Annotated in this window: 46 protein-coding genes and 1 riboswitch (1 of these 47 cut by a window edge); of the genes, 23 read left to right on the top strand and 23 right to left on the bottom strand. The window is 50.3% G+C overall.

Annotated elements, in window-relative coordinates; genetic code table 11:
- Nucleotides 1-145: 145 nt before the first annotated feature.
- Nucleotides 146-937, bottom strand: a complete 792-nt coding sequence (gene cysZ / locus QP938_01585; GenBank protein WIO74617.1) for a sulfate transporter CysZ — start codon at nt 935-937, stop codon at nt 146-148.
- 137 nt (nt 938-1,074) lie between these two features.
- Between cysZ and QP938_01590 the strand changes: the two genes are divergently transcribed.
- The 6 genes from QP938_01590 (at nt 1,075) to QP938_01615 (ending at nt 8,229) form a co-directional block, all read left to right on the top strand.
- Entirely contained in the window at nt 1,075-1,821 is a 747-nt protein-coding gene (locus tag QP938_01590; protein WIO74618.1) for a hypothetical protein, read from the top strand.
- 318 nt (nt 1,822-2,139) lie between these two features.
- Nucleotides 2,140-3,381 (top strand): thiamine pyrophosphate-dependent enzyme, encoded by a 1,242-nt coding sequence (locus QP938_01595; protein WIO74619.1) that lies wholly within the window; start codon nt 2,140-2,142, stop codon nt 3,379-3,381.
- A 4-nt stretch (nt 3,382-3,385) separates the two neighbouring features.
- The gene (locus QP938_01600) at nt 3,386-4,402 is read left to right on the top strand and encodes an alpha-ketoacid dehydrogenase subunit beta (protein ID WIO74620.1); all 1,017 of its coding nucleotides are present in this window, start codon (nt 3,386-3,388) and stop codon (nt 4,400-4,402) included.
- Nucleotides 4,403-4,416: 14 nt separating this feature from the next.
- Nucleotides 4,417-6,030, top strand: coding sequence for a 2-oxo acid dehydrogenase subunit E2 (locus tag QP938_01605; GenBank protein ID WIO74621.1), 1,614 nt, complete (start codon nt 4,417-4,419; stop codon nt 6,028-6,030).
- Between the two features lie 139 nt (nt 6,031-6,169).
- Nucleotides 6,170-7,576: a dihydrolipoyl dehydrogenase gene (gene lpdA, locus QP938_01610; GenBank protein WIO74622.1), complete on the top strand. Its 1,407-nt coding sequence runs from the start codon at nt 6,170-6,172 to the stop codon at nt 7,574-7,576.
- 167 nt (nt 7,577-7,743) lie between these two features.
- Nucleotides 7,744-8,229: a hypothetical protein gene (locus QP938_01615; protein WIO74623.1), complete on the top strand. Its 486-nt coding sequence runs from the start codon at nt 7,744-7,746 to the stop codon at nt 8,227-8,229.
- A gap of 56 nt (nt 8,230-8,285) precedes the next feature.
- Here the strand turns inward: QP938_01615 and QP938_01620 are convergent, their stop codons facing one another.
- The 4 genes from QP938_01620 to QP938_01635 all read right to left on the bottom strand — a co-directional run bounded on the left by QP938_01620 (nt 8,286) and on the right by QP938_01635 (nt 14,765).
- Nucleotides 8,286-8,906, bottom strand: a complete 621-nt coding sequence (locus QP938_01620) for a redoxin domain-containing protein (protein ID WIO74624.1) — start codon at nt 8,904-8,906, stop codon at nt 8,286-8,288.
- Nucleotides 8,907-9,053: 147 nt separating this feature from the next.
- Nucleotides 9,054-11,600: an ABC transporter permease gene (locus QP938_01625; GenBank protein ID WIO74625.1), complete on the bottom strand. Its 2,547-nt coding sequence runs from the start codon at nt 11,598-11,600 to the stop codon at nt 9,054-9,056.
- 123 nt (nt 11,601-11,723) lie between these two features.
- Nucleotides 11,724-14,231 (bottom strand): ABC transporter permease, encoded by a 2,508-nt coding sequence (locus tag QP938_01630; GenBank protein ID WIO74626.1) that lies wholly within the window; start codon nt 14,229-14,231, stop codon nt 11,724-11,726.
- Nucleotides 14,232-14,309: 78 nt separating this feature from the next.
- Entirely contained in the window at nt 14,310-14,765 is a 456-nt protein-coding gene (locus QP938_01635; protein WIO74627.1) for an Lrp/AsnC family transcriptional regulator, read from the bottom strand.
- 342 nt (nt 14,766-15,107) lie between these two features.
- Here QP938_01635 and QP938_01640 point away from each other — a divergent pair, with 342 nt between their 5' ends.
- Genes QP938_01640 through QP938_01650 form a run of 3 tightly spaced genes read left to right on the top strand, consistent with a single transcriptional unit; the run spans nt 15,108 to nt 18,317 of the window.
- Nucleotides 15,108-16,787 carry an aminotransferase class V-fold PLP-dependent enzyme gene (locus QP938_01640; GenBank protein ID WIO74628.1) on the top strand — a complete coding sequence of 560 codons (1,680 nt, stop codon included), beginning with the start codon at nt 15,108-15,110 and terminating at the stop codon, nt 16,785-16,787.
- A gap of 54 nt (nt 16,788-16,841) precedes the next feature.
- Nucleotides 16,842-17,603, top strand: coding sequence for a sulfite exporter TauE/SafE family protein (locus tag QP938_01645; GenBank protein ID WIO74629.1), 762 nt, complete (start codon nt 16,842-16,844; stop codon nt 17,601-17,603).
- An 18-nt stretch (nt 17,604-17,621) separates the two neighbouring features.
- Complete coding sequence (locus QP938_01650; protein ID WIO74630.1) at nt 17,622-18,317, top strand: MBL fold metallo-hydrolase; 696 nt, start codon at nt 17,622-17,624, stop codon at nt 18,315-18,317.
- 254 nt (nt 18,318-18,571) lie between these two features.
- Here QP938_01650 and QP938_01655 read toward each other — a convergent pair whose 3' ends face one another.
- A complete protein-coding gene (locus QP938_01655) occupies nt 18,572-19,315 on the bottom strand; it encodes a gamma-glutamyl-gamma-aminobutyrate hydrolase family protein (protein ID WIO74631.1) in 744 nt (247 codons plus the stop codon).
- Between the two features lie 198 nt (nt 19,316-19,513).
- Between QP938_01655 and QP938_01660 the strand changes: the two genes are divergently transcribed.
- Nucleotides 19,514-20,689, top strand: coding sequence for an MFS transporter (locus QP938_01660; GenBank protein WIO74632.1), 1,176 nt, complete (start codon nt 19,514-19,516; stop codon nt 20,687-20,689).
- A 34-nt stretch (nt 20,690-20,723) separates the two neighbouring features.
- Here the strand turns inward: QP938_01660 and QP938_01665 are convergent, their stop codons facing one another.
- On the bottom strand, nt 20,724-21,653 hold the full coding sequence (locus QP938_01665) for a TlpA disulfide reductase family protein (protein ID WIO74633.1): 930 nt from the start codon (nt 21,651-21,653) through the stop codon (nt 20,724-20,726).
- Between the two features lie 67 nt (nt 21,654-21,720).
- Here QP938_01665 and QP938_01670 point away from each other — a divergent pair, with 67 nt between their 5' ends.
- Complete coding sequence (locus QP938_01670; protein WIO74634.1) at nt 21,721-22,650, top strand: helix-turn-helix transcriptional regulator; 930 nt, start codon at nt 21,721-21,723, stop codon at nt 22,648-22,650.
- On the opposite strand, the gene QP938_01675 is transcribed toward QP938_01670, so the two are convergent.
- The 3 genes from QP938_01675 to trmY all read right to left on the bottom strand — a co-directional run bounded on the left by QP938_01675 (nt 22,539) and on the right by trmY (nt 24,264).
- A complete protein-coding gene (locus QP938_01675; GenBank protein WIO74635.1) occupies nt 22,539-23,090 on the bottom strand; it encodes a cytochrome b/b6 domain-containing protein in 552 nt (183 codons plus the stop codon). The two genes, QP938_01670 and QP938_01675, sit on opposite strands and share 112 nt — an antisense overlap.
- 21 nt (nt 23,091-23,111) lie before the next feature.
- The gene (locus QP938_01680) at nt 23,112-23,522 is read right to left on the bottom strand and encodes a cytochrome b562 (GenBank protein ID WIO74636.1); all 411 of its coding nucleotides are present in this window, start codon (nt 23,520-23,522) and stop codon (nt 23,112-23,114) included.
- 145 nt (nt 23,523-23,667) lie between these two features.
- Entirely contained in the window at nt 23,668-24,264 is a 597-nt protein-coding gene (gene trmY / locus QP938_01685) for a tRNA (pseudouridine(54)-N(1))-methyltransferase TrmY (GenBank protein ID WIO74637.1), read from the bottom strand.
- A gap of 135 nt (nt 24,265-24,399) precedes the next feature.
- Between trmY and QP938_01690 the strand changes: the two genes are divergently transcribed.
- Nucleotides 24,400-25,311 carry a TraB/GumN family protein gene (locus QP938_01690; GenBank protein ID WIO74638.1) on the top strand — a complete coding sequence of 304 codons (912 nt, stop codon included), beginning with the start codon at nt 24,400-24,402 and terminating at the stop codon, nt 25,309-25,311.
- 77 nt (nt 25,312-25,388) lie between these two features.
- On the opposite strand, the gene QP938_01695 is transcribed toward QP938_01690, so the two are convergent.
- On the bottom strand, nt 25,389-26,441 hold the full coding sequence (locus QP938_01695) for a 3-deoxy-7-phosphoheptulonate synthase (GenBank protein ID WIO74639.1): 1,053 nt from the start codon (nt 26,439-26,441) through the stop codon (nt 25,389-25,391).
- 386 nt (nt 26,442-26,827) lie between these two features.
- Here QP938_01695 and QP938_01700 point away from each other — a divergent pair, with 386 nt between their 5' ends.
- The 3 genes from QP938_01700 to QP938_01710 all read left to right on the top strand — a co-directional run bounded on the left by QP938_01700 (nt 26,828) and on the right by QP938_01710 (nt 32,049).
- Complete coding sequence (locus QP938_01700; protein ID WIO74640.1) at nt 26,828-27,424, top strand: RNA polymerase sigma factor; 597 nt, start codon at nt 26,828-26,830, stop codon at nt 27,422-27,424.
- On the top strand, nt 27,421-28,455 hold the full coding sequence (locus QP938_01705; GenBank protein WIO74641.1) for a FecR domain-containing protein: 1,035 nt from the start codon (nt 27,421-27,423) through the stop codon (nt 28,453-28,455). Before QP938_01700 ends, QP938_01705 begins: the two co-directional genes overlap by 4 nt.
- Before the next feature lie 132 nt (nt 28,456-28,587).
- The gene (locus tag QP938_01710) at nt 28,588-32,049 is read left to right on the top strand and encodes a TonB-dependent receptor (GenBank protein WIO74642.1); all 3,462 of its coding nucleotides are present in this window, start codon (nt 28,588-28,590) and stop codon (nt 32,047-32,049) included.
- A 71-nt stretch (nt 32,050-32,120) separates the two neighbouring features.
- On the opposite strand, the gene QP938_01715 is transcribed toward QP938_01710, so the two are convergent.
- From QP938_01715 to hutI, 5 genes are all read right to left on the bottom strand, one after another.
- Nucleotides 32,121-33,263, bottom strand: coding sequence for a TlpA disulfide reductase family protein (locus QP938_01715; GenBank protein ID WIO75600.1), 1,143 nt, complete (start codon nt 33,261-33,263; stop codon nt 32,121-32,123).
- A gap of 92 nt (nt 33,264-33,355) precedes the next feature.
- Nucleotides 33,356-36,106: a TonB-dependent receptor gene (locus tag QP938_01720; protein ID WIO74643.1), complete on the bottom strand. Its 2,751-nt coding sequence runs from the start codon at nt 36,104-36,106 to the stop codon at nt 33,356-33,358.
- Between the two features lie 332 nt (nt 36,107-36,438).
- Nucleotides 36,439-38,124 (bottom strand): urocanate hydratase, encoded by a 1,686-nt coding sequence (locus tag QP938_01725; protein WIO74644.1) that lies wholly within the window; start codon nt 38,122-38,124, stop codon nt 36,439-36,441.
- A gap of 254 nt (nt 38,125-38,378) precedes the next feature.
- Nucleotides 38,379-39,143 carry a histidine utilization repressor gene (gene hutC / locus QP938_01730; protein WIO74645.1) on the bottom strand — a complete coding sequence of 255 codons (765 nt, stop codon included), beginning with the start codon at nt 39,141-39,143 and terminating at the stop codon, nt 38,379-38,381.
- Nucleotides 39,140-40,378: an imidazolonepropionase gene (hutI, locus tag QP938_01735; GenBank protein ID WIO74646.1), complete on the bottom strand. Its 1,239-nt coding sequence runs from the start codon at nt 40,376-40,378 to the stop codon at nt 39,140-39,142. Before hutI ends, hutC begins: the two co-directional genes overlap by 4 nt.
- 216 nt (nt 40,379-40,594) lie before the next feature.
- Between hutI and QP938_01740 the strand changes: the two genes are divergently transcribed.
- The 3 genes from QP938_01740 (at nt 40,595) to hutG (ending at nt 44,596) form a co-directional block, all read left to right on the top strand.
- Nucleotides 40,595-41,971 carry a formimidoylglutamate deiminase gene (locus QP938_01740; GenBank protein WIO74647.1) on the top strand — a complete coding sequence of 459 codons (1,377 nt, stop codon included), beginning with the start codon at nt 40,595-40,597 and terminating at the stop codon, nt 41,969-41,971.
- An 84-nt stretch (nt 41,972-42,055) separates the two neighbouring features.
- Complete coding sequence (hutH, locus tag QP938_01745) at nt 42,056-43,582, top strand: histidine ammonia-lyase (protein ID WIO74648.1); 1,527 nt, start codon at nt 42,056-42,058, stop codon at nt 43,580-43,582.
- Nucleotides 43,583-43,804: 222 nt separating this feature from the next.
- Nucleotides 43,805-44,596 carry an N-formylglutamate deformylase gene (gene hutG, locus QP938_01750; GenBank protein WIO74649.1) on the top strand — a complete coding sequence of 264 codons (792 nt, stop codon included), beginning with the start codon at nt 43,805-43,807 and terminating at the stop codon, nt 44,594-44,596.
- A gap of 90 nt (nt 44,597-44,686) precedes the next feature.
- Here hutG and QP938_01755 read toward each other — a convergent pair whose 3' ends face one another.
- The 3 genes from QP938_01755 to QP938_01765 all read right to left on the bottom strand — a co-directional run bounded on the left by QP938_01755 (nt 44,687) and on the right by QP938_01765 (nt 48,373).
- A complete protein-coding gene (locus QP938_01755; GenBank protein ID WIO74650.1) occupies nt 44,687-45,733 on the bottom strand; it encodes a thioredoxin family protein in 1,047 nt (348 codons plus the stop codon).
- A 265-nt stretch (nt 45,734-45,998) separates the two neighbouring features.
- On the bottom strand, nt 45,999-47,054 hold the full coding sequence (locus QP938_01760; protein ID WIO74651.1) for a thioredoxin family protein: 1,056 nt from the start codon (nt 47,052-47,054) through the stop codon (nt 45,999-46,001).
- A gap of 278 nt (nt 47,055-47,332) precedes the next feature.
- Nucleotides 47,333-48,373: a thioredoxin family protein gene (locus QP938_01765; GenBank protein ID WIO74652.1), complete on the bottom strand. Its 1,041-nt coding sequence runs from the start codon at nt 48,371-48,373 to the stop codon at nt 47,333-47,335.
- A gap of 225 nt (nt 48,374-48,598) precedes the next feature.
- Here QP938_01765 and QP938_01770 point away from each other — a divergent pair, with 225 nt between their 5' ends.
- Both QP938_01770 and QP938_01775 read left to right on the top strand, forming a co-directional pair.
- Nucleotides 48,599-49,951 (top strand): sodium-dependent transporter, encoded by a 1,353-nt coding sequence (locus tag QP938_01770; protein WIO74653.1) that lies wholly within the window; start codon nt 48,599-48,601, stop codon nt 49,949-49,951.
- 92 nt (nt 49,952-50,043) lie between these two features.
- On the top strand, nt 50,044-50,538 hold the full coding sequence (locus QP938_01775; protein ID WIO74654.1) for a TlpA disulfide reductase family protein: 495 nt from the start codon (nt 50,044-50,046) through the stop codon (nt 50,536-50,538).
- Between the two features lie 62 nt (nt 50,539-50,600).
- On the opposite strand, the gene QP938_01780 is transcribed toward QP938_01775, so the two are convergent.
- Nucleotides 50,601-50,906 carry a hypothetical protein gene (locus tag QP938_01780; protein ID WIO74655.1) on the bottom strand — a complete coding sequence of 102 codons (306 nt, stop codon included), beginning with the start codon at nt 50,904-50,906 and terminating at the stop codon, nt 50,601-50,603.
- Nucleotides 50,907-51,149: 243 nt separating this feature from the next.
- A riboswitch (SAM-I-IV-variant riboswitch) is annotated at nt 51,150-51,292 on the bottom strand.
- Between the two features lie 117 nt (nt 51,293-51,409).
- On the opposite strand from QP938_01780, the gene QP938_01785 reads away from it, so the two are divergent.
- Nucleotides 51,410-52,066, top strand: a complete 657-nt coding sequence (locus QP938_01785; GenBank protein ID WIO74656.1) for a hypothetical protein — start codon at nt 51,410-51,412, stop codon at nt 52,064-52,066.
- Between the two features lie 137 nt (nt 52,067-52,203).
- Here QP938_01785 and gatB read toward each other — a convergent pair whose 3' ends face one another.
- Genes gatB through gatC form a run of 3 tightly spaced genes read right to left on the bottom strand, consistent with a single transcriptional unit; the run spans nt 52,204 to nt 55,405 of the window.
- The gene (gatB, locus tag QP938_01790; protein WIO74657.1) at nt 52,204-53,649 is read right to left on the bottom strand and encodes an Asp-tRNA(Asn)/Glu-tRNA(Gln) amidotransferase subunit GatB; all 1,446 of its coding nucleotides are present in this window, start codon (nt 53,647-53,649) and stop codon (nt 52,204-52,206) included.
- Nucleotides 53,649-55,103, bottom strand: a complete 1,455-nt coding sequence (gatA, locus tag QP938_01795) for an Asp-tRNA(Asn)/Glu-tRNA(Gln) amidotransferase subunit GatA (protein WIO75601.1) — start codon at nt 55,101-55,103, stop codon at nt 53,649-53,651. The genes gatB and gatA overlap by 1 nt, the downstream gene beginning before the upstream one ends.
- A gap of 14 nt (nt 55,104-55,117) precedes the next feature.
- Nucleotides 55,118-55,405 carry an Asp-tRNA(Asn)/Glu-tRNA(Gln) amidotransferase subunit GatC gene (gatC, locus tag QP938_01800; GenBank protein WIO74658.1) on the bottom strand — a complete coding sequence of 96 codons (288 nt, stop codon included), beginning with the start codon at nt 55,403-55,405 and terminating at the stop codon, nt 55,118-55,120.
- A gap of 287 nt (nt 55,406-55,692) precedes the next feature.
- Here gatC and QP938_01805 point away from each other — a divergent pair, with 287 nt between their 5' ends.
- Both QP938_01805 and mreC read left to right on the top strand, forming a co-directional pair.
- A complete protein-coding gene (locus QP938_01805) occupies nt 55,693-56,727 on the top strand; it encodes a rod shape-determining protein (GenBank protein ID WIO74659.1) in 1,035 nt (344 codons plus the stop codon).
- Nucleotides 56,728-57,021: 294 nt separating this feature from the next.
- Nucleotides 57,022-57,671, top strand: partial view of a rod shape-determining protein MreC gene (gene mreC, locus QP938_01810; protein WIO74660.1) — the 5' portion only. Its footprint extends 142 nt past the window's final position; the window shows 650 of its 792 coding nt (coding positions 1-650); the start codon lies at nt 57,022-57,024; its stop codon lies beyond the right edge, outside the window.

A 57,671-nucleotide genomic window follows, 5' to 3' on the forward strand; every position in this document is an offset into this window, starting at 1 on the left:
ACTCGCCCCCAGCGTAAGAAATTCAGTACGCCGCAGGCGCACACCGAATTTTCGGGGGCGAAATCCAACCTACCTGGAATAGCTATCTGAGATCCTTCGCTGCGCTCAGGATGACAAAGTTGAGTACTCAGATGACTACGTCGGTCTAGGCCTCCGCAGGCAATGCCTCCGACCGATACTTATCCAGCCACATCGCGGTGCCACCGGCCACTGCAGCGGGACCTACAAACAGGTTGAGAATTGGCACCGCCATTGCTCCAAGTACCAGGCCGCCAAAACCCAGCGCCTGCTGGCGTTGCTGCTTGGCTTGCTGCAATAGGGTGCTGAAACTTACCTCGTTGTTATCCGCTGGGTAATCCAGATACTGCAATGTCATATTCCAACCGCCCCACAAAAAGGTAATTACCGGGGCCAGAAATGACAGCAGATTGATTCCCGGCACCCAGATTAATACCAGGATCAATACCCCGATACCGATGCTTCTCGGCAGAAAGTAACCCAGTTTAATGAACTCGCGCTTGATGGCACTGACGGCGATTCTCATGGCCCGTTGTGTAGTCATCGGCTCTTCATTGCTGTTGCCTCTCAAAACTTCCTCGACCCTTTCGGCTAACAGGCCATAAAAAGGGGAGCCAATCAGGTTACTAATCAGGGTGAAGGTGTAGGCATAAACCAGCAGAACCAGGGCGGCAAAAATCAGCCAGAGAACCCACAGCAGGGATCCTACCCAATGTAACCAGGCAGGTAGCGCATCAACCTTGGCGGTAACCCAGGCCATAACGTCCTGAAACCCGTTAATCGCCGCCATGGTAAGACCGATAAAAAGCAGAATATTGATCAGTATCGGTGCGATTACGAATGGCCGAACTCTGCGGTTTTTTAGTAATTCAAAGCCTTTCAGTAAGTAACCGGGGCCGGAGAGGGTGTTAGTTATCATAAAAACAGGCTACCTTTGTTAGGGCCTGATAAGACTAATTGAATCAATGCTAGCAGGCTCTATTTATTCGGTTTCAGGGATAATTGTCGACACATTATCCTGATAATTGAACTTCGATAACAACCAGGGAGTAAAAAATGAAGTGGATTTTGCGATTGCTGGCCGGCGTTGTGGTGGTAATTGTTGCGGCGGTAATTATTTCGTTGGCTTATGTGGACCGCGTAGTGAAGGAAGCGGTTGAGACACTGGGGCCGGAATTTACCCAAACCGAGGTGACATTGGGTGGAGTGAGCCTATCGTTTTTGAGCGGCAGCGCAGGGCTCAGTGATTTGGCGGTAGCCAACCCGAATGGCTTTTCCGATGCCAAAGCGTTTTCGCTGGGTGAGGTGCAGGTAGATCTGGACATAGGCTCAATCCTGTCAGACACCATTCTCGTTGAGCGAGTATTGGTGAGGGCGCCCGAAATCACCTTTGAACAGACAGCAAAAGGCAGCAACCTTAAAGCGCTTCAACGTAATATTGAAAGTGCCGTGGGGCCGGGTAGCTCCCAGCCGGCGGAGACTCAGTCTACCGAGCCGGGTAAAAAACTGATTATTCGCGATTTGAAAGTAGCCGATGGCCAGATTCACTACACTAACTCTCTGATGGCTGGTAAAACCACCACTGTGACTTTGCCGGAAATACATCTCACCGGAATTGGTGAAAAATCCAACGGGGCTTCAGCCAGCGAAGTGATTCAGCAGCTATTATCGTCCATTAACAAAGAAGCGATAAAGGCAGTTGCCAACTCTGGTGCGGTTGACGAACTTCGTGACAACGTGAAAGAGCGAGTTGAGGAAGAGAAGGGCCGCTTGAAGGATATGATTAAAGGCATTGGCAATTAACTGATGGTTTGTAAGGGGGCTGTTCGCTGTTCGGCAGCCTCCCAGTTTTCTGTTGGTTAAAAGTCGAACAGCCTTTTGAGCTTTTCTGTGTCCAAAGTGGACCGTTTTGTGTCCAATTTGAATCTTTGTTGGTTGTGTGTTGATCATTCCGTGTGTTTACAGGTTTGTGGCAGACGAGAATAATTGATCCCCCAATAGAGTTTCTGCCGGCTTAATACCTCGCTGATCCAAGCTAAATACAGCGGACGAAAGCCATGCTGCCTTTACTGGCAGCCCCCTGCAGAGAAATTACGTTCTGAGAATAGAAGGGCTACTCGCATGAGTCATAGCGCTGAGAACAAGTTGCACGTGCCGGACGCAATGTTTCGTCCCGGTGACAAACCTGATTTTTCCCATCTGGATGTAGGTACCGCTGGTGCCGTAAAGCGTCCTGCGGTTGATACCAATCCTGCCGAGATGCGCGATCTGGCTTACAGCCTGATCCGCGTTATGGACGACAATGGTGAGGCCAAAGGTGAGTGGCGTCCGAAGATAGATGCCGATGAGTTGCGCAAGGGTTTGCGCATCATGTTGCTGACCCGCAAATACGACGAGCGCATGTTCCGAATGCAGCGTCAGGCAAAAATGTCCTTCTATTTGAAATGTACTGGCGAAGAGGCTGTGGCTGTCGCAGCTACCATGGCGCTGGATGACAAGGATATGCTGTTCCCGACTTACCGTCAGCAGGGCGCTTTTCTGACTCGCGGAGCCGACCTGTTCAGCGAGATGATGTGCCAGGTGATGAACAATGAGCTTGACCCGATGCAGGGCAAGCAGCTGCCGATCAAATACTCGTCGGCGGAAAAAGGCTTTTTCTCAATCTCTGGTCCACTGACTACACATTATCCACAAGCCGTTGGCTGGGCGATGGCTTCGGCCTATAAAGGTGAAGATCATATTGCCCTGGCTTGGACAGGGGATGGCTCCACCGCCGAGGGCGACTTCCATTATGCCTTGCAGTTTGCCGCTACCTACCGCGCACCTTGTATCCTGAATATCGTTAACAACCAGTGGGCGATCTCTTCGCCGCAAACCATTGCTGGTGGTGAGAACACCACTTTTGCTGCGCGCGGTATCGGTTACGGATTGCCGGCGTTGCGGGTTGATGGCAATGACTTCCTGGCAGTTTACGCTGCTACCCAGTGGGCCGCCGAACGCGCCCGCGCCGGGTTGGGTGCCACTGTAATTGAACTGTATACCTACCGTGTGGAAGGTCACTCTACAAGTGATGATCCCACCGGTTACCGTCCCAAAGATGAGCCGTTACATTGGCCGCTGGGCGACCCCATTGAGCGCCTCAAGGATCACCTGATCAGTATTGGTGAATGGACCCAGGAGCAGCACGAAGAACTGGCTACCGAACTGGAGACCTACGTGACCGAATGCTGGCGCAAGGTTGACGCCATGGGCAACATCAACGACCCCGAGATGGCGCATACGCACACAGCTGCCCTGTTCGAGCAGGTTTATAAAGAGATGCCGCCACATCTTCGCAAACAACGTCAGATGCTGGGGGTGTAGCGTTATGGCAAAAATGAATATGATTCAGGCGCTGAACTCGGCGCACGACAACCTGCTCGCCAAAGATCCAAGTGTCATTATCTATGGTGAGGATGTCGGTTACTTTGGCGGCGTATTCCGCGTGACCCACGGCCTGCAGGAGAAGTACGGTAAGCAGCGCGTGTTTGACGCGCCGATCTCCGAAGGCGGTATTGTCTCCACTGCGATTGGTATGGGTGTAAACGGTTTGCGCCCGGTGGTGGAAATTCAGTTTGCCGATTATATCTACCCGGCTTACGACCAGATTGTTTCCGAATTAGCCAAGCTACGCTACCGCAGTAATGGCATGTTCACTGCGCCGGTGACCATTCGCTCTCCTTGTGGTGGCGGGATTCGCGGTGGCCAGACTCACTCGCAAAGTCCAGAGGCCTGCTTCACTCATGTGCCGGGCTTGAAAGTGGTGATGCCTTCCAATCCTTACGATGCCAAAGGATTGCTGGTTGCCTCTATTGAGTGTGATGATCCGGTGATTTTCCTGGAGCCGAAGCGCCTTTACAACGGCCCATTCGACGGCAATCCACACCAGTCAGCTGTGAGCTGGGGTACACACCCGAAAGGTGAGGTGCCGGAAGATTACTACTCCCTGGAGCTGGGTAAGGCCGAAGTGATCCGTGCCGGAGCCGATGTCACTATCGTTACCTACGGCACCATGGTGCATGTGGTAGAGGCCGCGGTTAAGAAAGCTGGCATTGATGCCGAGATTATCGATATTCGCACACTGGTGCCGCTGGACATCGACACTATCGCCGCCTCGGTCAACAAGACCGGTCGTTGTGTAGTGGTGAACGAAGCAACCCGTACTGGCAGTTTTGCCGCGGAAATCATGTCACAGGTTCAGGAAGAGTGCTTCTGGCGTCTGGAGGCACCAATCCAGCGTGTATCCGGTTGGGACACCCCCTATCCACACGCCATGGAGTGGGACTACTTCCCGGGCCAGGATCGTATTCTGGAAGCAATCAATAAGACGCTCGACGTCAAATAATCGGAGGCTCAAACGTGGGTCACTATGTATTTAAGTTGCCGGATCTTGGGGAAGGCACCGTTGAATCAGAAATTGCCGAGTGGTACGTAAAGCCCGGTGATCGAGTAGAGCAGGACCAGCACATCGCCGATGTGATGACCGACAAGGCCAATGTGGAATTGACGGCACCGGTTGCCGGTGTGGTGGTATCCCTGGCTGGTGAGGCGGGCGATATCATTGCAGTTGGTTCCGAGCTGATTCGTTTTGACGTGGATGGCGATGGTAATGCCGCTGCCTCCGAGGTTGCTCCTGCACCTGCGACAGAGCTAAAGGTTGAAGAAAAACCTGAACAAGCGCCCCAGCCAGTCGAGCAAAAGTCCGAGCCTGCCGCGCCCGTAGCTGGCGGTCGCTTTGTCTTCAAGCTGCCGGATCTGGGTGAAGGCACGGTCGAATCCGAAATTGCCGAATGGCATGTTGCGGTTGGCGATGTGGTTGAGCAGGATCAGGTAATTGCCGATGTAATGACCGATAAGGCTACCGTTGAGCTGTCTGCACCGGTAGCGGGTACTGTGGTATCTCTCGCCGGTGCTGCCGGAGATGTGATCGCTGTTGGTGCTGAGTTGATTGTGTTTGCTGTCGATGGCGCCGGCAATGCGCCGTCTGTGGAGGCGTCGTCGCCGGTGGTTGCTGCCAATCCGGCACCTGCCGCTGCACAGGCTCCTGTCCAACAAACTACCGCACCGGCACCGCAAGTGGCAGCTCCGGTGGTTGCGTCCGGAGAAGTGCTCACTTCTCCAGCAGTACGTCGCCGCGCACTGGATGCCAATATCGACCTGGCCGATGTACAGGGTACCGGCCCGGCCGGTCGCATTCAGCACGAAGACCTGGATAACTTTATTGCTGCTGGCGGCAAGCTGGCAGTTGCCGCCAAAGCCTCTGGAAAAGCCAAAAAGACTGGAACCACGGAAATTCCGGTGCGCGGTCTGCGCCGCATGATTGCCCAGAAAATGCAGCAGTCCAAGCGTCAGATTCCTCACTTCACCTATGTGGAGGAGATCGACGTTACTGAATTGGAAGCGCTGCGTCAGCACATGAATGCTACGCGCACCGCAGACCAGCCCAAGCTGACCCTGCTGGCCTACATCATGCAGGCTGTATCCAAGGTTATGGGTGAATTCCCGCAGTTCAATGCCACCTTTGATGACACCAACAACGTGATCACCCGCTACGAGGGCGTTCACATGGGTATTGCTGCCCAGACCGATGACGGCCTGAAAGTACCGGTGGTCAAGCACGCTGAAGCACTTGATGTGTGGGGGCTGGCCAACGAGATGAAGCGCGTTTCCGATGCTGCCAAAAACAACACCGCGACCAAGGACGAGCTGACCGGTGGTTCCATTACCATCACCAGCCTTGGCCCGCTGGGCGGACTGGTGCATACCCCGGTAATCAACTACCCGGAAGTGGCCATTATCGGCACCAACAACATGGTTGAGCGTCCCGTTGTTCGCGACGGACAGATTGTAGTACGCAAGATGATGAACCTGTCCTCGTCTTTCGACCATCGCGTGATCGACGGCTACGATGCGGCGCAGATGATTCAGCGCGTTAAGCAGCTTCTGGAGCACCCAGCGACCCTGTTTATTTAATTCTTGATATTCCGTCATCCCCGCGCAGGCGGGGATCCATCTGTCTACGGAGCCAATGGATTCCCGCTTGCGCGGGAATGACGAGAATACAAAGTGCATTACGTCCGGCGCCATGCGTCGAACCAAGAGGTTTTTCACAATGAAAAAACAATGCAAAGTCCTGGTAATCGGTGCTGGCCCAGGCGGCTACGTGGCCGCAATTCGTGCCGGTCAGTTGGGCCTGGATACAGTGATTGTGGAAGCTGCCAACCCCGGTGGTACCTGTCTGAATGTGGGCTGTATTCCATCCAAGGCAATGATTCACGCGGCTACCCGTTTTGAAGAAATGAGCAAGCATTTTGACGGCGCTCATATGGGTATCAGCATCGCCAGCAAGCCGGAACTGGATATGGCTGGTGTGGTGGAGTGGAAAGACGGTATCGTCAAAAAGCTCACCACAGGTATTGGTCAGTTACTGAAAAAAGCCAAGGTCGAACGTGTGCAAGGTTGGGCCACGTTTCGCGATGGTAAAACATGCGATGTCGAGACTGCTGATGGCGTTCAGACTATCACTGCCGAACACGTGATTCTGGCTAATGGCTCTGTCTCCACCGAACTGCCGTTTATGCCGTTTGGCGGCAATGTTATCTCCTCAACCGAGGCTCTGCAGCTGACCGAAGTGCCGGAGAATCTGGTGGTGGTGGGTGCCGGCTATATCGGTTTGGAAATGGGCATGGCGATGCGCAAACTGGGTGCCAATGTCACCTTCGTAGAAGCGCTGGATCGCATTTTGCCGATCTACGACAAAGAGATGACTCGCCCAATCGAAATGTGGTTGAAAAAGCACAAGGTCGATGTACACCTGAAAGCTAAAGCCAAGGGGACTGTCGAGAAAGATGGCAAAACCTACCTGCAGTACACCGATGCCGACGGCAACGAGCAGGAACTGCTGGCAGACAAGGTGCTGGTCACCGTCGGTCGCCGCCCGAATACCAAGGGCTGGGGACTGGAAAATATGTGTGTCGACATGAACGGCCCGTTTGTGAAAGTCGACAATCAGTGCCGCACTTCCATGAAAAATGTCTGGGCTATTGGTGACTTGGTAGGTGAGCCACTACTGGCGCACAAGGCCTCGGCGCAGGGTGAGTTGGTGGCGGAGATTATTGCCGGCCAGCGCCGCGTGTTTGATCCGGTGGCTATTCCTGCGGTGTGCTTTACCGAGCCGGAAATCTGTGGCGTGGGCTTGACCCCGGATGAAGCTAAAGCCGAAGGTATCGATGTTATTACCGGTAAATTCCCGTTTGCGGCCAGCGGTCGCGCTTTGGCAATGGATGCGGGCTCTGACGGTGGCTTTGTGCGAATAACTGCGCGCAAGGATAACCATGTTATTGTCGGTATTCATGCGGTCGGTGCACATGTTTCCGAGCTGTCTGGTGAATTTGCCCTGGCATTGGAAATGGGAGCACGCCTGGAAGATATTGCAGGTACTATCCACGTTCACCCAACCCTCACCGAAGGCACATTTGAAGCGGCTCTGGCTACTTTGGGGCATGCGATTCATATTTGATGTGAGACGTGAGACGTGAGACGTGAGACGTGAGACGTGAGACGAAAAAAACCGAGCTTTGAATGAAGCTCGGTTTTTTTATGGTCAGTTCCCAGATTTCCTTCTTTATTCGTTATGTCAGTAGGCGAAAAAGCCTGGGAACGAATAAATAATAAGGGAATTGAATTATGAAAATAGTAGGTTTTGCATTGTTGTTGGTTTTGACGGGGTGTGCGTCAAATGCGCCATATGCAATCTTTGATGGCTCTAGGGATACTTCATTGCATGGTGCTTATGCGTATGATGTGGTAATGCTCGGTATAGATGGAAAGCGTAAGGGCGGCACACCCAGTTATTACCGTTTAAAGCCGGGGGTTCACCGCTTTCAGTTGGCCAGTACCAAATATGCAGGCGAACGTTCTAATGGTGCCCAGAATCATTATGTACCAAGAAACGGTACAGGTACCTCTTATCAAAATTCAATCTCCTATGGCAAAGGAGATGGCAGAATCTGGTACCGGGAATACACTTTGTTGATCAAGCCTTGTACCCGTTACTTGATGACTGCTGTGCACGATCACGATATTGGTAATGACAAATGGGAACTGTCGATAGTAGAAGAAGAAATCGAGAGCTGCAAAAACGAAATGGCTGAGGTATCAGTTTCAAATTGATAAAGCTTGATAGGGGAGCGTCTCAACTTGATATGCTCCCCAGTTGCAGACATTTATTATCGATTGGCTTTGGCCGCTTCCAGTAACTCATCTGCCGACAGGCGCACGGTGTAATCCGGGTTGGAATAACTGTATTCAACCTTTCCGTTTTTCAGAATAAATACCGACGGCACTGGCAGCTGGTGGTGTGTTTCTCCGGAGGCATTCTCCAGCATACCCACTACGCGTTCGCCGTATTTGGGTTTGTATTCCTTGGCCGCATCAAAGGCGATACCAAAAGCGCGAGCAGCGTCGCCTTTGCTGTCGGACAGCAATTGGTAATCCAGTTGTTGACCTTCACTGGTTCTCTTTAGTTCATCCACCTTGTCCGGGCTGATAGCAACAATCTGGTAACCCATTTCTCTCAGCTCATCTTTGATGCCCTGGATAGCACTGAGATGGCGATTGCAGTACGGGCACCAGCCACCTCGATAAAAAATGGCTATGGTTGGTGTTTTACTGAAGTTGCTGAGGTCTACTTGGTCACCATTGACACTTGTCATCGATACCGCAGGAATGGTGGTGCCTTTGGTAAGGGCGCTGGTGCCGGTGGAGGATTCGGCAATAGTGGATGAGTCTGCCAGGACATTCATACTGGCAAAAACAATTGAAGCAAAAAATGTGCTGAGAACCTTCATGTCATTTGTCCATAGGTTTGGTGGCGATGAAGGTTAGAGCGAATCCAGCTGTAAAGTTCACTTTCGAGCAAGAAGTGCAAACACAAAGTATGACAACTAACAGCTCCCAAAAAGAGATTCAATAGCTTGATGTCAGTCGGTTGACTATTACTGGCTTCGCAGTACATTTGCCGGATCACATTTGGCGGTATGCAATGCATGGTTAAGTGTTACGAGAATTGCAATTAGCATCACAATTATTGGCGTTAGTACAAACACCACTAAAGCAATAGGTGCTTGTGCTGCAAAACCCTGCAAGAAGTGCTTGCTGATTAAATAGCCTGCCGGTAGCCCGATAATCAAAGAGATCAGCAGGGGTTTACAGCTTTCAAAAACCATCAGCCCTCCCAGTTTCTTAATGGATGCACCAAGAACTTTGCGGATACCAATTTCAGCGGTGCGTCGCTGGGCATTGAGCAGGCTAATGGCATATAGGCCCAGGAGTGAAATTATTAAAGCGGCTATGCCCAGAGGGGCGAGTTGATTCATTGGTTCAGATAGCTGTTTGGTGAGGTTTCTTAGTGCTAACGGCTTAGGGTCTGCAAATTCAATTTTTGGTTCATTGCCCAGGACCTCTTTATAAACCGAATGGATATGACTTCTAGCTATTCCGGATTTTTCAGGATTGAAGCGAACAGAGAACATGTTTATGTAGCCCCCACGAGGAAAAAGAACGTCGGTGCTGTTGAAGTGATTGTTCACAGTTATTTCCGGGAACGCGTTAACTACTCCAATGACAATGAAGTTCTGGCCGGATTTGTCAATAATTTCAGCATCTATTGCTTGGCTCGGATGTTTGAGGCCAAGTTTCTTTAAGCCCCGTTTTGTAAGTAATACTTCAATTTTATAGTTTGAGTCTGCAAATAATTTGAGGCGCTCTTTCTGATTCATGGATTTGATTTTGTCAGAAAAATCGTTACCTGCCAGTAGCTCAATTTGGTAATGATCTAATATATTAGGGTCTATGTGACTAAAGTGTATTGAATTGATATTGGTTATGTTTTTGAATCCAGGGATTTTTATTGATTCTGGTGTGTATACCCTTCCTGATATTGCATCGCCAGAAGATATTGATCGTATGTGTGGATGCTGGGAGATTTTTTCTCTGATAATGTCTTGTTTTGTGAATGATTGCGGATTGGATGATACTGTAAATGACAGCATGTTTTCAAAATTTAGTCCAATGTCCAGGTTGGAAATATGCTTTACCTGAAGCAGGGTTACGATAAATACGGAAAATAGAGTAGTTGATAATACAAATTGAGTAATTGTTAGGGTGTTTAGTAGTTTATTGCCTTGCGTGGAGCCAGATTGATTCTCAAGAGCTGCTGATGGGCTGGTGTTTCCGAGAATTTTTGCTGGATACCAAGTGGTAACAATACTGATGATGGTCACTAATGCGAGGATGCTACCAATAAATTCTGGAGTTAGAATGCAGGAATGATCAAGATCGGTGATCATTGTTGTATTAATCCAAGGTATGCTAAAGCTTATAAAGATTGCGCTAAAAGTTGTGGCTAGTAAGGTTGTAAGTAAGGAGTCAGAAAAAAACTGGCGAGTAATTGTTGATTGATTGGCGCCCATTACTTTTCGAATACTGATCTCAGTAGTTCTACGTTGATAAAGGGTGGTGCTGATCAGGGTGGAGTTCAGGCAGGCAACAAATAAAATAACTGATACAGCTGAAAGCAAAATGACTAAAAATTTCCAGCTGTTGAAGTTAATGGCTGTGCTTGACTGCCCTTTATCTCGAAGGTGAAGGCCTTGAAGTGGTGCCAGAAAGAAGTTGCGTTTGGGTGGGGCTTGGGCATATCTATTGTAGAGTTCAGGATGTCGAAGGTTGTCACTTTCTATAAGCTTATTTAGATCATGATTAATGCGATTTACTTCTGAGGTATTTGCGACTTTCAGGAATGAGGTGACAAATTCCGTTTCTCCCCAGGTTTCAGTCGGAGAGGTTCTTTGACCAATACTTTCGATTTTGCTGTTGGAGGAAATGATAAGTCCACTAAATTTCCCGGGGCTCCCCATGCCAAGTGCAGTATTTTTGGCAAAGTCCGGATTCAGGATGGTTTGACTTGAGAAATCCGGAATGACTCCAACTACCGTCATTGGGGTGTTATTCAGGTCTATGGTTTTATCAAGCGGTTCCTGATCGTCGATAAATCGTTTGGCGGCCGATTCAGTCATTACCAATGTGTTTGGCTCGGATAGAGCGGTGTCAGGGTTTCCGGCAATGAAAGGGATATCGAATATATTCCAGAATGATTCATCCGCTTTTAGGTAGGTTTCGCGATTGACTTTTTTCTTTCCAACATAAATGTCTGATTGGTCGTCCATGGAATTTTGGAAGATATTGGATCCATATGTTGTAGATGGCTTATCCGGATATCTGTCAAGAATTTGTCTGTTGTATAGGTAGATGCTTCTACTGGATTCGGCCGGCTCCCCCGTTGATGTGGGGGTGGACGAAATTAACCCATATATTTGCTCTGAGTCAGTATATTGCTTCTCAAAACCCAAATGATAATAAAGGAAAATAATTGCCGTAGTCGCTGCTGTAAGGCCTATAGCAAGTGTTAAAATATTGATTAGGGTTGGAGCTGGTTGTTTGAGAAGGTTTCGCCAAGCTGTGCAAATGCCGTGAAGTATCATTCTATATGTCCATTTGTTGTTGTTCCTTGTTCTTAATGTACTTTTTAGACCAGCTCTTAAAGGAATTCTTGATGTTTTGCATTTCTTTGCAATTCTTATCAGTTCTTTTCGAGTGCTGAGACGTCATTGGCTTCGTAACACTTTTGCAGGATCGCATTTTGCCGCTGAGAGTGAATGGCTAAGGGTGACCAGTACAGCGATTAATACTACGACCGCTGGCACTAATGCAAAAACAATTAAGGCGATTGGGGGTTGTTCTATGAAGGCTTGCAAAAATTGTTTGCTGATCAAATAGCCGACCGGAAGCCCTATAATTAGGGAAACCAGTAGTGGTTTGCAGCTATCAAACACCATGAGGCCGCTCAGTCTTTTTTTGGAAGCACCAAGCACTTTTCGAATGCCAATTTCGTGAAAACGACGCTGGGCGTTCAGGAGGCTGATGGCATAGAGGCCTAGGACAGAAATAACAAGTGCACCGATACCCAGGGAGGCAAGGTGGGAGATGGGTTGGGATATGTTTTTTTCAAGTTGCTGGAGCCCAAATGGCTTGGAGTCCATAAAAACCACCTCATCAGTGCTTTCCGACTGATCTTCAATTATGGATTTTATGTATTGCTTAACGGATTCCTTTGTTCCTTCCTTGAAGCGAATTGAGTTGTAGCTGTGAGGGTATCGGAAGGCTGGGATTATATCTGCGCCCAAGTGGTCGTTTTCAGTGGTGACCTTTGGGAAGGCATTAATTACACCGACAATGCGAAATGATTGAGCGTTCGGGCTTGTTATTTTTGCTCCGATAGCCTGTTTTGGATCTGCTACTCCTATCTTCTGGAGGCCTTGTAAAGTCAGTAATGCCTCGAGATTCTCTTTGTTTTCCTGCATAAATTTCACGTATTCATCTTGTGATGTGATTGGCGATGCCCTCGAGAATTTTTCCCCTGACAGAAGGTTAATTTGGTGGTGTTCCAAAAATCCATCAGGGTTGGTTGGCCACATGGTGAGGTTTTTGGTCTCAGGTGGTAGGTTGTTGTTAAAGAATTCTATTTTTGATTGAAGGAGAGGGTGCCCATAAAAATGGTCAATACTCCTGGCTGAGAGTATGTCAGGGTGTTGTAGAAGCTGTTTTCGAGTGATAGCTGTTTTCTCGGAAAAAATATTGAATTGATCATGTTGAAAATGAATTATGTTTTCAAAATTGGCGCCGATATCCAGTTGAGATATGTGCTTCAGTTGAAAGCTCATGACAGTCAGTGTGGAAAATAAAGCAATTGAAAATATAAATTGTAAAATGGTCAAGGCTGTGATGATTCGGCTATTCTTTTTGGAGTGGGCTTGCTTTTCAATCGCTAAGAGGGGAGGTGTTGTTCCCAGTCGATATGCTGGGTACCAGGATGTTGCTAAGCTGACGAATATAATGAGGGCCATTAGGGCGCTAACAAAGGTTGGGGTTAAAAATGTTACTTTCCCAAGATCAGAATTTGTTGCCTGATTGATCCATGGAAGGGAGAAAGCTATCAGGACTGCTGCAACGGTAGCTGCCAACACAGTAATGCAGATTGATTCCGAAAAGAATTGGCGGGCAATGGATGTGGGAGTTGCGCCTGATATTTTTCGAATGCCGACTTCGATAGCTCTGCGTTGGTAAAGGACTGTGCTTATTACGGTTGAGTTGAGGCAGGCAACTAACAGTATTGCAGCAGCCATTGATAACATGATTATGAGAAATTTCCAGCTGTTAATGTTTAACCCTGTCTTTGACTGAATGCTTTCTCTAAGGTGGAGTCCTTTCAGTGGAGCTAATTTGAGTTCTGTTTTTGCGAATGGAGTTGAGCCTTTGGGGAGGTTGCCAAGGATAAGGGATGTGAATTCCTGCTCGAGAGCTTTGGTGTTACCCTCAGGTGGAAGCGCAATATATGAATGGACATGCTCAGAGTCACTCCAGTTTTCTGTGGATTTTTTGTAGAATCCAAAAGGAATTTCTTTTGATGAGGCGGAAATAATCAGGCCGCTAAAATGGATTTCAGAAGAAAGCAGGTTGGGGTTTAATACCGTTTGTTCTGGAAAGTCGGGGATAACGCCAACAATTTTCATTGGCCACTTATGAAGTTGTATCACTTGTCCAAGTGCTTCCCGGTCACCAAACAGTCGCTTGGCCGATGATGCGGTTATAACCAGGGTATAGGGTTGTGACAGTGCAGTATCGGCATCTCCCGCTATAAAGGGTATCTCAAAAAATCTCCAGAAACTTTGATCGGCTTTTAGAAAAGACTCTTCTGTGACATCAAAGTCGTTCAGCTGGATTTTTGAGTTTGGCTCACTTGGTTCCCTGAAAATGCTGTAGTTATAAAGAGTGGAGTTGAGTTCAGGGTAGTTTTGTTGAATCTGCTGATGATATCTGTAATTAATCATTGAATTATCATAGATTTCTCCGTTAGCGAGGATTGCTTTTTGGCGTATTTGGTAGATGTTGTCGGCATTTGGGTATTGCTGCTCAAAGCCTAAGTGGTAGTACAGAATAATAATCGCTACCGTAGCGGCTGTAAGGCCAATGGCCAGAGTCAGGATATTTATGGCAGACGCTACAGGTTGTCTGAGCAGGTTTCTCCAAATAAGAAGGCTGTAGTTGGAGTACATTGCAGGTCCTTTGCTTTAAGTTATTATGCAAATCCGGCCTGGGGTTTCTCCGCAGACCGGTTAGATCGTCAGTGTGAATTACAGGTGATCCAGAGGCAGTTCTGTGGTGTGCTTGATGGTTTCCATCACAAAGCTGGAGCTGACATCAAACAGGTCAGCCTTGATCAGCTCCTGATAGAGTTTGTCAAAACCGGACATGTCGGTTACTACAGCGCGCACCAGGTAGTCAAGCTCGCCGCTCATGCGATATACCTCAAGTACTTCCGGGATACTGGTGACTACGCGACGGAACTCTTTGAACCACTCTTCGTTATGCCGGTTGGTGCGGATAGATATAAACACCGAGAGAGTGAGGTTCAGTTTGTCCTGGTCCAAAAGGGCAACTCGGGACTTGACTACCCCCTCCGATTCCAGCTTTTGAATACGTCTCCAGCAAGCGGTTTTGGAGAGTGAGATACGGTCAGCAATTTCTGCAACAGACAGGGTTGCATCTTTTTGAAGTGTTTCGAGGATTGCTTTGTCGAATTTATCCATTTGAAGGGCTCATCGGGTCAATTTTTAATGTCTTTGTTTTGCATAATAGCTCATTTCAGGAACAAAGTTTCCTTTCGTGCAGCTAATGTGACAAAAGATCATCAAGAAAGTTATATTTAGTATGCACGTACTATATATTTGTGCTTTGTAAGTATCACTTTCTAATATTTGTGCCTATATTGGTGTTTTGTATTTGTTTGTGGTGTCATTTTAGATCTGTCGTTAACAGGGTGGCGGGTCTTCTGGGATAAATAGCAACAAAATTCCCGCAACTTTGGATTAAAATTTCACCCAATTGTAAATATAGACATGAATTCATCTAATTTTCTGGATACAAGCGATATGCAACGACTGATTGATTACATCAACCAGGCCGTCATTGGTGAACGGCAGCAGATTGAAACCTCCTTTGGTGTTAAGCCATTGGTTTATGCGGATTACACTGCCTCTGGCCGCTCACTGGATTTCATTGAAAACTTTATCCAGCAACGAGTAATGCCTTATTACGCCAATACTCATACTGAGACTTCCTACACCGGTATGCAGACTACCCTGCTGCGTGAGCAGGCTCGCGATATCATCAAGAAGTCTTTGAACTGTGGTGAAGATGACCTGGTTATTTTCTGTGGCCCGGGAGCTACCGCAGCAGTTAACAAGATGATTGATGTCCTCAATATGCGTCTGCCGGCTAATCTCAACGATGAATATGGATTTCTGGACCAGATTCCGGCTGAGAAACGCCCGGTTGTGTTTATCGGTCCTTACGAGCACCACTCCAATGAGCTGCCATGGCGCGAGAGTATTGCCGATGTGGTAACTATTCCGCTGAAGCACAGTGGTGCAATGGATCTCGAGAAGTTGGAAGAAGAGCTGGTTCGCTATAAAGATCGTCCGCTGAAGATCGGCAGCTTCTCTGCGGCTTCCAACGTGACCGGTCTGAAAACCGATGTGGATACTATCGCCAAGCTGTTGCACAACCACGGCGCCATCTCCTTCTGGGACTATGCGGCGGCGTCTCCTTATGTTGGCATCGATATGAACGGCGATGAAGGCGCTTACAAAGACGCTGTGTTTATCTCCCCGCACAAATTTGTTGGCGGTCCGGGTACTCCTGGCGTTCTGGTTGTGAAAAAACAACTGCTGACCAACCGCGTGCCGGCAATTGTAGGTGGCGGTACCGTGAAATATGTGACTCCCGAAGATCACCTGTATGCCGATCACCTTGAGCGTCGTGAAGAGGGTGGTACCCCGGCGGTTATTGAGTCCATCCGTACCGGTCTGGTATTCCAGCTGCAGGCGGCTGTGGGCACCAAAGAGATCGAACATCGTGAGCACGATTTTGTGACCCGTGCTATCGCTCGCTGGCGCAATAACCCGAATATTGAAATTCTGGGCTGCCCGGATGCCGAGCGCCTGTCCATTATCTCCCTGCAACTGAAGCACAAAGGCAAGTACCTGCACTACGGTTTTGTCGTAGCGCTGCTCAACGACCTGTTTGGTGTTCAGTCTCGCGGTGGTTGTTCCTGTGCCGGTCCTTACGGCCATGAACTGCTTGGTATGGATATGGAATACAGCAAGGCGCTGGAAGCGGAAATGACCAATGGCCTGATGGTAATGCGTCCGGGCTGGGTGAGAATGAACTTCAACTACTTCATTGATGAAGAGACTTTTGAGTACATTCTGCGTGCGGTTGAGCTGGTCGCTGAACACGGCTATAAGCTGATGCCATACTACCGCTTTGATCAGGCCCACGGCGTTTGGTTGTACCAAAACCGTCGCATGCCGATTTCTGTAAGTCTTGAGGACATCAGCTACGAGTCTGGTGAGTTCCAGATTCCTGCCAACAAGTTGGGCAAAGAAGAACAGCCGCTGTCACACTTTATGGCGCTGGCTGAGCAGGAGCTGACTCGTGGCAGTCGCGATGGCGAGATTTACACTCTGGAGCTGCCGGAAAGTGCCGAAGCGTTGCGTTGGTTCAGTTTGCCTCAGGATGAAAATAGCGAAGTGGAACTGACTGCGTGATCGGACGCAATTTAAAGTCTGACTGTTCGCTGTTTAATTGAGCAGTATCAAACAGTGGAATTAGCAGTTGGTGCTATTGTCGGCCTGGTATTGGGCATGACAGGCGCGGGCGGTGCCGTATTTGCGGTACCGCTTTTTATGTTGCTACTCGGGTACAGCACCAGTCATGCGGCGGGAATGTCGCTGGGTGTAGTGAGTATCAGTGCCATGGTTGGTGTGGCAACCCGTCTGCCGCAAAAGTTGATCTGCTGGCGCACAGCGGCGGCTATGATTGCCGGAGGTGCGTTACTGGCGCCAGTGGGACGTTGGTTGTCCATGCAGCTGGACGAGCGTTTAAAGCTTGTTGGATTCTCGTTGCTGGCGCTGTTTATTGCTGTTCGGATGATTCTGCAGGCGCGCAGTCATCGCAAAGCGGTGAAAAATGACCAGCCACTGCCCCAGCAGCGCGAAGTTAGCTGGAGTATTTTGGCGTTGACCGGTGCTGCAACCGGGCTGCTGTCTGGGTTATTTGGAGTTGGTGGCGGCTTTTTCGTGGTGCCGATTCTGACGTTGTTTGTCGGAATGGCCATGAAGCGTGCCGCCGCGACGTCACTGCTGGTTATTTCAGTGGTGAGCACCGTGGGTTTTGGTTCTCACTTAATGTTGCAGCCAATGAGCGACTGGTCGGTGCTGTTGGAAATCACCGCTGGTGCAGTGACAGGTATGATTATTGGCACGCTGGTTACTCGATGGGTATCAGGGCCTAAATTGCAGGAAATTTTTGCCACCTGCGTGGTCGGCTTGGTTTCAATTACATTAGTACAAGAATTTTTATAACAGGAGCGAGTGGTAGCTATGTTATTCCGTCAATTGTTCGATGAGGTTTCCTATACCTACACTTACCTGATTGCCGATCGCGATAGCGGTAAAGCGCTGTTGATTGATCCGGTATTGGAAAAAGTGGATTTGTATCTCAATCTGCTGAAAGAGTTGGAATTGACTCTGGATAGCACCGTGGAAACCCATGTTCACGCAGACCATGTAACGGCCGCTGGCAAATTGCGTGAGGCCACCGGTTGTACAGTAATTCAAGGTGAAAAGTCTGCCGCTGAAGGAGTGGACCAACGCATTCACGACGGTGATGTGATCTCTGTCGGCAGCATTGACCTGAAGGTGTTGTACACCCCGGGCCATACCGACGATTCCTACTGCTTCCTGCTGGAAAATAACGGACAGAACTATTTGTTTACCGGAGATACCCTGTTTATTCGCGGTACCGGGCGTACCGACTTCCAGCATGGTGATTCTGCCGATCATTTTAATTCCATCACCACCAAGTTGCTCTCCTTACCGGAAGAGACTCTGGTATATCCGGGGCACGACTACAAAGGTATGACGGTTAGCACCATCGGTGAAGAGAAGCGCTTTAATCCGCGTCTGCAGGTTAGCGATGCAGAAGGTTATGCCGAAATTATGGATAGCCTCAACTTGCCAAAACCAAAACTGATTGATGTGGCTGTTCCTGCTAACCTGAAGTTGGGAATGGAATAACAGCTTACGTATTCGTGATGTGAAAAAGCCCTGCAATACAGTAATACTGTTCACTTAAGTTATCGGAAGTACTTGTCATCCCCGCGTAGGCGGGGATCCATTTCGAAAAGTACTCAAAATGGTGGATTATCGCCTCCGGCGCTCAATGCTTAGTCCCGCCTACGCGGGAATGACGATACTTCTTAAGTGAGTCACATTACTGCAAAGCAGGTTTTTTTTGTCTAAAAAATCACTGGACTGATAAGTTCTTAATTCTAGCGAGAGCCAATTTGATGCTGCCGACGAACAGCTGGCAGCAAATTAACAAAGGCTCCAAATACCTGGTTGGCCAGTTGCTGGCTGCGAGGTAAATGTTCGGTGGTAGCCTCTTTGATCTGTTGTGCGGTAACCCCGCCCAGAGTTGCCAGCTCGTCTTTGTGAGCGGGAAGATTTACCCAGCGTCGAATTAATTGTTGGCATGCTTCCAGGTGAAATTGAAAGCCATAGGCATTGTGGCCAGCCCGAAAGGCCTGATTAACGCAGTTCTGACCCTGTAATAAAAGCTCGGCAGTTTTGGGCAGCTCAAATGTATAACCGTGCCACTGAAATATCTGTTCGGTTTTTTCGAAATGGCAGGCGACAGGATCGGTAGACCCTCTATCAGTGCGATGTAGCTCATGCCAGCCAATCTCTGGCTTTTCTATTCGATAAACTCTCGCCCCCAGTGCGCTGGCCAGTAGTTGTGCTCCAAGGCAGATACCCAGTATTGGAAGCTCTAATTCCAGCGCTTCCCTGAGTGCCTGTTTTTCAAGTTCGAGGTGTGGGTATTGATGCTCTTCACCGATATTCATCGGGCCACCTAATACAATCAGTCCACCGTAATTTTTAAGAGGCGGAATTTCTGCATCGGTTCGGGCAAAGTTGATATACCGAATGCGATGACGGTGTTCTCGCAATAGCGGGTCGAGCAGTCCGAGCGGCTCATAAGGAACGTGCTGAAAAACCAGTATCTTTGCCATGGGCAAAGCATAGCCTATTTGTGCTGTCGAAAAAGTGACCAGTTCTCGTGAGCCTTTGCCCCGCCTGGGCTTGAGAAGGTTATCCACAGTTTGTCATCGAAACCATCCCACGAAATTGTGGATTGCCATTTATGCTCACAACTTCCACGGGTGGTTAAAAAACACAGTACACTTGGCGCTTTTTAAAAGGGATGAACCATGAACCCGGGTGTATTGGCACTTTCACTTTGTCAGGCGTTGTTAACCACTGGCAATGTACTGCTGGTTTCAGTCACGGCGCTTATTGGCCAATGGCTGGCGCCCGATGAAGCATTGATCACTTTTCCAGTGGCAATGCAGTTTCTGGGCTTGATGTGCGCCACCATTCCCGCCTCATTTATCATGGATAAAGTGGGTCGCAAGCGTGGTTTTGTGTTGGGCAACATAGTCGGAATACTCGGTGCGATTTGCTGTATTCGGGCTTTGTACACAGAGGCCTTTGCTCTTTTGTGTGTTGGGACCTTTATGTTGGGAATTGGCATTGGCTTTGGCACCCTATATCGCTTTGCAGCGGTAGAGTTGAGTGATAAGGGGCAGCAGGTGAGAGCCATCTCCATTGTCATGGCCGGAGGTGTTCTGGCGGCTATCGCCGGGCCAAACCTGGCGGTATACAGTCAGAGCCTGGTTGCCGATACACCTTTTGTGGGGGCGTTCTGGGGCTTGTTGGTTCTCTACATGCTGGCCATTACGGTTTTGATATTTGTACGTTTTCCAGCACGTAGAACCGACCATGCTGATGAAGTGACTCGACCATTGATGGAAATTATCAGGCAGCCTGTATTTATAGTATCGGTACTGGTGGCGATGGTCAGTTACACAGTGATGAACCTTTTGATGACGGCAACACCTTTGGCGATGACGGGTTGTGGGTTCAGTTTTCAGCAGGCCGCGGGAGTGATCCAGTTGCATGTTTTGGGAATGTTTATTCCCGGCTTCTTTACCGGCAAGCTGATTGCCCGCTTCGGAACAATACCTATGATCACAGTTGGTGGCTTGCTGTTGCTGGCTTGTATTTCCATCAACCTGAATGGCCAGAGCCAGTGGCATTTTTCTGCTGCGCTTCTGCTGTTGGGGGTTGGCTGGGCGTTTATGTTTATCAGCGCCACCCATATGGTGACCGGGTCATATCGTGATTCAGAAAAGCCAAAAACACAGGCAACAAATGAATTCCTGATATTCAGTATGGTGGCCTTGTCGGCACAGGCATCGGGTTGGTTGGAGGCATCGCTTGGTTGGGAGCGAATGAATTTAATCTGTATACCTGTGGTGGTTCTGGTGATTGCGGTGGTGTTGTTTGTCGGCTCCAGGGCAAGACCCGTGAACGCCAGCGGCTGAGAGCAGTCCGCTGGCTGTCCAGGCCAGCCGAGTTTCAGGGGGCGAGCTTGGGTTTGAGCTCGGACAATTGCTGGGAAAGCTGGTCCACTTGGCTAGGGTTTGACACTCGAAGAACCTCTCGGCCGCGATGAGTAATCAGCAGGGTTGGCGCATCTTTCACTGCGAACCGGTGAAATGTACGCTGGCCGTTATCGATCACAAGCGGGTGGTTGACCCTATGGCGCTCGCGGTAGTCTGACAGCATCTCGGGGTTGGTCCACAGAGGTGACAGCACTCCTGTCCAGTCCAGTTCCGGGTGGCGCAGTTGCAGGGCGTTGATGGCTGCCTGAGCCTGAATGCAGCTCTGTGCCATTGCCGGGTGTGATTCCTGAAAATATTGATCGCACCAGGCAATGGTAAAAAACAGCGCCTGTGGACGGTTGCTGGTGAGTTTCAGATCGACAGTGCCATTGTTGGCATTTTGGGTAAGTGACGCCAGCTTTCGCTCCAGCGCAGGGGTGGCATCGTGACTCCGGTGGAGGATTCGTCCCTGCTTGTCGAGCAGGATGTGATCGGGGGTTTCCAGAGTGTTAAAAGCCGCCGCCAGCTCGCCCAGGTTGTCTGCGGCCATGGGTAGTGTCAGTTGAAGCTGCTCCACTAGATCATCAATCGCCTCGGCGCTGTCGTTCAAGTCGAGGTTGACGCCGATAAACTCAATCTGGTCGCCATACTGCTCGTAGCTCTTTTGGAACTGGGGCATCTGCTGCCGACAGGGCGCGCACCAACTGGCCCAGATTTTCAGGTAGACTGGTTTTTTGCCCAAGTAATCTGCTAGGGTAAACCGGCTGCCATCCGGCCGAGTGAGCGAGGCGTCGAGGTAGGCTGCCTGCAGGTTAGTGTCGAGCTTTCTCTCACCACCAATTGCGAATTGAGATGCTGCGATTAGGCAGAGCGGCATCAACCATCGAATCAATCTATTTGTCATGTTTTTACCTTGATAGAGTGGGTAGGAGCTTCACCATAGCGATATTTATGCGGCGGGGATTGTATTTTTGCGACAGCTTGAACCACACATCGAACGTCTGGCGAATGCCTCCTATCCGCTAGGCCTGCAATGGTTCCCTGCGGCGCCGCTATTGCGTCGGTTTGTGTGCCACTACTGGCTGTTAAGGCGCGCGGATAATGGCCGCTGCCAACATGAGTTGCTTCACCCGGAGAACGGCTCTGGCATTGTGTTTCATCTGGGTGGGCGACTGGTCATCGATGGTGAGAGTTGGCAAGAGACAGTTGTGTATACTGGTTCGCACACGCGAACATTACCGCTGGAAATGAGCGGTGAAGTGCAGGCTTTTGGGGTGCGTTTTAAACCGGGTGGAGCGGCTGCGCTGTCGGGTGCGGTTGTCGAGTTGAAAAATCAGTATGCGCTGTTGTCGGAATTGGGCTGCGGAGGGGTGAGCGCCCTGCATCAGCAGTTGGCCGAGGCCAGTTCCGCTCAGGAGATGGTGGTGCGGGTTGAGAGTTGGCTGTTGCGGCATTTGCGCAGCGACTACGAGCTGGCATCGCCGGTCATGGAAGCGCTTGGTTTTATGGCTGATGCCCGCGGGATGGTTGGCATTGAAAGCGTAGCGGAGCAGCTGTCGCTTGGCCGGCGTTCGCTGGAAAGGATGTTTCGCAACTCACTGGGCATTACTCCGAAAGAGTGCACCAACGCCTATCGGATAGGCGAGGCGCGGCACCTTTTGATGAGTTCAACAGAATCGGGGGCGGATATTGCCAACCAGTTAGGCTACAGCGATCAGGCGCATTTTATTCGACAGTTCAGGCAGGTAGTGGGGCTGACCCCCAGTCAGTACCGTCAGCGCGATAGGTGTCAGCCTAGCGGCGAGTCTGAGTCTGGCGCAGTTTTCAGGCGGCCTACTACCATTGCCCTGGCCAGGTTGATCCGCAGCCACAATGAGGTCAGCACAACAGCTGACACATGAACGACAACCAAAAGAAATACCCCATCTACAATCCACTCGTGCCAGAGATCGGCGCCATTATCAAAGCCCCAGTCGGTATCTTGTAGCCAGCCTGTAAATGCCGCTGCACTCAGGCCAAACCACATCAGGTAGATAGCGATAGTTCCAAAGGGATTGTGTCCTACTTTTTGCGGGCGTTGACGGGTTTTCAATTCTTTTAGATGGTGCTGGGCACCAGTCAGGGTTGGAGCAAAGTTGCGCAGGTGGTTGGGACCTTTGGCAAAGCTGATGCCCCAAAGTATCCGCAAAATCACCAAGCCGAGAATGGCCCAGCCAAAATTGGTGTGCAATTCGTATCCCGGTTCTGTGAAAAAATAGTTAGCCAGGAACAGGGTAGCGACTGACCAGTGGATCAGTCGCACCAGAAGATCCCAGCTCCAGCGAGGTTGCTGATTACTCATAACTGGATGTGAATGCTGGAGTTAATCTACTTCGAAGTGTTTGTGGGCTTTTTGCTTGGTTTCGCGGAAAGTGCTGACAATCTTCATGGCACCATCTTTATCGCCCGCCTCAGCCAGCTTCAATGCCTCGTCAACCTTGGCAATAAAGTTGTCCATCCCTTTGGTGTAATCAGCGAGTTTGGGAGAGTTAGCGCCAAGAACAGTTGGGATCTCATCACGGTTTTTCTCGCTGAACTTCTTAACTTTGGTGAGGATTTTGGCAACGTCGTCAGCGGTTTCTGCGGAGCGCAAACCGCGCAGGGTGCGACCCACTTGTTTGAAATTTTTGGAGACTACACTGTCTTCCGCCGGCTTGGCGGCATAGGTGGTGGGGGCAATGGCGAAAGTTCCCAGCAGGGCGGCAGCAGACAGCAGTTTAATAACATTACGCATGGGTGGTGTTACCTCTCCAATATAATCGGTATTTTTATATATGATCAGCCCGCTGCTGATCAAAGATCGTCCAGTTTACAAAGTTGTTTGCTTTGAACAAGAGGGGCGCGTGTAAAGGATTGTTAAGACAGCCCCAGCCAGTGTTTTAGAGTTGTATATCCAGTTCATTGTGGATTAACACAACACATTGTGATGCAAACAGCATTTTGGGGCCGAGGCTGATTTTTTCGGCTCCGAGTCTTTTCAGGCTGTTGAAGCTCTTTTTCGGCATTGGAATATGGTCGGTCAATAAAAAGCACGGGTTATCTGGGAGCTCAATATCGCGGATAGAGGTGCCTTTTTTATCCATGATATACAGCTGGTGGGTCTCCGCCAGCTCTTGCACCAGTTTCTCAAAGCTCAGGGTTCGCACCCGAATGCCCGGTGACACCAGTTTATCTGTCTCTTTTGCCATGCCGACTGAGGCGTCCAGTGCTTTGGCAACCAAAGTGAGCAGCGCCTGTTCATGGAAGCCACCTATATCGCGCATCTCGCTGGCGGTAAAGCTGATAGTGCGTGAGAAGTCCGCTGTGCTCTCCAGTACCAGATGCATTGCAACGTCATCGCGATGAGACTGGGCGGTGAAAATTGCGTTCATCAGGCTGTGTGCCAACACTTCCGGATGGGCGCTGTCGCCGATGCTGGCCAGCAACTTGCGGCTGTCAGTGGAAGCGGCGCGGGCACGAAGGACAAAGGTTCGCATAAGAGCTCATTGTGATCAGGTGATAATTTGGTGCGGAATTGTAGCACCATTCCTGCAAACGGCTTTGTGGATTAAGCCTGGCTTGGTTCATGGTTTTAATCGAGAACGGTGCTACTATCAGTTGCAGGACAACATTTGTTTCAAACTATTCTCAAAGGAGTCGAGATGTCTTATATCAAGTTTTTGCGCTCTCTGATGGTTTTGCCACTGCTGATGCCCGTTGTAGCCTCAGCGGAATCTCCCGTATGGAAAGTGACCAAAGGTGACGAAGTGGTCTATGTGGGAGGGACGATCCATGTACTTAACCAAAATGATTATCCACTGCCGACTGTTTTCGATACTGCATATCAGAATTCCCAAAAGCTGGTCTTTGAAGTGGATACAGAGGCAATGAACTCACCTCAGATGCAGCAGAAAATGGCTGCCCTGATGATGAATACAAGCGGTGAAAACTGGTTGGATCTTCTGTCTGAAATGAATCGTAAAAAATTGACTGAGGAAGTTACAAAACTGGGGCTGCCACTCGGACAATTATCTGCTATGAACCCTAATTTTGCGATCTTGATGATTTATCAAATGGATATGGTGAAGAAGGGCCTCGTGAATGCTGAAGGTGTTGAAAAGTTTTATACCCGCCAAGGCAAGAAAGATCAGAAAAGTTTTGGGCACCTTGAGACTATCGAGCAACAGTTGGCATTGTTGAGTAAAGATCCAGACGAAAACTTTGACCAGGATGTTGGCTATTTTCTCGAAAAGATGGCGGAGACCGAGACCATATGGAATGACCTGAGGTTAGCCTGGCGAACGGGTGATTTTGATACGCTGGAAAAATTGACCATTGACGAATTTAAAGAATATCCGGATGTGTACGATGAATTTCTGGTTGAGAGAAATCACAATTGGATTCCTCAAATCGAAGCTATGTTTGATGCAGAAGGCATTGAGTTTGTGATGGTGGGCGCTGCGCACTTGGTGGGTGAGGATGGGGTTCTGAAATTATTAAAAGAAAAAGGTTATCTTGTGGAGCCGTTAAAAAATTCACAATGATTTTAAGTTGAAATTGTAATGAAAAATGCCCCGTGAATTCCGGGGCATTTTTTCAGGTGTTTTGAAAGCCGACAAGCTCATAGGCTTTTTATTGCTTGTGCTAACCGTTTCAAGACCGGCAGCGTATCTTCAAGTGACAGGCAGCCGTCGGTAATGCTCTGACCATATACCAGTTCCTGCCCTGACGTTTGATTCTGACTGCCACCTACGAGATGGCTCTCCAGCATCACGCCGCGAATGGCAGTCTCTCCCCGCTCTATTTGTTGAGCTACGGCCTCTGCAACAATTGGCTGACGGCTGGGGTCCTTTTGACTGTTGCCGTGACTGCAATCGACTATCAGGCTTGCCGATACACCGCCGCCTTCCAGTTTTTGCTTCGCATCTGCAATGGCATCGGCGTCGAAGTTTGGGCCACTTACGTTACCGCCACGCAGGATCAGGTAACAGTGCTCATTACCACTGGTCTCAAGGATTGCGGGAGAGCCCTCTTTGGTCAGCGATGGGAACCAGTGGGAATGGCTGGCAGAGCGGATTGCATCTACCGCTACCTGTATATCGCCATCAGTGCGATTCTTGAAACCTACCGGCATCGACAGCCCGGAAGCCAGCTCGCGATGTACCTGGCTTTCAACAGTGCGGGCACCAATGGCGGCAAAGCTGACCAGATCGGCGTAGTACTGACCTATTGTGGTATCGAGAAATTCAGAGGCGGCAGGCAGGCCCAGTTCAGCAACATCCAGCAGTAGCTGCCTTGCCATGCGCAGACCTTTATTGATTTTGAAGCTGCCATCCAGGTCAGGGTCGTTGATCAATCCCTTCCAGCCGATAACAGTGCGGGGTTTTTCAAAGTACACGCGCAGGACAATGAACAGCTCGTCGCTGTATTCGGCCGCGGCTTCTTTCAATTGACGGGCGTAGTCAAGGGCTGCCTTGGGGTCGTGGATAGAGCAGGGACCAACCATTACCAGCAGTCGTTTGTCCTTGCCGCTGAGGATATCTTCGATAGTTTTCCGGGATTCAGCTATCAGCTCAGCACTTTCATCAAGCAATGGCAATTCAGTACTGAGAATTGCTGGTGCCAGCAGTGGTTGGCTGTGGCGAATCCGTAGATCATCGGTACGGGTGGTCATGCTGTTTTTCCCAGGGCAGTTCAGTCAAAGTGCAAATTGTAACATCCGTAATGTGACAAGTGGTGATCAAGGTCAATTAGGTTGGTTTGTAAGTTGTTAAAAAGTAAGAAAAAATGCTTTATGGATAAAGTAATTGAGGGGGCGATGCTGTCTGTAGAGAGTGCGATGCAGGCAAAGGTAGGTACCAAAGCGCTTTGAGGGTCTATATCTACAATTTGACTACCAATTAACTAATGGCCAGGGTAAAAGCTGCCCAGGGATGATTGATGTGCTTGTTGCCTTTATATGGTGAGTAGTAAGTAGCGGATGAAGGGAAAAAATTTTCGGGAGTTGGAGGTGGGCTATTCGTATACCCTTTAGGAGAGTTATATGAATATAAGCAGCGAATGAATCGGTCAACAGGTAAGGTAATTAAACTGTCTCGAACGAAGAATGACTCCAGGTCACAGCCTCTGCTGGAGTTATACCGCGAGCACGGTCATGCCGTGGTCAACTTTGTTCGAAGGCGTACACTAGGCATTGGTGAAGATCCAGAGGATATCGCCCAGGAGGTATTTGCCAAAATCTCGGCCCGAGACCAATTCTGGATAGGTGAAGATAAAGATAAGCATAACATTCGGGCTTACTTGTTTAGCATGGCTAACAACCTGATTGTGGACTTACAGCGTCGTCAACAGGTTCAGTTTCGATACCTCCAATCTGAGAAAGATAACAGTACTCCAGAAGATGAATGGAATCAGGATTCCCCAGAGGACCTGGTGATGCTGGACAGCTATCTCAAAGTTTACAAACAGGTTCTGGCTGACCTGAAGCCGTCCTGGAGGCAAGTATTTTTGTTGCGCCGATTCAAATACATGTCCTATCGACAGATTGCTGAACATTTAGGGTTGACAGAGAAAAAGGCAGAACATTATTTCAGGCACGCGATAGTGCGCCTGAAAGCTGCCAGGGATAAGTTGGACCGGGCTGGAGAGGCAAAATGAGCGGCACATCAACTAAATTCAGAAAAGTACTGGTGGCCAACAGTGCTAGAAAACTATTCGATGAGGTTTCTGAACAAGATCATGCTGAGTGGTTTGAACGAAAGTGCCAGTCGGATGAACAGTTTGCCAAAGAGGTGATGGAAACCTGTGAAATGCTAGCCGATATCCAGGGGTTAGAAACAGATACAGATGTACGGACTTGGCTTGACGAAGCTGTCGAGAGTAAGGTCGTTTCCTCGCCGAAACGGATCTGGCCGTGGCTGTCTGCAGCCGCCATGATTTTACTGGCGGTTGTGCTTTTGCCGATCCAGCCTTGGTTTGATGAGAATGGAGAGGCTGAAGAATTGGCGCGTTATGTGACGCGAGTGGGTGAGCAAAAAGAGGTGTTGCTAAGCGATGGTACCGAAATCATCCTGAATACAGGAACACAGCTATTGGTCGATTTCAGGGCGGATAGTCGAAGAGTACTTCTGGAGCGTGGCGAAGCAAATTTTGCTGTCTCAGCCGATTCTGAACGACCATTCAGTGTTGTGATGGGGGATAAAGCGGTTTCAGTATTGGGGACGGAATTTGTACTGCGGAAAGAGCCGGAAAAATTTCAGTTGGCAGTCACGGAAGGTGTGGTAGTTCTGCATGATGTTGATGAACAGATATTTGCTGCTGCTCCTGCAATTGGAGTTGAAGATAGAGAGACATTATTTGATCAGAGAAAAGTTTCTGCTGGTTGGGTGGTGACTTATAGCGCGGTGGCAGAATCTTTGATGGCAGAACATAAAGTGGACCTTGATAAGTTCACAAGTTGGACTCGAGGTGTCATCCACTTTTCCGGTGAGCCACTTTCTAAAGTTGTTTATGAATTGAATAGATATACGGGTAAAAAGATCCTTATAGAAGAGGCTGAGTTGATGGGTAAGCCAATAAATGCTTCTCTTCGGGTTGATAGGGTTTCTTCAGCGTTAAAAGGATTGGAGAAATCCTACTCCTTGAAAGTGACACACCATTTTGATCGTATTGTTATTTCCAATAATTAGTATGTTGGATTTAAAAAAGTTTCAAAAAATTCGGGAGTTGGCATGTCGCTTCTCGTCTACTTTGTGGAAGGCATCAATATTTGCTTTCCCAATAATTGGAAATTAAACAATATATTTGGGTAGGTGGGTAAAGTGAAAGAGAAAAAGTATCCGTTTGTACGTAACGTTTTGTGTTCAGGCGTCAGTGCCGCTATCTTTTTGATGGCGACCTCCACTCTGGCCGATAAAGGCAGTTTGATGGAGCTGGAAGTCAGTCGCCAGAGTATACAGGAGGTTTCAAAAAGATTATCTGAACTGTCCGGTGTCCAGATTGTATTTTCGGAAGGGGTTGCAGTTTCCACAAAAGTATCCGGGCTGAAAGGTGAATATACTCTTGATGACGCACTTGAAAAGTTGCTCTGGGGTACTGGCCTTTCCTATGAATACAATTCAGAAGATCTGGTGATTATTAAAGAAGCCCAAGAGGGTTCTGAAGCGAAGAAAAAAGATGAGGAAAAGGTAGAAGAGATTGTAGTGACCGGGAGTCGATTGATTACCGATCCTGGAAAGATGACGCGCCAAATGACTGTGATTGATCGTGCCGAGCTCGAACGAAGTGGTGCTACTCGACTGGATGAGTATCTGCGCCGATTGCCACAAAATATTAATGCCCCCACCAATACCGGGTCTGGTTTTCCAGATACTGCCTGGGACAGTGATTTTGGTATGGGACCCAATGCCTTTGCTGGTAGCAGTGTTAACCTGAGGGGGCTGGGGGCACAGTACACTCTGATTCTTATTAATGGTCGTCGGCCGGCTCGAGGCGGATTGTTCGGTGGCATTACCGATATCAGCAATATTCCTGTCGAGCGGGTCGAGAGAATTGAGATTCTCTTTGACGGTGCGGCCTCTATTTATGGTGCCAATGCGGTAGGTGGTGTGGTCAATATCATTACCAACCGGGAGTACGAAGGCACTGATTTTACCTTGACGTATGCTGGCACCACTGAAGGTGGTGGAGATCGATACAATTTCAATCTTGGGCATACAATTAACTGGGAAAATGGCTCACTGACTGGGACTCTAAGTTATCAGACCCAGAAGCAAATAGAGGGCAGTCAGCGTCTTGGTATGGGGTTAGGAAATCCAGGCAGCCCCCCTGCACTAGATCCATCCTCACCGGGAAATATTCGCGGAAACATTCCTTACGGTACAAATGACGCGTCAGTATTGATGTGGGTTAGGGATGTGGATGGCGATGGTGAGACGAGCAATGCCAGTTTGAATGAGCGCCTCAGTGGAGGCCTGGAATTGGCTGTCGAAAAATATGAAGGGGGTGCCTGGGTAGATGCAACGATCATTACGGATAGGGCTACACTCTCCCTACCGAATAGTAATTATCGCTATAAAGACGGTGTGCCACTTCCGCAAATGCCGGCAGGCTATACCCCGGTCAGTCAAGCGCAGCTGCCGATGTATAACGGGCAGCCACTGGGGTTGTATGATCTGGACGATAGCGGCCAATTGGGGGAAAGCACATATGTGCCATTCCAGGGGCACTCACTATCCCCTGAGGATGAGACGATTGGCGCCTCGTTATTTTTAAATCAGGCGCTTCGGGAGAATATCCAGCTCTCTTTGAGTCTGGATTACAGTGCCACAGATAAAGTCAGTAGTTCTGCTTACGGCAACACAAACGCCTACGTAAAAGACGATTCGCCAAACAATCCATTCCTGACCAATTTCGATTACAGTTGGGACACTGGATTTCCACAACAGGCGCAAGTCGTGAGACAAAGCTCCTACTCATTAAGTGGTGATCTTACCTGGGATTTCCACGAAGACTGGGTCGCCCGTTTGGGGTTTGGGGTAAATCTCGGTAAGAACGATTCAGATACATTTAATAAGGTCATGCGAGGAGGGCCGACAGGGCTCAATAGCCTGGTAGATGGTTATTACATGAATGGCAGTGAAAAGGTCTATACCGGGACGCACTTCAATGATCCCCTGCTGGGTTACGACAGTCTTGATGACCTTGCGACAGGCTCGATGACCCCCTATTTACACACCCACAATAACAGTATATCCAAGGACATTGACCTGGATATTCAGGGCAGTTTGTTTGAGTTGCCTGCCGGTGATGTGCGTGGCAGTTTTTCCCTGGCTTGGCGCAAGCAGGAAAATGAAGTGTTCAATAATAATAGCCGCTTTGAGTCAGATGCTTTTTTTGACAACGACGGCCAGTCTCAAATAACTGACTATGATCTGGAGTATGGCGAAAGCACTAAATCTATTGGGGGTGAAATAGCCGTTCCCCTGGTAAGTGAAGAAATGGGAATTCCAATGGTGCAAGACCTGCTGTTCAGTGCGTCAGCGAACCTTGAAGATTACTCAAATGTCGAAGAGCGCGGAAAAAACTGGGCAGCCGGTTTTAATTGGTCCCCATCAGACTGGTTGACTGTTCGGCTTAATCGAACCTACAGCCTGTCAGTACCGGAAGCCGTTCGTTCCGCACTTCCCCAAAGTTGGGAGGTTCAATCTATGTACTGGTTGATTCCAAATGAGGGTACGCCATTCTGGCAGGGCCAGCCGGTATTTGGTGAAATCTGGCAAATGACGGAAGGTAATGATCATCTTAAAGCGGAGCGCACTTATGGAACGGCCTTGGGTTTTATTTTTACACCCACGTTTCTTGAGGGATTAGATATCAAACTCGATATCACAGAGACGGAGGCAAGAGACCAAATTGGCAATCCGGCTTTTGGTAGTTCCGTCAATGCATTTACAGCAGAGACACTATTGCCAGAAAATATCGCACGAAATCCTCTTATGGCCTTTGCCGATCCGGAAAATAATCCAAAGCACAGGGATGTATCTTTGGGGTGGCGTACATTGGATGAAGGTGACCTGATTTTGGATAGGCGCTTGTACAATGTGGGTGATACCTACAGTCGCGGTGCAGACCTTCAAGTAAGCTATAACTTCAGTTCTGACTTGGGCGACTGGCTTGTCACTTGGCGGCACCAATACCTCAATAAACACGACGTGATCCGCTCCAACCTGTGTGAACAGACCGATATGTGTAATTCGAATCTTCACCCAGGCACCTATGAGGATATGGGCTTTGGCAAGCCGGTGAATACGGTGGATGAAATGGATCGAACTTTTAATATGTATGGGGTTTTTGCGCTCCCTGAAAATAAAGGATCAGTTGATGTCAATTGGAGTTATCGTGGTTTTGGTGTGAACCTGTCGACAGCCTATGAAGAGGAGACAGCTGTAGTTAGACAGAAATTGAGTTTTGCCGGGTACGATATGAACGGCAAGCCCACTTGGAATCACTTTCGTTACCGCGATGTAACCAAACCTGCCCAGGCAATCAATATGTCAATGAGCTACGAGTTTGGCAGTGATGGATTGTTTGAAACTCCTGACTGGCTGAACGGTGTAAGGGTTTCTCTGACTGTAGATGAGCTGTGGCGCCGGGAACGCAAGACGAAAACCGAAGTGCTAGATGCAGAATTTGAGGGTGAACCTGAAGAGCTTGAAGTGAATAAATTCACCATCTATCCACGCGGTCGCGCATTCTCACTACGTATCACCGGAATGTTTTAATCTTTTAGTTAAACCTGTTTTAGGGGCCATAGTTCCTGTGGCTCCTTTTTATTTTTACTACCTCTTGTAGTTTATTCATCGCTAATGAGCAGTTGATTGATTTCACGCTTCAGTTCTTCAGTGTTACCTTGGTGTCGCATGACAATTTTGCCACTTTGGTCAATTAGGAAAACTGTTGGGTAGGAAGACACGTTCCAGGTAGAGAGCAGATCGCTGTCGGGGCCTATATAAGTATTAATGAACGGCATGTCGTGATCTGCGAGGAATTCTGATACGTCCTGCAGCTCTGTATCGACACTGATGGTGATAAGCAGGAAAGGCTGGCCTGAGAGTTCCTCAACCAGCTGACGGTGATGCGGAATTGATTGGACACATGGAATACACCATGTGGCCCAGAAGTCGAGCATCACTACTGAGCCAGAGTAATCGGATACCTTTATAACTTGGCCATCCAGAGTGGTTAGTACAGTGTCCGGGGCCGGCGAGCCTGGTGTCAGCGCCAGGCCATTAAGCAGACCTTCTGCAATTTGTCCGGCTTGGGCAATATATCTGAGCCCCTTGCTGGGGGAATAGTATTGCAATTCCAGTTTTGGATTCTCTTGTAAAACACGGTTGGCCAGTGTGCGAATCTGTTTACTCAATAGATGTGTGTCACTTGTCATCCAGTGTTGAAAGGTTTTCAGTGCTGAGTCAGTAGGGGGGATCTGGCTTTGTTCCAGAAGATATTGCTCCGCCGTTTTTTGTGATCGCATGAAACTTGCTCTGGCGTTTAATACGGCATCGTAACTTTGCGCCAATGCGATCATGGCGCTGATGCGGGATTCTGGTGGACTCTCTTTTGAGATAAATGTTTCAAAGAAATGGATGTATTCAGGGGTCAAAACCGTCGGGCCAATTGGTCCAGTCAACAGGGTGGCGGCTTCCGGATTGGCAGTATGATAGTTGGTCAGCAATCTGAGCTGTTCTTTTTTTAGTGCTGGGTCGCGGGTGGCAAAGAAGATATGCCTGATCGACTGGAATGCGATTTCATCCAGACTGTTTTCCCGATATATCTCAACGAATTGTTTTTCTATTTCGTTCCATTGGTGTGCTGAAGTATCAGCCTGTTTATCTCCTTTACGCCATTGCTGTAATGTTGCCTCTGCAGTTTTGAAACGGCTTGTGCGAGTGTCGGTTGATTGGCAGGAAATCAGTAGGAATGAGAAAGACACCATCACCAAAAAAGTGCAGGTTGATTTGTACTGCATGATTGCTCTCTTCGTTGTCACACTCAGCCTTTGTGGCGAAGCGACTAAGTGTGACTCTATTACTCGGTGAATCGATGTGTATACCTGATTGATAAAACCCTTCCCAAAATGGAGCTGTTGGCCTGATCAAAAGCACCGGTGCCAAAAATGGTACGACTGACGGTGGGTTCTTCATCAAGGATATTGCGGAATCCAACGTACAGGTCGCTGTGTTCAGTGGCGCTCCAGGTGACTGAAGCGTCTACGGTGATAAATTTACTGACGTCGCCGATAGGCGGAACCTGTTGTATGAGGGCCTGTTCGGGAGTACGTCCGTCGTAACCGTCAAGGAAGTTTAGTGCTACGTTATAAAGCAAGTTGCCAGTGCGTAAATTGTTGCTCCAAACGCCTTTGTACTCAGGTCCTCCTGGCAGTGAACCTGCCTGGCCGCGATATCCAATAGCGCTCAGCACTGGTTGTCCGGGTGCAGCTGCACGGTCGTAGGAGTCAATCCAGGTAAACAGCAGAGAGGAAGAAAACTCTCCGATATCTGCCAATTCATTGTTGTAAGTGACGCCTACGTCATAACCGTCCGTTTCAAATCCGGTCACGTTCGTGGAGCCGGATGTAAGCGCGGTGATCATGCCGTTGGCATCGCGAGTCACTGACACTCCATAGGAGCTCAAGTCGGCGCCTGAGGCTTCCAGTTCCAGCACTGTTCCGCTGTTGAGATTGGCCACCTGGTCTTCAAGTTCTACCTTCCAGTAGTCCACTGACAGCGTCCAGTTGTCGTTGATCCCCCATGAGAAACCCAGGTTGTAATTGTCTGCCGTTTCCGGTGCCAGGGCGGAACCGCCTTTAATAGTCTGTACAAAGCTGACTGGCTGGCAGGCGGGGTCGGAAGGGTCGTTGCCAGCCTCATTACAGCGCAGGGTGTCTACCGCTGTGGTAACCAATTGTGTTGTGCCGGAGCCGACAAAGAACAGATTGGGTGCTGCAATTCCTTCCGATAGTGATGCGCGGATATTAAGTCCTGACAATGCCTGCCAGGCCAGGGCATAGCGATTAGTAAGTTCACTGAAATCAGGTAAGTCGTAGGAGTCCCAGCGGCCAGCCCAGCTAAATTCCAGTGATTGGCCAAGGGGTATGATCAACTCAGTGAATACGGAATCCACGTTTCTCTCATTGTCGGCCGGCAGGGCAAAGCCGTCATTAAAACCCTGTCCGAACCCGTCGCCAGAGCCCTCTTCGAAATAAGATTCCTGCCGATATTCATAGCCAATGGAATAAAGCGGCGTGCCGGTGGCTAAATCCAGTGCAGTGATGGCGCCATTCCAGTTGATGTTGAAGACCTCCAGTTCTCCGATGCTGTGACGAAGAAAAGCGCTGGCCCCGTTGGCGAATGCACTTCTGGCATTCTGTGCAGTTCCAAACGGGTTGAGTATGCCGCTGTCGATAGCGGCCTGGATGTTAGCCGTCGACTGGGTATTGGCGAAGGTCTGATCGCCTTCCGATTCACTCCAGTTATAGCTGGCTTCCAGGGTTCCGTGGCTGGTTTCCCAGGTCAGGCCAATGGTTGCCAGTATCTGTTCGGTCTCAACAATATTCAGGCCTGGTGTAGGGGCAGTTAGGTTAAAGCTGAGGTTCCGGGGCCCGGTGACGCCAAACAACGGGTTGGACGGAGTGGCCGCAGCGGTTGGGTTATTCGGGTCGGTGCTGGCCATGGTTAACCCGAAAATGGTTCGGGCACCTTCATTGGAATCTGTATCCAGTTCACTGTAGAGCACTTCGGCAAACAGGGTCATCGAATCGCTGAGATCGTAGTTGCCACGCATAAAGAGAGATAGCAACTCCGTGTCTGCGGTGAAGTCGAAGTCGTCATTATTGTTGAACCGGCACTCCGTGGTGTTGGCGTAAGTGATGGTCTCCATAGTGTCGGGGTTGGTGATGATGGCTCCCGCCGTTGAGCGGATCCGTGATGGGTCGCAATTGGGCGCTGCAATCAACGGGCTGGATATATCAGTGCCATCGCCAAAGGCGTCCAGAATGTTAAATGTTGTGGGGAAGCCACTGCTGATATAGCCGAATCCCAAATCGGGCCCGGCTGCCAGTGCGCTGATTTCGCCCCTTTGGGTATTGCCGATATCACGATATTCGGCAGAGATAGTCAGGTTGCCACGATCAAAGTTGAGGCCGTAGAGGCCGCCGACCACCACTTCGTCTCCGCCTATGTCAAAGGGGCTGCCGTATTGCACGTTGACTTCGCCCCCTTCGTAATTGTCCTTCAACACTACGTTGAGAACGCCACCCAGGGCATCGGATCCATACACTGGTGAGCCGCCACCGCGGAGTACTTCGATACGTTCAATCGTTGCTGATGGAATAAAGTTAAGGTTAGTGTCGAACGCAAAGAAAGTGCCGTCCGGCGGTAGGCGGCGGCCATTCAGTAGTGTCAACGTCCGACCGAAACCAAGGCCCCGCAAATCAACTGTGGCGACGTGCTGGCCAGTTGAACCACCACTTCCTGTAGGGGTTGATGAGCCGAAGGAGTTATAGGGCAGGCGGCGAAGTACTTCCGCAACAGAGGCTTCGCCAGTCAGTTTGACATCCTCGGCGCTGAACAGGGTTACGGGCAGGGCGGTATCATCCACTGGCCGTTTTATGCGTGAGCCGATCACAACGACTTCTTCCAGTACTTTCTCTCCCTGATCTTCGGCCTCTTCAGCGATCACCGAATTCGTAAAACAAACACCACTAATTGCTGCCAGTAATACGACTTCCAGCCTAACCGCCCTCGAAATCTCTTTGGATAGCCTGTTCATGATGTTCATAGCATGCCCAGTCACGGTTATTTGTGTACAAAAAACGTACAGACCCTTCTGCTATAGATCTGCAAGCCAGATCTGTCAAATTGGCAGAGGAAGGACATTTGGCTCGTTTTGAATGCCTGAGGCGTTGTGGAGACGTGACTTACCTCTGCCAGGGTTACTGGCGGAGAGTCATAATCGGGTTTCGAACGTAGTAATGGTGACCTATACGCTTTGCGTTGTGGTGTGAATATATCAAGGTAGCGTGGTGATCAGATGAAATCACTGACCATAAAAAAGGGGCAGCCTATTGGTTGCCCCTTTTTCTTCTGCCTTCAGAGGAATGACTATCGGTGTCAATCCAGGTCGATGGCCGGCAGGTTCAGGCCGTGCTCCTTGGCACACTGCTTGGCAATTTCGTAACCCGCATCAGCGTGACGCATAACACCGGTCGCCGGATCGTTCCACAGTACACGCTCGATACGCGCTGCCGCTTCGTCACTGCCATCACAGCAGATCACTACACCAGAGTGTTGTGAGTAGCCCATGCCAACACCACCACCGTGGTGCAGGGAAACCCAAGTGGCGCCGCCGGCAACGTTGAGCATGGCGTTAAGCAGAGGCCAGTCGGAAACTGCATCGGAGCCGTCCATCATGCTTTCGGTTTCGCGGTTGGGGCTCGAAACGGAGCCGGAGTCGAGGTGGTCGCGACCGATCACAACCGGTGCTTTCAGCTCGCCGTTTTTAACCATCTCATTAAAGGCCAGACCCAGCTTGTGACGCAGGCCCAGTCCGACCCAGCAGATACGTGCCGGCAGTCCCTGGAAGCTGATGCGCTCACGAGCCATATCCAGCCAATTGTGCAGGTGCGGATCGTCGGCGATGATCTCTTTTACTTTCTGGTCGGTTTTGTAGATGTCCTCCGGGTCGCCGGAAAGTGCTACCCAGCGGAACGGACCTACGCCACGGCAGAACAGTGGGCGAATGTAGGCGGGAACAAAGCCGGGGAAATCGAACGCGTCTTTGACGCCTTCGTTGTAGGCTTCCTGACGGATGTTGTTGCCGTAGTCCACGGTGGGAATGCCGGCGTGGCAGAAGTCCAGCATGGCTTGAACCTGAATTGCCATGGACTTGCGTGCTTCTTTCGCGACCAGTTCCGGGTTGCTCTGGGCTTTTTCACGCCACTCTTCTACGGTCCAGCCCAGTGGCAGGTAACCGTTGACAGGGTCGTGGGCAGAGGTCTGGTCGGTGACCAGATCCGGCTTGATGCCGCGCTTGGCCATCTCCGGGAACACCTCGGCGGCATTGCCCAGCAGGCCGATGGAGATAGCTTCACCTTTAGCGAGCGCGTCGTTGAGCATCTCCATCGCTTCGTCGATGCTGTAAGCTTTTTTGTCGACGTAGCGGGTGCGCAGGCGGAAATCGATGCGGGTTTCGTCGCACTCCACTGCGATCATGCAGTAACCGGCCATGGTTGCGGCCAGTGGCTGGGCGCCGCCCATACCGCCGAGGCCACCGGTGAGAATCCACTTGCCTTGGGTGTTACCGTCAAAGTGCTGGCGACCGGCTTCCACGAAAGTTTCGTAGGTACCCTGAACAATGCCCTGAGAGCCGATGTAGATCCAGGAGCCGGCAGTCATCTGGCCGTACATCATCAGGCCTTTACGATCCAGCTCGTTGAAGTGCTCCCAGTTGGCCCACTCCGGTACCAGGTTGGAGTTGGCAATCAGTACACGCGGAGCGTCTTTGTGGGTTTTGAACACGCCAACTGGTTTGCCGGATTGCACAAGCAGTGACTCGTCGTCATTCAGCTCTTTCAGGGCTTCGATGATTTTGTCGTAGCACTCCCAGTTGCGGGCAGCTCGACCGATACCGCCGTATACCACCAAATCCTCCGGGCGTTCAGCTACGTCCGGGTGCAGATTATTCTGCAGCATGCGAAATGGTGCTTCAGTAAGCCAGCTTTTGCAGGTTAATTCTGTGCCGGTAGGCGCCGCAATTTTGCGGCTTGGATCGTGGCGGTTGCCGATTTTGTTGGTCATTTCTCTAAACTCTTTGTGTGCTAAAAGTTGGACGAAAGTGTTTTTGCCAAGCGGTCGCACGTCGCACGTCGCACGTCGGACGTCGCACGCTAAAAGCGGCTCAGGACTACGAAATAATTCGACTAGACCCTGAAAATTCGGAGCACAAAACTGTCAGTGCTCACAGGAGTGTTGGTTGTGCACGTTGGGTTTGGCGTGCGACGTGCGACGTCAGACATGCGACCCTACTTAGATCCAACAAATCACCCCGAAAATCAATTATTTGTTGCGTACCTCGCTCCCAAGTCATACCGCGTACTCGGATAGGTGAAGTCAGCCAAGGTCACCACGGCTCCGTTTTTCCAGGTACGACGACTTAGTCGCAGGCACGGTTCCGTGGATGGTATTGCGAGCATCTCCTGCATTTCTTCGTCGGGCAAAATGGCGCGAACGATGTGCTCCATTTCGTCGGGACGATAGAGGTTGATCAGGTACTGGGTTGGGGTTGTGGCAGAAAAATCTGCTGTCAAAAACTCCGGTGCCATGCTCGGGTTGACCCAGCGCTCTTCAAGCTGGATCGGTACATCGTTCTGAAAGTGCAGCATCACGATGTGGAATACCTCGGTACCGGGTTTAACCTCCATGCGTTCAGCTACATCCCCGTGAGCCTGCTCGGCCTGGATGTGCCAGATATCGGCGTGATGATTTTTCCCCTGGGCGCGGATCTCGTCAGCGATATCCTGAATTTCAATCAGGCTGGCATGGCGAGGTGGTTCTGCCACAAAGGTTCCTACACCGTGTACCCGTTCAAGGTAACCGCGCTGGGTCAGCTCTCGTAAGGCGCGGTTAATGGTCATCCGGCTTACGCCAAGGTCCTCAACCAGGGTATTTTCCGAAGGAACCTTTTCGCCTTTGCCCCATTCTCCAGAACGGATTTTCTGAATAATGGAGTCCTGAATCAGTTGGTAGAGCGGTACCGCTGTATTGCGGGGCAGGGCGCTCAGGTTGGGTTCTTGCTTTTGATTGTTGTTAATGGTCATTCGACACTCCTTTTAGCACCCGCGAACAATACCTGCTCACAGGGGAGGTCTGCCACTAAATAACTGAGTTGAGCCGGGTTTTTGGCGCGCCACAACACCAGATCGGCGCGTTTGCCTGCCTCCAGTGTGCCCACTTCGCGATCTACCCCGAGTGCTTTTGCGGCGTTGCGAGTGACACCGGCCAGGGTTTCTTCCGGAGTCAGGTGAAACAGGGTGCAACCCATGCTGAGCATCAGCAGCAGCGATACCACCGGCGATGATCCCGGATTGCAGTCGGTGGCCACTGCGATTGGAACGCCGGCATCACGCAGTGCCTGAATCGGGGGCAGTTTGGTTTCGCGCAGGCAGTAAAAAGCACCTGGCAGCAGAACCGCTACAGTGCCACTGGCTTTCATTTTGGCAATGTCACTTTCGTTAAGGTATTCGAGGTGATCCGCTGAGAGTGCGCAGTGCTTGGCTGCCAGTCGAGAACCGCCGAGGTCGGAAAGTTGTTCGGCGTGCAGTTTCACCCGCAGGCCTTGCAGCTCGGCGGCATGGAATACACGCTCGGTCTGCTCGACTGAAAACCCGATTCCTTCGCAAAAGGCATCCACCGCATCGGCCAGCCCATCGGCATAAATGGCCGGCATCATCTCGTTGCAGACCAGGTCGATATAATCATCAGCGCGGTCTTTATATTCTGGCGGTAGAGCGTGGGCACCGAGGAAGGTGGTTTTTACTGACACCGGATACTCAGCGCCAAGGCGGCGGGCAACCCGCAACTGCTTGGCCTCATGCTCAAGAGCCAGACCGTAGCCGGATTTGATTTCAACGGTAGTTACTCCGTCAGCCATCAATCGCTTGAGTCGCGGCAAGGCTTGTTGAAACAGTTCCTCTTCACTGGCGGCACGAGTCGCTTTTACTGTGGAGACGATACCACCTCCGGCGCGGGCGATCTCTTCGTAGCTGGCACCATTAAGGCGCATTTCAAACTCTTCAGAGCGATCGCCGCCATACACAAGGTGGGTGTGGCAGTCGATCAGGCCGGGTGTTACCAGTTTTCCCTGGCAGTCAGTTACCTCTTGCGCTAACTCAGAGGCTGTTCCGGGTAATTGGTCCATGTTGCCCAACCAAGCTATGCGGTCTCCTTCCACGGCAATGGCGCCGTTCTCGATCATCCCGTAAGGCTCGCCATTTTCAGTCATGGTGGCGATGCGGGCGTTGATCCAGAGTGTGTTCCAGCGAGCTTGGGTCATTATTCAGGGAACCTTATTTTAAAGTTTCGACAATCTCGCAGGCTCAAATCTATCTTTGTAAATGCGAGGTTGTATATACATGTATGTTCTATGCTAGACTTTCCTTCATTGAGATTCAAGTCTGGCGTTCTTTTGGTCTGCAATAAAGGCCAAACCCAGCTACGAATAGTAGTCACTGGAAACTGGTTGTCAGTTGTTACCGGAAGCATGCTCACTATGCGCACACTTTATTTGGAACAAGCTCTATTGCCCGATGGTTGGGCCAGTAACGTAGAAATCGACGTAGACGGCTGCGGCGATATTGCCGCTATCCGTACCGATGTAACCGACTCGCAAGTGGAGCGAGTGTCAGGCGTAGCGCTCGCCGGTATGCCCAACCTGCACTCTCATGCCCATCAGCGGGCGATGGTGGGGCTTGCGGAAAAAGCCGGTGCCTCTAACGACAGCTTCTGGACCTGGCGAGAGGCGATGTACCGCTACCTCGGTACTCTTCAACCTGATCAGTTGCAGGCAATATCCGCACAGCTTTATGTAGAGATGCTGAAATTTGGTTACACAAATGTGGCTGAATTTCAGTATCTGCATCACGACCTCGACGGCAACCCATATCCCAATCGCGCTGAAATGACCCTGCGTTGTCTGCAGGCGGCAAAGGATTCCGGTATTGGAATAACCCTGCTGCCGGTTCTCTATCGCTATGCCGGATTTGGTGGGCAGGAGCCAGTGCCGGGGCAACGTAGATTCCTGAATGACGCCGAGCAGTTTCTTGAAATTGTTCGTGAGCTGCAAAAGGTCACGGCCGAGGATGCCAATGCCGTTGTCGGTATTGCACCGCACTCGCTGCGCGCTGTGACACCGGAGTTATTGAAAGAAGTGCTGGCCGGTTTTAGCTCTTTGTCTGAGGGAAAGGGCCCTGTGCATATTCATATTGCAGAGCAGGTTCCCGAGGTTGAAGGTTGTCTTGAATGGAGCGGTAAGCGCCCGGTGGAGTGGTTGCTCGACAATTTTTCTGTTGATCAACGATGGTGTCTTATTCACGCAACCCATTTGTCCAGCGAGGAAATTTCTCGCTTGGCAAACAGTGGGGCAGTGGTGGGTATCTGTCCGACGACCGAGGCCAATTTGGGCGATGGAATATTCCCTACGTCTTCCTTCCTGAAGCAAGGTGGTCATTTTGGTATCGGCTCGGACAGTCAGGTCAGCATCAGTCCTGCAGAAGAGTTGCGCTGGTTGGAGTACGCCCAGCGCCTGACCAGTAACGGTCGTAATGTATTGGCCGCCGGTGCTGGAGCCAGTACTGGTCGAACCCTGTTTGATGCGGCATTAGCAGGAGGAGCCCAAGCCTGTGGCCGAGCCATTGGCCAGCTGGAGGTTGGTTGTCGTGCCGATATCGTGATTCTGGATACTGAGCACCCTCGCCTGATGGGGCGCCAGGGGGACGACATCCTGGACAGCTGGATTTTTGGTTGCGACAGCAATCCGGTGCGCGACGTATTTGTAGGCGGCAAGTTGGTGGTTGCCAATGGCAAACATTTTGACGAGCTGCGCATTGAAGAGAATTTTAAAACGGTTGTTAGTGAATTAATGAACTAGTCGCCTTTCCCGCGCAGGCGGGAGTCCACCATGGATCCCCGCCTGCGCGGGGATGACGAGGTATTAAACTGAGGAATGAAAGAGATGTCTTTTGAACTGAACATGATTCCAGGTGAGCTGACGCTCTCCGATCTACGCAATATTTTCCGCAATCCGGTAACAATCAAGGTGGAAGAGAGCCGCTGGGCAATTGTGGAAAAGTCTCGCCAACGTGTAGTTGATACCATCGAGAGCGGCGTTACCGTATATGGAATCAATACCGGTTTCGGTCGTCTGGCCCAGACTAGCATCAGCCACGATCAGCTCGGTACCTTGCAGCGCAATCTGGTGCTGTCACACGCCACGGGTGTTGGTGAAAACCTGGATGAGAATACCGCTCGTCTGATGACGGTTATGAAAATCGGCTCACTGATGCGCGGATTCTCAGGTATTCGCCGTGAAGTGATCGAGTTGATGATCAATATGATCAACCTTGGTATGGTGCCGGCGATCCCAAGCCAGGGTTCAGTGGGCGCATCCGGCGATTTGGCGCCGCTGGCACATATGAGCATGCCGCTGATTGGTGAAGGCGAAGTGATCTGGGATGGTAAGGTAATGCCAGCTCAAGATGCGCTGGCTAAAGCAGGCCTGCAGCCCATTGAGCTGGCAGCCAAAGAGGGGTTGGCGCTGATGAATGGCACCCAAACTTCCACCTCACTGGCATTGAAAGGCTTGTTTGAAGCTGAAGTGAACTTCAACGCGGCTTTGGTAGCCGGTGCCCTGAGCACCGAGGCCAGCCTGTCTGCACGCTCTCCGCACGTACACGAAATTCACATGGTACGCGGTCAGCCGGGCCAGATCGAAGCAGCGCGTTTATACCGCGAACTCTTACAAGACAGTGAAATCAACCAGTCTCACTCGGATTGTGCCAAAGTTCAGGATCCATACTGCTTGAGATGCCAGCCCCAGGTGATGGGCGCAGTGCTGGACCAAATGCGTTACGCCACCATGACGCTAGTAACTGAAGCCAACGGTGTGACTGACAACCCGCTGGTATTTGACGAGGAAGTTGGTGTGATTTCGGGTGGTAATTTCCACGCCGAGCCGGTAGCGATGGCAGCAGATAACCTTGCGATTGCTATTTCCGAAATCGGTGCGCTGTCCGAGCGTCGTATTGCCATGTTGATCGATGCCGGCATGAGCCAGCTGCCTCCGTTCCTGGTGAAGGATGCTGGTCTCAACTCCGGGTTTATGATTTCCCACGTAACCGCTGCAGCACTGGCCAGTGAGAACAAGTCCCACGCCCACCCTGCGTCAGTGGATAGCCTGCCGACTTCTGCCAACCAGGAAGACCATGTGTCCATGGCGACCTACGCCGGTCGTCGACTGGGTATCATGAATGACAACGTACGCTTTATCGTGGCAATCGAGTTGTTGGCAGCGGCCCAGGGCATCAGCCTGCGTCGCCCGCTCAAGTCCAATGAGCAGTTGGAAGCGTTCCACGCAGAAATTCGCAAAGTGGCTGCCGAGTGGGATCAGGACCGCTACTTCAAGCCAGATATTGATGCGGTGAAAGCGTTGATTGATGGTGGTAAGTTTGGCGATATGATTGGGGCTTATCTGGAAGGGTAAATCTCGAAGGCTAACGCCTTTCTCGGGCCTGACGTCGGACGCTAGACGTCTGACGCTTGCTCGATGCCCTGTAGGTCGCCCTTTAGTCCGCCAAGCTCTGCTATCTGGATAGCATCTTGGCGGGCTAAAGCCTGATCTACATTGTTGTATACCACTCGCGGCGCAGCCGCGTGCGTCCGACTTCAGACGTCCGACGTCCGACCTCTACAATCGGAGCTCAGAATGTCCGCAATCTATGAATTACATCAAGGCACCTCTCCCCTCATCGTCTCCATGCCCCACTCCGGGCTGGAGTTACCGGCTGACCTTGCGGAACGGATGACACCCATTGCCCGCAGCCTGAAAGACACTGACTGGCACATTCCACAGCTTTACGAGTTTGTTAAAGAGATGGGCGCTACGGTGGTCAAGGCCAACTACAGCCGCTATGTGGTGGACCTGAACCGTCCGGCCAGTGGTGAGAGCCTCTACCCGGGGCAGGCTACTACCGGCACTTGTCCGGATATCACCTTTGAAAATGAGCCGCTTTATCTCGAAGGGCGGGAGTTCGATTCTGCCGAGTTGCCGGCTCGCATAGAAACCTACTGGCAGCCTTATCACGATGCACTTGCTGCAGAGATTGAGCGAGTGAAAGCTTTGCACGGCTACTGTCTGCTCTACGATGCCCATTCAATCCGCTCCCATGTGCCGCGCCTCTTTGATGGCGAATTGCCGACACTGAATCTGGGTACTGCTCGTGGCGAAAGTTGTGCTCATGAGATTGGTGAGCGATTGGAAGGTGTACTGGCCTCGCAACACCATTTTGAGTGGGTAGCCAATGGCCGTTTTGTTGGGGGCTACATTACTCGCAATTACGGTAAGCCAGAAAGTAATGTACATACGGTACAAATGGAGCTCGCCCAAAGTGCTTATATGATGGAAGATGAAAGCAATGCTTATTGCCCGAAAAAGGCGGCACTATTGCAGTCGACTCTCAAACATTTAATGGATGTGATGCTTCATTGGAAGCCTTGATTGCTGGGCAGGTTTAAAAGGGATAAAAAAACGGGAGCCACTATTGGCTCCCGTTTTTTTTTGCATGTATGGATATCAGTATCTTAGGAATTAAGACTTGGTTGCCAGAGAGTCAATTTGTGAAAGAATGCGATCTTTCATCTTGGCAGATTGAGACTCGGGGTCCATAGAAATTGCCTGATCCAGCAACTCAGTGGCAGCTTCTTTTTGACCGCTGCCAGCTGTTACCAGTGCTTTGTAAATGACGAAATCCTGCCTTGTTTCCAGTGGGTAGCTGCTGTCTCCGGCAAGCTTGGAAAAGAAGCTGAGGCCATCTTCGTGCATACCGGCTCTGTGAAATGAAAAACACAGATTGTAGAGCAGCATGCTCAGGTCGCCGCCTTCTTTGATGAAGTTGTACTTGTTGAAAATCGCTACCTGTTTTACAACTTTTTCCTGGTCTGTACCCTTGTCGCCTCTCAGTCCATTAAGCTCTGCCATCATGTCCTGACCGCCTTTGATGGTGCGATATTTGCTGTAAAGGGCGTCGTCTTTGTGTTGGCTCAAAGACATGATTTCGGCCATTTTGGCATCGCGATCTTCAATGATCAGGCTGTCGTTGCTCAGCAGTTCATCCAGCAGCTTGGCTCGCTTCAGGCCAGATGCTTTGGCTGCCTTTATTTTCAGTTTCTTTGCCTTTGCTTTGCCGCTGATAAGTTCTTCCAGGTGCTCAACATATTTGACCGGACCGCCTTCCCGATAGCCTGTTTGGGCATAACCTTTGGCGTTGTAGTCAGTCAGGTAGACAGTTGGGTAGCCGCGTGGCTTGAAAACGTCCTGCCATTTCTCATTATGTTCGCGTTGCTCCTCTGTGATTATGTCTTCACCTTGTGGGAAGTCGAGATCCACCAGAACCAGATTGTCTTTCGCGTAATCCAGAAACTCTTGCTTTGACAGAACTTCGTTGTCCAGCTTGATGCACCAGCCGCACCAGTCGGAGCCGGTGAAGAACATAAAGATATCTTTACCTTCGGCTTTGGCGACTTTTTGAGCTTCGTCCATATCGGTGAGCCACTGTTCACCCTTTTCTGCCAGTGCGGTGCTGGCTATTGCCATCAGAGCCACGGAGGCCAAGGCTTTGGAAACTTGTTTCAGCATGAGTTAACCCTCAATTATGGTCTGCTGCGATGAGCAGTTTATTCAACTTGAGTTTTTTACCATCCTCAGTATGCATCCAATTAATACATTCAGTCTGTTAAGAATTGTTAAAGTCATTTCCTGTTCTGTTTTTAGTAAATTTAAGACCTAATGGTTTTTGTTATCCGATGATAAGTTGTATTTCGTTCCTTTGAGTTGTTTTCGGCAATAAAAAAACGGGAGCCGATTGGCTCCCGTTCTCGATGTAGCAGCTACTGATCAGTGATCAGGATTGTGCACTTGCTTTCTCGGCAAGCTTTTCTTTCATCATTTTGGCTCGTTTGCCCGTCTGGCTTTCCGGGTCCATGGCCATGGCTTGATCGTAAAACTTGATCGCTTTCTCATGGTCCACTTCGCTGGCGTTGGCAGTGATGATGGCCTTAAAGAGGGCGGTGGTCTGTTGAATTTCCAGAGGGTAGCTGGAGTCACTGGTGATTTTGTCCATAAATGCCGCACCATTTTCGGTCTGGCCGGTTTTGATGAACTGATCACCAATAGAGCCAAGCAGACGATGCAGAGCCTGACCTTCCTTCACAGAATCGTAAGAAGAGAACACGGCCAGAATTTGGTCCAGCTTTTCTTCATTGCTACCTTCGCCGCGATATACCTTGCCCAAGTCACTCATCATGTTGTTGCCAACTTGGATGGTGTGATACTTGTTGTACAGGGTGTCATCTTTGCCCTCTGTCAGGGCTACGATCTCTTCAATTTTGCCGTTCTTGTCGTCAATCATTGCGCCATCTGTGTTCAGCAACTGGTCCAGTAATTTGGCGCGCTTCAGGCCTTTTGCTTTGGCAATGTCGGCTTGCAGTTGTTCGGTGGCTTTTTTGCCTTCGATCAGCGCTTTCAGGTGATCAACATAAGCCACGGGACCGCCGGCCTGATAGCCAGTCTGAGCGAATGCTTTGGCTGAAGCGTCGGTCAGGTAAACGGTAGGAAAGCCACGTGGTTTAAAAACATCTTTCCACTTATCGTTATGAGCACGCTGTTCTTCCGTGATTACGTCTTCGCCTTGCGGGAAGTCCAGGTCTACCAGAACCAGATTGTCTTTTGCATAAGCCAGGAACTCTTCCTTGGACAGAACTTCGTTGTCCAGCTTAATGCACCAGCCACACCAGTCTGAACCGGTGAAGAACATGAAGATAGATTTACCTTCTGCTTTAGCGACTTTTTGAGCTTCGTCCATATCGGTCAGCCACTGCTCACCTTTTTCTGCAAATGCTGAGCTGGCAAAAGCCACAAGTGCAACAGATGCCAATGCTTTAGAGAGAGATTTCAACATAGGGTATACCTCAATGCGCACACGCCTGGTGGCGACTTATGGTTATTTGGGACTACATGACATGCAGTATGCCTGTGCAATAGGTGGGGAGTCTGTTAAGAATTGTTAAAGTGGAATGAATGGTCCAAATACTGAAAATAATTAGAATTATATTTTATGTTTTGGTGGGAAAAAGGGTGGAGCAGAAAGTGGCTGATTCAAGCCCCGGCTTAGAAACAAAAAGGGAGCCAATGGCTCCCTTTGGAATACCCAGGGCTAGCAGCCCGAAAGTACTGATATTATTTGTTTTGCAGTTCTTGCAACATACCTGCTGCGCGTTGGCCGGTTTGGCTCTTAGGGTCCATATCAATGGTTTCCTGGTAGTACTTCTTAACTTGCTCCAGGTCCGGATTTTCACCGTTGGCCATGATGATGCCTCTGAACAGTGCGCTGTCCTGGCGAATCGAAAGGGCAAAGCTCTCGTCGTTCTTGAGGGTTTCCATAAAGGCTACACCTTCGGCGGTTTTGCCGTTACCGATGTGCTGGTCACCAATCATGGCTACCAGTTGTTGTAATGCTCTGCCATCTTTCAGGTGCTTGTAGGAGTCAAACAGCTCCAGTGCGCCGGTCAGCTTTTCTTCTTTGGAGGCATTTCCACCGAACAACTGGTTCATCTTGCCGCCGAGTTCCTGGTTGGCGAGCATGTTGGAGTATTTGCTGTACAGCTCTTCATCCTGACCTTTTGACAGATCGGCAATTTCTTTTACCAGAGTCATAGGATCTTCGATCATGGCGCCTTCAAGGTCGAGCATTTGTGCCAGCAGTTTTGCGCGATCCAGGCCTGAGGCTGTTGCAGCTTCTTTCTCCAGGGTGGCAAATTTGTCCTTGCCGGCCTTGAGTTCTTGCAGGTGAGCAACGTATTTCTCGGCGCCACCTTCGCGATAGCCAGTCTTGGCAAAGCCGTTAGCATTGGCGTCGGCAAGGATGACGGTGGGGTAGCCTTTAGGCTTAAACTTTTCAGCCCACTTATCATTGTGCTCCCATTGCTCTTCGGAAATGATGTCCTCGCTTTGCGGGAAGTCGAGGTCTACCAGTACCAGATTCTCTTCGGCATAGTCCAGGAACTCTTTCTTGGACAGCACTTCGTTCTCCAATCGGATGCACCAGACACACCAGTCGGAGCCGGTAAAGAACATAAAGATGTCTTTGCCCTCGGCTTTGGCCACTTTCTGGGCTTCGTCCATATCGGTCAGCCACGGCTCGCCTTTTTCTGCCAGTGCGCTGCTGGCAAGAGCAGCCAGGGCGACTGCCGACAGGGTCTTGGAAATAAGTTTCAACATAAAATCCTCTCTTAAAGCTTCTCAGATCTGGGTTTATCTGGATCAATTGGTCGCGAGTATGCCTCGAATGAGCTAGAGGGTCTATTAAGAAATGTTAAGGATTGTCAGTAATTCCGCATGTTTTGACGGGTTGATTTTGTCTCCAAAGGCTGTAACTGCTAGAGTTGCGCGGTTTGAAGTGGGTGATCCTTGGTGGGTAAAGAATAACTAGAGAGGTTAATAGAGATGGCAGCGGTTGGGCAGCATGAGAACTGGTCGTCCCGGTTCGGATTTTTAATGGCATCGGTGGGGTTTGCCGTAGGTTTGGGTAATATCTGGCGGTTTCCCTATTTGACCGGTGAGAACGGGGGGGCGGCGTTTGTAGTGGTCTACCTGATCTGTGCATTTGCAATCGGGGTTCCGATTTTGATGTCGGAGGTGATGATCGGCCGTCGCGGCAGAAAATCACCTCCCGGCTCAATGAAAGCGGTTGCCGAACAGGAGGGCGCGCCGCGCGTATGGGGGATTGCCGGTGGCATGAACCTGCTGACCGCGCTGGTGATCCAGGTCTTCTACTGTGTGATTGCCGGTTGGGTTCTGAGTTATTTCTGGAAGGCCGTTACCACCGGTTTTGTCGGCGCCGATGCAGCGATGGCTGAGCAGACCTTTAATGCTACGGTCACCGACGTGGGGACTATGCTGGCCTGGACTGCTGTTGCGCTGGGTTTGACGGCATTCATCATTTACCGCGGTGTTCAAAAAGGCATTGAGAAAGCGGTTACCGTCATGATGCCGACGCTGTTCCTGCTACTGGTTGTGCTGGTTATCTACAATATGTTCGCTGGCGGCTTTGGCGAAGCGGTTGATTACCTGTTCTCTGCTGATTTCAGCAAAATTACCAGTGATGTTTGGTTGGCGGCTATTGGTCAGGCGTTCTTTTCTGTGAGTGTGGGTATGGCTGGCATGATGACCTTTGGTGCTTACCTGCCCAAAGAGGTCTCTATTAGTCGTTCAGTTCTGGTGATTGTGGTTGCTGACACCCTGGTTGCATTGTTGGCCGGTCTGGCGATTTTCCCGGCGGTATTTGCTTTTGGCGGTGATCCTGAAGGTGGCCCTGGGCTGATTTTCCAAACCTTGCCAGTGGCGTTTGCCCAGATGCCGGGCGGTTATGTAGTGAGTATTCTGTTCTTCCTGCTGTTGTCAGTGGCGGCCATTACCTCCATGGTTGGCTTGTTGGAGCCGCTGATCTCCTGGGCTGAAGAGCATAAGGGAATCTCCCGCCAGAAAAGCGCCGTGGGTATTACCCTGATTACCGCTGCGATCAGTGTGTTGTCGGTAATGGCCTACAGTGGTCATATGACCTGGGAGCTGTTTGGGTTGACCTTTGGTGATCTCATGGAGGCTTTCTCCGGGAAGATTCTTCTGCCGCTTGGAGGGCTGTTTATTGCTATCTTTGGCGGCTGGGTGGTCAGTAAGAAATCCAGTAGGGATGAACTTGGTATCAGTAATAAGTTGGCCTACAGCATATGGCTATTCTTCGTGCGATTTATTGCGCCTTTGGCGGTACTGCTGATTATGTTCTTCGGTTTGACCGAGTAACGAAAGTTTTGTGAAGAAATGTGAATGCCACTTTGAGTTTGGCTGTCAATGAGGCAAGCTTTGTGGCATTCCAGATGTGTGAGGGTTCAGATATGAAAAAGTTGATGGTTGCAGTGTTTGTGTTGTTCGCAAGCATGTTGTCCCAAGTGGCATTGGCCGATAAAACCCATGAGTTCTCTTTCCCTGATCGGGATGGGAAGATCCACAAGCTGTCCGACCACAAGGGCAAGTATGTTCTGGTGGATTTTTGGGCCTCCTGGTGTGTGCCATGTAGAAAGGAAACACCACACCTCAAAAAATTTGAAGAAGATAATCACTACGAAAATCTTGTGGTTATGGGGGTGTCTATGGATGAAGATCAAGATGCCTGGATTGATGCCATGGATAAAGACAAGCCAAAAGGTATTCAGGTTGTTTGTGAAGAAAACTTTGATCATGAATTGGCTGTAGAGCTGGATATTTACGCGATTCCCCGCTTTGTACTGTTTGGGCCAAATGGCGAGTTGGTGGACGGTGAGTTGCCGGCACCGAGTAGTGATAATTTTAAAAGCACCATAGAGAAACACATCGGTACTAACGAACACTGATGATGGTATCGAAGATAAAAGGCTGCCTTTAGGCAGCCTTTTTGTTTTTCAGGGTCACAAATTCAAGCAACGGCCTGTTGCTGAAAATGGCGGCCTATCCAGGAAATCGCTTCTTCTGGCGACAGGAAAGGATGGCTCCATAAAGACTTGTTGTCTTTCAGTGAAAAGCCGGTGACGCAATAGACTTTGCGATTGAGCTTGGCAATTTCTCCGGTCACGATGTAGACATAAACGTCGTCGCCCTCATGGGGTACAACGATGGCTTTGCGTTGCCAGTTGTCCAGTGTAATGGACTGGGCAATATTGGTGTCGCGAATTCCCAGAATTGGATCGTGATTGGGGACAAAATATTCTGTGCTGTGGTTCATAACAGTTCTCGTAGCAGTTGTTCACAACGCTTGTTTTCACAAGCGGATGGCAAATAGGTAACAGGCAAAAGTAACGTGGTTGGTTCCAGCGTCACATTCGCATTCGGTGTTCCATTTGCTCGGTGAAAATGCTCATCGAAAACAGTATTTCCGCTCTTGGTAGCCGCTTAGTTGCAGCTTTAAAAGTTACAGGCATAAAAAAACCTCCGCATGGGAGGCTGACGCTTACTTTGAAAGTAAGTATTTCGCTTGAATGATTGCGCTCGCTTTCGGTCGATATAACGACCACTTCGAGCACCTCATCTCCCCACGCAACTTTAGGGGAAACCACCTTGCCCAAGCAGGCAGGTTGGTGATGGCGTCAGCCACTTCTCTTGATGAATGCGTGAATTCTAATGATGATCTTTTTCATTGTCCAGTGTCTAAAGGGGTGGTTGGGGATTTATTTCTGCAATCACTGCTAAGCTTCTAATAGAACATATTGATCTCAAGGGGGATCGTATATGGGTATCTACCAACAATTCCCGCGTTTAATCTGGATGTTGGCACTCGTTTGTTTTGCTGGCCTTACGGGGTGTGCCAGTGGACAGATCCATTCAAGTTCCGATTTTGAAAGCAGCGGTTTGGAGGCGAGCGAGCTGGTTGCTGGTGGTGTGGCGTTTATAACCCCGTCTACGGTGACCGGTCAGGAGGCAGACCGTCAGGCGCTGGCTCTGATTTTTACCGAGGTTATTCGAGAGGCAAGGCCTGAAGTGGAAATCACTTCTCTGTCGCAAACCTTGAGTGCAATTAATGAAGCAGGGCTTTCGGATCAATATAAACAGATGTACGTGGACTACAGCGATACCGGTATTTTCAAATTAAGCACTCTGCAGGAAATATCAAAAAGTACCGGACGTCGTTATTTGTTTCAGTTGAAGCTTTCCAGTTTCAAGCAGGATACAAAGGGACGATTCAGCGCTCTGGGGTTGCGATTGTTTCAAACTACCCTGGCGAATATTCGGCTGTTTCTACAAGTATGGGATGCTCAAACTGGCGCTATAGTCTGGGAAGGAAACGAAGAAGTAACTTTTGCAGAAGATACCGGTTATGAGCGCCCGGTGACTTTTGAGAGTATGGTGCGCAAGGCTGCGGGTAACCTGATTAAAAATCTGCCTTGAATCCGTGCAGGTTTGGTTGTCGGCGCTGGTATTTGTTGTTGTGCCACGCCATAAACCCGTCCCTAGGGGCTCGAGGTCAGCATCCATGCTGGCCTCGGGCTCATCAACAAATAACAGCGCCTCGAAGTAATTTAGACTCAAAGCAGCTCGTTGAGCTTCTTGTTGAGAATCTCGTTGACCTGTTGCGGGTTGGCTTGGCCTTTTGATGCTTTCATTATCTGGCCAACAAAATAACCCATCATTTTGGGGCGTTTCGCTTCATCCGCTTTTACGAAGTTCTCCACCTGTTGCGGAGAGTTGGCAATAACCTCATCAACCAGCGATTCAATGGCACCACTGTCTGAAACCTGTTTCAGGCCGTGGTTCTCGATAATGGCATCTACGTCGGATTCGCCTTGCCACAAGTGATCAAACACCTGGCGAGCCATCTTGTTGGACAGGGTACCATCACTGATACGAGTGACCAGTGCGGCGAGCTGCTCGGCATTTATAGGTGAATCCGACAGTTCTTTTTCTTCCGCATTCAAGCGAGCTGCCATTTCACCCATCATCCAGTTGGCTACCAGCTTGGCGTCTGAATCGCCGGCCGCCTTTTCAAAGTAGCTGGCAGTTGCTGACTCGGCCGAGAGCAGGCTGGCGTCGTAGTGGGAAAGCCCGTATTGCTGCTCGAAGCGAGTGCAGCGTGCATCCGGTAGTTCCGGCAAGCTGTTGCGCAATGCTTCGATGTAGTCATCTTCTATCACTACAGGTAACAGGTCCGGGCAGGGGAAGTAACGGTAGTCGTTAGCTTCCTCTTTGGTGCGCATTGAGCGAGCAGTTTTGGTGGCGCCATCGTAGAGGCGTGTTTCCTGGACTACCTTGCCACCTTCTTCAATGACGTCAATCTGGCGTTGTACTTCCTGGCGAATACACTCTTCCATAAATTTGAAAGAGTTGAGGTTTTTGGTTTCAGTCCGAGTGCCCAGCGGCTCGCCTTTGCGGCGAACTGAAACGTTTACGTCAAAACGCATGGAGCCCTGAGACATATTGCCGTCACAGATTCCCAAAGAGGTAACGATTGAGTGGAGCTTTTTGGCAAAAGCCACTGCCTCTGCAGCGTTGGACATATCCGGCTCGGTCACTACCTCAATCAAAGGCGTGCCGGCACGGTTCAGATCGATGCCGGACATATCATGGAAATTTTCGTGCAGGGATTTACCGGCGTCTTCTTCCAGGTGAGCGTGGTGAATGCGTACGGTTTTGGTGCTGCCGTCCGGTAGATCTATTTCAACATGGCCCGCCCCGACAATTGGCTTTTCCAGCTGGGTGGTCTGGTAGCCTTTAGGCAGATCCGGGTAGAAATAATTTTTTCGCTCAAATACCGAAGTCTTGCCAATCTCGGCGTCGATCGCGAGACCAAACATCACTGCGTAACGGAACGCCGCTTCGTTGGGAACGGGCAGGGTGCCTGGCATTGCCAGATCAACGGCACTGGCCTGGGTGTTTGGCTCGGCACCAAATGCGGTGCTGCTGCCAGAAAAGATTTTGGATTGGGTGGCCAGCTGCACATGCACTTCCAAGCCGATTACTGTTTCCCAAGTCATTATTCGATACCTCCGGCAGTCTGCTTGTGCCAATCGGTCGCCTGCTGGAAGCGATGGGCGATATTGAGCATTTTCGCCTCGTCAAAATAGTTACCGGTAATCTGCAGTCCGACAGGCATGCCATCGCTGAATCCGGCAGGGATTGACATACCAGGCAGCCCCGCCAGGTTGGTGGCAATGGTGTAGATGTCTTCCAGGTACATGGCGACGGGGTCGCTGCTTTTTTCACCCAGCTTGAAGGCGGTGGACGGGCATGTGGGGCCCATAATTACATCCACTTCCTTAAAGGCATCGATAAAGTCCTGGCGAATCAAGCGGCGCACTTGCTGGGCTTTTTTGTAATAGGCGTCGTAATAGCCGGCGGAAAGTGCATAGGCGCCTACCATAATGCGCTGTTTAACTTCGGTGCCAAAGCCTTCTGCGCGGCTGCGGGTAAACAGGTCCATCAGGTCTTTTGGATCTTCACAGCGATAGCCGTAGCGGACACCGTCAAAGCGGGACAGGTTGGCTGATGCCTCGGCGGGGGCGATCACATAGTACGCCGGTACCGAGAGGTTGGTGTGAGGCAGGCTGATCTCTACCAGGGTTGCACCCAATTTTTCATATTCCGCCAGGGCGTTGCGTATTGCCTGTTCGGTGCCGCTGCTCAAGCCCTCCCCAAAGTATTCTTTGGGAACGCCAATTTTCAGGCCGCTTAAATCGTTGCCCAGGGTGGCACTGTAGTCTGGTACTTCGCGATTAATGGAAGTGGAGTCTTTGGGGTCAAAGCTCGCCAGGGTGTTGAGCATAATGGCTGCATCTTCGGCGCTGCGGGTCATCACCCCGGCCTGATCGAGGCTGGAGGCAAAAGCGATCATGCCGTAGCGGGAAACTCGACCGTATGTGGGCTTAATACCGGTTATGCCGCAGAGTGCTGCGGGTTGGCGAATGGAGCCGCCGGTGTCAGATGCGGTGGTGGCGACAGCCAGGTGCGCAGCAATGGCCGCGGCGGAACCGCCGGAAGAGCCGCCTGGTACTCGCTCGGTGTCCCAGGGATTTTTCACCGGACCGTAAAAGCTCGATTCGTTGGAGGAGCCCATCGCAAACTCATCCATATTGGTTTTACCAAGCATCACTGCACCTGCAGCGTTGTAGTTGGCAACGATGGTGGCGTCGTAGGGCGGTACAAAATTATCCAGCATTTTAGAGGCGCTGGAAGTGCGCACGCCGTTGGTGCAAAACAGGTCTTTGTGGGCAATGGGGATGCCGCACAGCAGTGGAGCATCGCCCTGTTTTATGCGCTGGTCGGCAGCAGCAGCTTGCACCAGTGCCTGTTCAGCAGTCACGGTGATAAAGCTGTTGTAAGTGCCATCCAGTTTTGCGATGCGATCCAAATAGTGCTGGGTAAGCTCGACACTGGAGTACTCGCCGGCGTGCAGGCCTTTGGCGAGTTCGGTCAGGGATTTGTTGTGCATGTCGTTACTCGCCATCAGTCGATCACCTTGGGAACCAGGTAGAGGCCGTTCTCTGCAGCCGGCGCAATGCTCTGAAACGCTTCGCGCTGATTGGTTTCTGTTACCTCATCGGCTCTCAGTCTCTGGGCCGCCTCTGTCGGGTGGGCCAGCGGCTCGATATTGCTGGTATCGATATTCTGCAATTGATCCACCAGATTGAGCACCTTGTTAATGCGGTCAGTGGTGTCATTAATCTCGTTTTCGGAGATGGCAAGGCGCGCCAGATGGGCGACTTTTTCGATGTCGTTGCGTTGGATACTCATGATGATTTCCGCGATGAATTCGAAGTGGATCGATTGGTAAAAAGCACAGGCCGGAAACTTTAACATAAGGATATGGATTGGGCAGTACCGAAAAAGGCATAGATTACTCAAAAATGTGAGCTTTGGCCGGGCTTTGCCTAAATCTTCGGTTGCCCTGTTCCACGCTGGTTGCTACAGTCGCGTGTTGAATTTATCCGTTGTGTGCTGTAGCCCTGAAGCCAGCATCCGGACTGTAATTGAGAGCGCGGCAGGTACATGTAAACTCTGTCGGCTGACAAGGAAAAAGAATGTTCAAACGACTCCGTGGAATTTTTTCCAACGACTTATCTATTGACCTCGGTACCGCAAATACACTGATCCATGTCCGTGATAAAGGCATTTTGCTGAATGAGCCTTCGGTAGTAGCCATTCGCCATCACCATGGCCAGAAAATTGTTGAAGCAGTTGGCGTTGAAGCCAAGCGCATGCTGGGACGTACCCCGGGTAACATCACCGCTATTCGCCCAATGAAAGACGGTGTGATCGCCGACTTTCAGGTAACCGAGAAAATGCTTCAGCACTTTATCAAGAAAGTGCATGAAAGCCGCCTGATTCCGCCAAGCCCGCGAGTTCTGATCTGTGTGCCCTGTCTGGCTACCGAAGTGGAAAAACGCGCTATTCGTGAATCGGCAGAGAGTGCTGGTGCGCGCGAGGTGTACTTGATTGAAGAGCCGATGGCTGCTGCTATTGGTGCTGGCCTGCCGGTGGAAGATGCCTGTGGTTCGATGGTAGTGGATATCGGTGGTGGTACCACTGAAATTGCCATTCTTTCATTGAATGGTGTTGTTTACTCGGATTCTGTTCGTATTGGTGGTGACCGTTTTGACGAATCCATCACTAACTATGTTCGCCGCAACTACGGCAGTGTGATCGGCGATTCAACAGCTGAGCGCATCAAGATTGAAGTGGGTAGTGCCTACCCGGGTAGCGAAGTACGCGAGATAGATGTGCGTGGTCGCAATCTGGCGGAAGGTGTGCCAAAGAGTTTTACCCTGAACAGCGATGAAATCCTTGAGGCGCTGCAGGAGCCGCTGGCAGGTATCGTCCAGGCGGTAAAACGCGTGCTTGAGCAGTCTCCTCCCGAGTTGGCATCAGATATTGCCGAGAGCGGTATCGTGCTGACGGGTGGTGGCGCACTGTTGCGTGATATTGATCGTCTGTTGACCCATGAAACCGGCCTTCCGGTGATTGTGGCGGAAGATCCACTGACCTGTGTGGCGCGCGGTGGTGGTAGAGCCATGGAGATCATGGATAAACGCAATCTGGATATTCTGTCTTCCTGATTGCCTGCCCGGGGAGCTGATATCTTTATTATTGCTCCCCGGGATTCAAGCATCTATCCAGTAGGTTTGCGTTAACTGTTTACCTGGCCGCTGGCAACGCGTTGTGAACAATAAAAGACTGGACGGCTCTTCGTGTGTCACACTTGTCCTCTCAAACAGCAGTTATTTTCAAAGCCACTTACGACTTTAGTCGTGTAGTGCGCGGCTGCTTCCAGGAGGCCTGCCATTAAAAATATCTTCCAAAAAGGGACTTCTCCGGCCCGTCGTATTCTTATATTGGGTGTGGCGGCGCTGTTGCTGGTAGCTATAGATACTTACACCGATTGGTTGAAACCGGTTCGCAATTTTCTCGAAGAAGTTACCTATCCATTACATCAGCTCGCCGATCTGCCTAGTCGCGTTGCAGATTGGGGGGATGATGTTACCCGCAGTCGTGTGGATCTCGAGCAGGAGAACGAAAAACTGCGTACCGAGATATTGGTATATCAGGCGCTGGAACAACGAATGGCCGAATTGGCGGCTGAGAATATCCGCCTGCGTGGCTTGTTAAATGCCACTGAGCTGGTTAAGGATAGGGTCCGGGTTGCCGAGTTGGTCAGTGTCTCCCCTGACCCTCTCAGTCATAAAGTCACCATTAATCGCGGAGCCGAGGACGGCGTATTTGTCGGTCAGGCAGTGATTGGCTCGCTTGGGTTGATGGGGCAGGTGACTGATGTGTATCGGCACCACAGCCGGGTGTTATTGATTACCGACAGCAGTCACGCACTACCAGTGCAGGTGAGTCGTAATGGCTTGCGTTCTATCGCCGAAGGTATTGGTGATTACGGCGAACTGAAGTTGCGTTATGTGTCTCCCACCATGGATATTCGCGAGGGTGATACTGTGATCAGCTCTGGTCTTGGCGATCGCTACCCGGTGGGTTACCCGGTAGGTAAGGTAGTCAG

The sequence above is a fragment of the Porticoccaceae bacterium LTM1 genome (genome assembly GCA_030252795.1).
In the GTDB taxonomy this organism is placed as follows: Bacteria; Pseudomonadota; Gammaproteobacteria; order Pseudomonadales; family Porticoccaceae; genus SCSIO-12696.

Excerpts from the sequence above, each read along its gene's own strand:
- cysZ (WIO74617.1), bottom strand. The coding sequence starts at position 937 with ATGATAACTAACACCCTCTCCGGCCCCGGTTACTTACTGAAAGGCTTT.
- hutG (WIO74649.1), top strand. The coding sequence starts at position 43,805 with ATGTCCGCAATCTATGAATTACATCAAGGCACCTCTCCCCTCATCGTC.
- QP938_01805 (WIO74659.1), top strand. The coding sequence starts at position 55,693 with ATGTTCAAACGACTCCGTGGAATTTTTTCCAACGACTTATCTATTGAC.
- hutH (WIO74648.1), top strand. The coding sequence starts at position 42,056 with ATGTCTTTTGAACTGAACATGATTCCAGGTGAGCTGACGCTCTCCGAT.
- QP938_01655 (WIO74631.1), bottom strand. The coding sequence starts at position 19,315 with ATGGCAAAGATACTGGTTTTTCAGCACGTTCCTTATGAGCCGCTCGGA.
- gatA (WIO75601.1), bottom strand. The coding sequence starts at position 55,103 with ATGCACAACAAATCCCTGACCGAACTCGCCAAAGGCCTGCACGCCGGC.
- QP938_01775 (WIO74654.1), top strand. The coding sequence starts at position 50,044 with ATGAAAAAGTTGATGGTTGCAGTGTTTGTGTTGTTCGCAAGCATGTTG.
- QP938_01595 (WIO74619.1), top strand. The coding sequence starts at position 2,140 with ATGAGTCATAGCGCTGAGAACAAGTTGCACGTGCCGGACGCAATGTTT.
- QP938_01770 (WIO74653.1), top strand. The coding sequence starts at position 48,599 with ATGGCAGCGGTTGGGCAGCATGAGAACTGGTCGTCCCGGTTCGGATTT.
- QP938_01785 (WIO74656.1), top strand. The coding sequence starts at position 51,410 with ATGGGTATCTACCAACAATTCCCGCGTTTAATCTGGATGTTGGCACTC.
- QP938_01620 (WIO74624.1), bottom strand. The coding sequence starts at position 8,906 with ATGAAGGTTCTCAGCACATTTTTTGCTTCAATTGTTTTTGCCAGTATG.
- QP938_01740 (WIO74647.1), top strand. The coding sequence starts at position 40,595 with ATGCGCACACTTTATTTGGAACAAGCTCTATTGCCCGATGGTTGGGCC.
- QP938_01660 (WIO74632.1), top strand. The coding sequence starts at position 19,514 with ATGAACCCGGGTGTATTGGCACTTTCACTTTGTCAGGCGTTGTTAACC.
- QP938_01635 (WIO74627.1), bottom strand. The coding sequence starts at position 14,765 with ATGGATAAATTCGACAAAGCAATCCTCGAAACACTTCAAAAAGATGCA.
- lpdA (WIO74622.1), top strand. The coding sequence starts at position 6,170 with ATGAAAAAACAATGCAAAGTCCTGGTAATCGGTGCTGGCCCAGGCGGC.
- QP938_01680 (WIO74636.1), bottom strand. The coding sequence starts at position 23,522 with ATGCGTAATGTTATTAAACTGCTGTCTGCTGCCGCCCTGCTGGGAACT.
- trmY (WIO74637.1), bottom strand. The coding sequence starts at position 24,264 with ATGCGAACCTTTGTCCTTCGTGCCCGCGCCGCTTCCACTGACAGCCGC.
- QP938_01780 (WIO74655.1), bottom strand. The coding sequence starts at position 50,906 with ATGAACCACAGCACAGAATATTTTGTCCCCAATCACGATCCAATTCTG.
- QP938_01615 (WIO74623.1), top strand. The coding sequence starts at position 7,744 with ATGAAAATAGTAGGTTTTGCATTGTTGTTGGTTTTGACGGGGTGTGCG.
- QP938_01760 (WIO74651.1), bottom strand. The coding sequence starts at position 47,054 with ATGTTGAAATCTCTCTCTAAAGCATTGGCATCTGTTGCACTTGTGGCT.
- QP938_01630 (WIO74626.1), bottom strand. The coding sequence starts at position 14,231 with ATGTACTCCAACTACAGCCTTCTTATTTGGAGAAACCTGCTCAGACAA.
- QP938_01625 (WIO74625.1), bottom strand. The coding sequence starts at position 11,600 with ATGATACTTCACGGCATTTGCACAGCTTGGCGAAACCTTCTCAAACAA.
- QP938_01640 (WIO74628.1), top strand. The coding sequence starts at position 15,108 with ATGCAACGACTGATTGATTACATCAACCAGGCCGTCATTGGTGAACGG.
- QP938_01765 (WIO74652.1), bottom strand. The coding sequence starts at position 48,373 with ATGTTGAAACTTATTTCCAAGACCCTGTCGGCAGTCGCCCTGGCTGCT.
- QP938_01675 (WIO74635.1), bottom strand. The coding sequence starts at position 23,090 with ATGAGTAATCAGCAACCTCGCTGGAGCTGGGATCTTCTGGTGCGACTG.
- QP938_01695 (WIO74639.1), bottom strand. The coding sequence starts at position 26,441 with ATGACCACCCGTACCGATGATCTACGGATTCGCCACAGCCAACCACTG.
- gatB (WIO74657.1), bottom strand. The coding sequence starts at position 53,649 with ATGACTTGGGAAACAGTAATCGGCTTGGAAGTGCATGTGCAGCTGGCC.
- QP938_01705 (WIO74641.1), top strand. The coding sequence starts at position 27,421 with ATGAGCGGCACATCAACTAAATTCAGAAAAGTACTGGTGGCCAACAGT.
- QP938_01715 (WIO75600.1), bottom strand. The coding sequence starts at position 33,263 with ATGGTGTCTTTCTCATTCCTACTGATTTCCTGCCAATCAACCGACACT.
- QP938_01600 (WIO74620.1), top strand. The coding sequence starts at position 3,386 with ATGGCAAAAATGAATATGATTCAGGCGCTGAACTCGGCGCACGACAAC.
- QP938_01665 (WIO74633.1), bottom strand. The coding sequence starts at position 21,653 with ATGACAAATAGATTGATTCGATGGTTGATGCCGCTCTGCCTAATCGCA.
- QP938_01725 (WIO74644.1), bottom strand. The coding sequence starts at position 38,124 with ATGACCAACAAAATCGGCAACCGCCACGATCCAAGCCGCAAAATTGCG.
- hutC (WIO74645.1), bottom strand. The coding sequence starts at position 39,143 with ATGACCATTAACAACAATCAAAAGCAAGAACCCAACCTGAGCGCCCTG.
- QP938_01590 (WIO74618.1), top strand. The coding sequence starts at position 1,075 with ATGAAGTGGATTTTGCGATTGCTGGCCGGCGTTGTGGTGGTAATTGTT.
- hutI (WIO74646.1), bottom strand. The coding sequence starts at position 40,378 with ATGACCCAAGCTCGCTGGAACACACTCTGGATCAACGCCCGCATCGCC.
- QP938_01700 (WIO74640.1), top strand. The coding sequence starts at position 26,828 with ATGAATCGGTCAACAGGTAAGGTAATTAAACTGTCTCGAACGAAGAAT.
- QP938_01720 (WIO74643.1), bottom strand. The coding sequence starts at position 36,106 with ATGAACATCATGAACAGGCTATCCAAAGAGATTTCGAGGGCGGTTAGG.
- QP938_01650 (WIO74630.1), top strand. The coding sequence starts at position 17,622 with ATGTTATTCCGTCAATTGTTCGATGAGGTTTCCTATACCTACACTTAC.
- gatC (WIO74658.1), bottom strand. The coding sequence starts at position 55,405 with ATGAGTATCCAACGCAACGACATCGAAAAAGTCGCCCATCTGGCGCGC.
- QP938_01755 (WIO74650.1), bottom strand. The coding sequence starts at position 45,733 with ATGCTGAAACAAGTTTCCAAAGCCTTGGCCTCCGTGGCTCTGATGGCA.